This window comes from Nocardia brasiliensis ATCC 700358 (assembly GCF_000250675.2).
GTDB classification, from domain to species: domain Bacteria; phylum Actinomycetota; class Actinomycetes; order Mycobacteriales; family Mycobacteriaceae; genus Nocardia; species Nocardia brasiliensis_B.
This window is the reverse complement of sequence record NC_018681.1, coordinates 979,600-1,037,270: the sequence shown is the minus strand read 5'-3', so window position 1 is coordinate 1,037,270 and position 57,671 is coordinate 979,600. Positions and strand designations below refer to the sequence as shown.

Annotated in this window: 47 protein-coding genes (2 of these 47 only partly in view); 9 read left to right on the top strand and 38 right to left on the bottom strand. The window is 67.6% G+C overall.

All coding sequences use genetic code 11. From position 1 onward, the window contains the following. From secY to rpsH, 7 genes are all read right to left on the bottom strand, one after another. On the bottom strand, positions 1-265 hold the start of the coding sequence (gene secY, locus O3I_RS04580) for a preprotein translocase subunit SecY (RefSeq protein ID WP_014981723.1). It extends 1,058 nt beyond the left edge of the window; only the first 265 of its 1,323 coding nucleotides appear in the window; the start codon lies at positions 263-265; the stop codon falls past the left edge of the window. A 181-nt stretch (positions 266-446) separates the two neighbouring features. Then, on the bottom strand, positions 447-890 hold the full coding sequence (gene rplO / locus O3I_RS04575) for a 50S ribosomal protein L15 (protein ID WP_014981722.1): 444 nt from the start codon (positions 888-890) through the stop codon (positions 447-449). A gap of 1 nt (position 891) precedes the next feature. Next, on the bottom strand, positions 892-1,071 hold the full coding sequence (rpmD, locus tag O3I_RS04570) for a 50S ribosomal protein L30 (protein ID WP_014981721.1): 180 nt from the start codon (positions 1,069-1,071) through the stop codon (positions 892-894). Beyond that, the gene (gene rpsE / locus O3I_RS04565; RefSeq protein WP_014981720.1) at positions 1,071-1,736 is read right to left on the bottom strand and encodes a 30S ribosomal protein S5; all 666 of its coding nucleotides are present in this window, start codon (positions 1,734-1,736) and stop codon (positions 1,071-1,073) included. Before rpsE ends, rpmD begins: the two co-directional genes overlap by 1 nt. A gap of 28 nt (positions 1,737-1,764) precedes the next feature. Then, the gene (gene rplR / locus O3I_RS04560; RefSeq protein ID WP_014981719.1) at positions 1,765-2,172 is read right to left on the bottom strand and encodes a 50S ribosomal protein L18; all 408 of its coding nucleotides are present in this window, start codon (positions 2,170-2,172) and stop codon (positions 1,765-1,767) included. A gap of 2 nt (positions 2,173-2,174) precedes the next feature. Further along, positions 2,175-2,714, bottom strand: a complete 540-nt coding sequence (gene rplF / locus O3I_RS04555) for a 50S ribosomal protein L6 (protein WP_014981718.1) — start codon at positions 2,712-2,714, stop codon at positions 2,175-2,177. A gap of 14 nt (positions 2,715-2,728) precedes the next feature. Next, positions 2,729-3,127 (bottom strand): 30S ribosomal protein S8, encoded by a 399-nt coding sequence (rpsH, locus tag O3I_RS04550; RefSeq protein WP_014981717.1) that lies wholly within the window; start codon positions 3,125-3,127, stop codon positions 2,729-2,731. Positions 3,128-3,714: 587 nt separating this feature from the next. Between rpsH and O3I_RS04545 the strand changes: the two genes are divergently transcribed. Continuing rightward, positions 3,715-3,921, top strand: coding sequence for a hypothetical protein (locus O3I_RS04545; RefSeq protein ID WP_014981716.1), 207 nt, complete (start codon positions 3,715-3,717; stop codon positions 3,919-3,921). A gap of 744 nt (positions 3,922-4,665) precedes the next feature. On the opposite strand, the gene O3I_RS04535 is transcribed toward O3I_RS04545, so the two are convergent. The 4 genes from O3I_RS04535 to O3I_RS04520 form a co-directional block, all read right to left on the bottom strand. Next, positions 4,666-5,019: a DUF6086 family protein gene (locus tag O3I_RS04535; RefSeq protein ID WP_014981715.1), complete on the bottom strand. Its 354-nt coding sequence runs from the start codon at positions 5,017-5,019 to the stop codon at positions 4,666-4,668. A gap of 108 nt (positions 5,020-5,127) precedes the next feature. Continuing rightward, complete coding sequence (locus tag O3I_RS04530; protein WP_014981714.1) at positions 5,128-5,508, bottom strand: hypothetical protein; 381 nt, start codon at positions 5,506-5,508, stop codon at positions 5,128-5,130. A gap of 21 nt (positions 5,509-5,529) precedes the next feature. Next, a complete protein-coding gene (locus O3I_RS04525; RefSeq protein ID WP_014981713.1) occupies positions 5,530-5,874 on the bottom strand; it encodes a hypothetical protein in 345 nt (114 codons plus the stop codon). A 92-nt stretch (positions 5,875-5,966) separates the two neighbouring features. Next, positions 5,967-6,404 carry a GNAT family N-acetyltransferase gene (locus O3I_RS04520; RefSeq protein WP_141692265.1) on the bottom strand — a complete coding sequence of 146 codons (438 nt, stop codon included), beginning with the start codon at positions 6,402-6,404 and terminating at the stop codon, positions 5,967-5,969. A gap of 132 nt (positions 6,405-6,536) precedes the next feature. On the opposite strand from O3I_RS04520, the gene O3I_RS04515 reads away from it, so the two are divergent. After that, a complete protein-coding gene (locus tag O3I_RS04515; protein ID WP_014981711.1) occupies positions 6,537-6,767 on the top strand; it encodes a DUF7683 domain-containing protein in 231 nt (76 codons plus the stop codon). A gap of 52 nt (positions 6,768-6,819) precedes the next feature. On the opposite strand, the gene O3I_RS04510 is transcribed toward O3I_RS04515, so the two are convergent. From O3I_RS04510 to O3I_RS04500, 4 genes are read right to left on the bottom strand one after another with little or no spacing between them, the layout of a single operon-like run. Continuing rightward, a complete protein-coding gene (locus O3I_RS04510) occupies positions 6,820-7,290 on the bottom strand; it encodes an SMI1/KNR4 family protein (RefSeq protein ID WP_063632232.1) in 471 nt (156 codons plus the stop codon). Next, the gene (locus tag O3I_RS42380) at positions 7,283-8,695 is read right to left on the bottom strand and encodes a deaminase domain-containing protein (RefSeq protein ID WP_014981709.1); all 1,413 of its coding nucleotides are present in this window, start codon (positions 8,693-8,695) and stop codon (positions 7,283-7,285) included. Before O3I_RS42380 ends, O3I_RS04510 begins: the two co-directional genes overlap by 8 nt. Next, a complete protein-coding gene (locus O3I_RS04505; RefSeq protein WP_014981708.1) occupies positions 8,692-8,994 on the bottom strand; it encodes a WXG100 family type VII secretion target in 303 nt (100 codons plus the stop codon). The genes O3I_RS42380 and O3I_RS04505 overlap by 4 nt, the downstream gene beginning before the upstream one ends. Before the next feature lie 15 nt (positions 8,995-9,009). Beyond that, positions 9,010-9,321, bottom strand: coding sequence for a WXG100 family type VII secretion target (locus O3I_RS04500; RefSeq protein WP_041562415.1), 312 nt, complete (start codon positions 9,319-9,321; stop codon positions 9,010-9,012). A gap of 172 nt (positions 9,322-9,493) precedes the next feature. Between O3I_RS04500 and O3I_RS04495 the strand changes: the two genes are divergently transcribed. After that, positions 9,494-10,147, top strand: a complete 654-nt coding sequence (locus tag O3I_RS04495; RefSeq protein WP_051066481.1) for a Uma2 family endonuclease — start codon at positions 9,494-9,496, stop codon at positions 10,145-10,147. Between the two features lie 96 nt (positions 10,148-10,243). Here the strand turns inward: O3I_RS04495 and O3I_RS04490 are convergent, their stop codons facing one another. From O3I_RS04490 to rplN, 4 genes are read right to left on the bottom strand one after another with little or no spacing between them, the layout of a single operon-like run. Next, entirely contained in the window at positions 10,244-10,429 is a 186-nt protein-coding gene (locus O3I_RS04490) for a type Z 30S ribosomal protein S14 (RefSeq protein WP_014981705.1), read from the bottom strand. Positions 10,430-10,433: 4 nt separating this feature from the next. Continuing rightward, the gene (rplE, locus tag O3I_RS04485) at positions 10,434-11,000 is read right to left on the bottom strand and encodes a 50S ribosomal protein L5 (protein WP_014981704.1); all 567 of its coding nucleotides are present in this window, start codon (positions 10,998-11,000) and stop codon (positions 10,434-10,436) included. A 1-nt stretch (position 11,001) separates the two neighbouring features. Next, entirely contained in the window at positions 11,002-11,319 is a 318-nt protein-coding gene (rplX, locus tag O3I_RS04480; protein ID WP_014981703.1) for a 50S ribosomal protein L24, read from the bottom strand. A 2-nt stretch (positions 11,320-11,321) separates the two neighbouring features. Continuing rightward, entirely contained in the window at positions 11,322-11,690 is a 369-nt protein-coding gene (rplN, locus tag O3I_RS04475) for a 50S ribosomal protein L14 (RefSeq protein ID WP_014981702.1), read from the bottom strand. A 325-nt stretch (positions 11,691-12,015) separates the two neighbouring features. Here rplN and O3I_RS04470 point away from each other — a divergent pair, with 325 nt between their 5' ends. Both O3I_RS04470 and O3I_RS04465 read left to right on the top strand, forming a co-directional pair. Next, positions 12,016-14,073 (top strand): M13 family metallopeptidase, encoded by a 2,058-nt coding sequence (locus O3I_RS04470; protein ID WP_014981701.1) that lies wholly within the window; start codon positions 12,016-12,018, stop codon positions 14,071-14,073. A gap of 95 nt (positions 14,074-14,168) precedes the next feature. Further along, positions 14,169-16,208 carry a M13 family metallopeptidase gene (locus tag O3I_RS04465; RefSeq protein ID WP_014981700.1) on the top strand — a complete coding sequence of 680 codons (2,040 nt, stop codon included), beginning with the start codon at positions 14,169-14,171 and terminating at the stop codon, positions 16,206-16,208. A 30-nt stretch (positions 16,209-16,238) separates the two neighbouring features. On the opposite strand, the gene O3I_RS04460 is transcribed toward O3I_RS04465, so the two are convergent. Together O3I_RS04460 and O3I_RS04455 are read right to left on the bottom strand one after the other, a co-directional pair. After that, the gene (locus O3I_RS04460; RefSeq protein WP_014981699.1) at positions 16,239-17,345 is read right to left on the bottom strand and encodes an MAB_1171c family putative transporter; all 1,107 of its coding nucleotides are present in this window, start codon (positions 17,343-17,345) and stop codon (positions 16,239-16,241) included. 87 nt (positions 17,346-17,432) lie between these two features. Beyond that, positions 17,433-19,211: an MFS transporter gene (locus tag O3I_RS04455; protein ID WP_041562414.1), complete on the bottom strand. Its 1,779-nt coding sequence runs from the start codon at positions 19,209-19,211 to the stop codon at positions 17,433-17,435. Positions 19,212-19,374: 163 nt separating this feature from the next. On the opposite strand from O3I_RS04455, the gene O3I_RS04450 reads away from it, so the two are divergent. Next, a complete protein-coding gene (locus O3I_RS04450; protein ID WP_014981697.1) occupies positions 19,375-20,346 on the top strand; it encodes an ABC transporter substrate-binding protein in 972 nt (323 codons plus the stop codon). An 8-nt stretch (positions 20,347-20,354) separates the two neighbouring features. Here O3I_RS04450 and O3I_RS04445 read toward each other — a convergent pair whose 3' ends face one another. From O3I_RS04445 to O3I_RS04370, 16 genes are all read right to left on the bottom strand, one after another. After that, entirely contained in the window at positions 20,355-21,452 is a 1,098-nt protein-coding gene (locus O3I_RS04445; protein ID WP_141692259.1) for an MAB_1171c family putative transporter, read from the bottom strand. Further along, positions 21,449-22,525, bottom strand: coding sequence for an MAB_1171c family putative transporter (locus O3I_RS04440; protein WP_014981695.1), 1,077 nt, complete (start codon positions 22,523-22,525; stop codon positions 21,449-21,451). Before O3I_RS04440 ends, O3I_RS04445 begins: the two co-directional genes overlap by 4 nt. Before the next feature lie 82 nt (positions 22,526-22,607). After that, a complete protein-coding gene (locus tag O3I_RS04435; RefSeq protein WP_014981694.1) occupies positions 22,608-23,372 on the bottom strand; it encodes an ABC transporter permease in 765 nt (254 codons plus the stop codon). Next, positions 23,369-24,139 carry an ABC transporter permease gene (locus tag O3I_RS04430; protein ID WP_014981693.1) on the bottom strand — a complete coding sequence of 257 codons (771 nt, stop codon included), beginning with the start codon at positions 24,137-24,139 and terminating at the stop codon, positions 23,369-23,371. Before O3I_RS04430 ends, O3I_RS04435 begins: the two co-directional genes overlap by 4 nt. Beyond that, on the bottom strand, positions 24,136-25,119 hold the full coding sequence (locus O3I_RS04425) for a daunorubicin/doxorubicin resistance ABC transporter ATP-binding protein DrrA (protein WP_014981692.1): 984 nt from the start codon (positions 25,117-25,119) through the stop codon (positions 24,136-24,138). Before O3I_RS04425 ends, O3I_RS04430 begins: the two co-directional genes overlap by 4 nt. Before the next feature lie 116 nt (positions 25,120-25,235). Next, positions 25,236-28,361, bottom strand: coding sequence for a nocobactin polyketide synthase NbtC (gene nbtC, locus O3I_RS04420; protein ID WP_014981691.1), 3,126 nt, complete (start codon positions 28,359-28,361; stop codon positions 25,236-25,238). Further along, positions 28,354-29,679 (bottom strand): polyketide synthase, encoded by a 1,326-nt coding sequence (locus O3I_RS04415; RefSeq protein WP_014981690.1) that lies wholly within the window; start codon positions 29,677-29,679, stop codon positions 28,354-28,356. The genes nbtC and O3I_RS04415 overlap by 8 nt, the downstream gene beginning before the upstream one ends. Next, a complete protein-coding gene (locus O3I_RS04410) occupies positions 29,676-30,440 on the bottom strand; it encodes a thioesterase II family protein (protein WP_014981689.1) in 765 nt (254 codons plus the stop codon). Before O3I_RS04410 ends, O3I_RS04415 begins: the two co-directional genes overlap by 4 nt. 36 nt (positions 30,441-30,476) lie before the next feature. Next, the gene (locus O3I_RS04405) at positions 30,477-36,617 is read right to left on the bottom strand and encodes a non-ribosomal peptide synthetase (RefSeq protein ID WP_014981688.1); all 6,141 of its coding nucleotides are present in this window, start codon (positions 36,615-36,617) and stop codon (positions 30,477-30,479) included. A 53-nt stretch (positions 36,618-36,670) separates the two neighbouring features. Then, complete coding sequence (locus tag O3I_RS04400; RefSeq protein ID WP_014981687.1) at positions 36,671-40,117, bottom strand: non-ribosomal peptide synthetase; 3,447 nt, start codon at positions 40,115-40,117, stop codon at positions 36,671-36,673. A 158-nt stretch (positions 40,118-40,275) separates the two neighbouring features. Further along, positions 40,276-44,604, bottom strand: coding sequence for an AMP-binding protein (locus tag O3I_RS04395; protein WP_014981686.1), 4,329 nt, complete (start codon positions 44,602-44,604; stop codon positions 40,276-40,278). Next, positions 44,601-46,277, bottom strand: a complete 1,677-nt coding sequence (locus tag O3I_RS04390) for a condensation domain-containing protein (RefSeq protein WP_014981685.1) — start codon at positions 46,275-46,277, stop codon at positions 44,601-44,603. The genes O3I_RS04395 and O3I_RS04390 overlap by 4 nt, the downstream gene beginning before the upstream one ends. A 155-nt stretch (positions 46,278-46,432) precedes the next feature. Continuing rightward, the gene (locus O3I_RS04385; protein ID WP_014981684.1) at positions 46,433-47,425 is read right to left on the bottom strand and encodes an ABC transporter substrate-binding protein; all 993 of its coding nucleotides are present in this window, start codon (positions 47,423-47,425) and stop codon (positions 46,433-46,435) included. Positions 47,426-47,467: 42 nt separating this feature from the next. Further along, positions 47,468-51,637: a non-ribosomal peptide synthetase gene (locus tag O3I_RS04380; protein WP_014981683.1), complete on the bottom strand. Its 4,170-nt coding sequence runs from the start codon at positions 51,635-51,637 to the stop codon at positions 47,468-47,470. Between the two features lie 73 nt (positions 51,638-51,710). Further along, entirely contained in the window at positions 51,711-52,664 is a 954-nt protein-coding gene (locus O3I_RS04375) for a methionyl-tRNA formyltransferase (RefSeq protein ID WP_014981682.1), read from the bottom strand. Between the two features lie 31 nt (positions 52,665-52,695). Continuing rightward, positions 52,696-53,991 carry a SidA/IucD/PvdA family monooxygenase gene (locus O3I_RS04370; protein ID WP_167829101.1) on the bottom strand — a complete coding sequence of 432 codons (1,296 nt, stop codon included), beginning with the start codon at positions 53,989-53,991 and terminating at the stop codon, positions 52,696-52,698. A gap of 233 nt (positions 53,992-54,224) precedes the next feature. On the opposite strand from O3I_RS04370, the gene O3I_RS04365 reads away from it, so the two are divergent. From O3I_RS04365 to O3I_RS04355, 3 genes are all read left to right on the top strand, one after another. Next, the gene (locus tag O3I_RS04365; protein ID WP_237748250.1) at positions 54,225-54,665 is read left to right on the top strand and encodes a hypothetical protein; all 441 of its coding nucleotides are present in this window, start codon (positions 54,225-54,227) and stop codon (positions 54,663-54,665) included. Positions 54,666-54,768: 103 nt separating this feature from the next. Then, the gene (locus tag O3I_RS04360; protein ID WP_014981679.1) at positions 54,769-55,476 is read left to right on the top strand and encodes a siderophore-interacting protein; all 708 of its coding nucleotides are present in this window, start codon (positions 54,769-54,771) and stop codon (positions 55,474-55,476) included. Positions 55,477-55,633: 157 nt separating this feature from the next. Further along, positions 55,634-57,034 (top strand): alpha/beta hydrolase family protein, encoded by a 1,401-nt coding sequence (locus tag O3I_RS04355; protein ID WP_014981678.1) that lies wholly within the window; start codon positions 55,634-55,636, stop codon positions 57,032-57,034. Between the two features lie 46 nt (positions 57,035-57,080). Here the strand turns inward: O3I_RS04355 and O3I_RS04350 are convergent, their stop codons facing one another. Next, positions 57,081-57,671, bottom strand: partial view of an ABC transporter ATP-binding protein gene (locus O3I_RS04350; RefSeq protein ID WP_014981677.1) — the 3' end only. 1,146 nt of this gene lie beyond the right edge of the window; 591 of the gene's 1,737 nt are visible here — the last part of the coding sequence; its start codon lies off the right edge, out of view — the gene reads right to left on this strand; it ends in the stop codon at positions 57,081-57,083.

Sequence of the window (57,671 nt, the reverse complement as noted above, 5' to 3'; positions counted from 1 at the left end):
TGCTCGCGGTGATGTACGGCATGATGCCGATCGCGAACACCGAAAGCTGCAGTAGCGCACCACCGGAGAACAGGTTGATCAGCTGGTAGATACCGGCGTCTTCACCGCCGGACACCTGCTTGACGCACTCCTGGACGGCCTTGTAGTCGACACCGGGGGACGGCAGCGCGGCACCCAACCGGTACAGCGCGATCAACCCCAGCGTGAAGAGAATCTTCCGCCGTAAGTCCGGAGTCCGGAAGGCCGATACGAAGGCGGAAAGCACAGATCCTCCTGGCGAACGACATGGTCAGGACATGGTCATTTCAAGCAATACCCCATCGCCGACGAATCGGCATGTGGGGACGCTGAAAACCATGGCGAGGCTTGGCAGACAACTATTGAACTCTAACAGTGGCACCGGACGAGCTCTCACTCGTCCGGTGCCACTGATTGTCAGAGTACCGTCAGCCCAGCTCGGTGACAGTGCCACCGGCCGCGGTGATCTTTTCCTTCGCCGCGCCGGTGACCTTGTCGACGGTCACCTGGACCGCGACGCCGATCTCGCCGTCGCCGAGGACCTTCACCAGCTGGTTCTTGCGAACCGCGCCGGCCGCGACGAGCTCGGCCTTGCCGATCTCGCCACCCTCGGGGAACAGCTTGGCGATAGCGCCGACGTTCACGACCTGGTATTCCGTGCGGAACCGGTTCGTGAAGCCCTTGAGCTTGGGCAGCCGCATGTGCAGCGGCATCTGCCCACCCTCGAAGGCGGCCGGTACGTTCTTACGAGCCTTGGTGCCCTTGGTACCGCGGCCCGCGGTCTTACCCTTGGAACCCTCACCACGGCCGACCCGAGTCTTCTCGGTCTTGGCACCCGGTGCGGGACGCAGGTGATGCAACTTGATGGTCATGTCAGACCTCCTCAACTGTCACGAGGTGGCGCACGACGTTGATCAGGCCGCGGTTCTGCGGGGTGTCCTCGCGAACCACGGTCTGCCGGATCTTGCGGAGCCCGAGCGTGCGCATGCTGTCACGCTGGTTCTGCTTCGCACCGATCGTGCTCTTGATCTGGGTCACCTTGAGATCCGCCATTACCTGGCACCTCCCGCAGCCTGGGCGCGCGCACGCAGCATGCCCGCAGGGGCAACGTCTTCCAGCGGCAGGCCACGGCGAGCCGCGACCTCTTCGGGACGCTGCAGCATCTTGAGCGCGGCAACGGTCGCGTGCACGACGTTGATGGCGTTGTCGCTACCGAGCGACTTCGCCAGGATGTCATGAATGCCGGCGCATTCCAGCACGGCACGAGCCGCACCACCGGCGATCACACCGGTACCGGGGGACGCCGGGCGCAGCATGACCACACCGGCCGCCGCCTCGCCCTGCACCGGGTGGGTGATGGTCGAGCCGATCATCGGAACGCGGAAGAAGCCCTTGCGAGCCTCCTCGACACCCTTCTGGATGGCCGCCGGAACTTCCTTGGCCTTGCCGTAGCCGACACCGACCAGACCGTTGCCGTCACCGACGATCACGAGGGCGGTGAAGCTGAAGCGACGACCACCCTTCACGACCTTGGAGACACGGTTGATCGCGACGACGCGCTCGAGCTGGTTCTTCTCGGCAGCGTTGTCCCGGCGGTTGTCGCCGCCGCCCCGACGGTCGCGGCCACCGCCGCGGTTGTCGCGGTTGTCGCCACCACCAGCAGCGCCATTCTGTCCGGCGGGTCCGTTGCCGCCGTCACGCCTCTGACGTCCCGGCATCAGACGTTCCTTCCGTTGTTCTTGATCATCAGAATTTCAACCCCGCTTCGCGAGCGGCGTCGGCGAGCGCGGCGATGCGGCCGTGGTAGTCGTGGCCACCACGGTCGAACACGACGGCGTCGACACCGGCAGCCTTGGCACGCTCGGCCAGCAGTTCGCCGACCTTCTTGCTCTTGGCCGACTTGTCGCCGTCCAGCGCGCGCACATCGGCCTCGATCGAGGACGCGGCGGCGATGGTCTTGCCGACCGAGTCGTCGACGAGCTGCGCGTGCAGGTGCCGCGAGGAGCGGTTGACCACCAGGCGCGGACGCTCGGTGGTGCCGACGACCTTCTTGCGCAGACGGAAGTGACGGCGGGTCTTCGACAGACGACGCGTCGTGGACACGTCCTTGCCGCGCGGCTTGCGCTTGGCGATCTGATTTTCGGTTTGCGCCATGATCACTTACCCGTCTTTCCGACCTTGCGGCGAACGACCTCGCCGGCGTAGCGGATGCCCTTGCCCTTGTACGGGTCGGGCTTACGCAGTCCGTGGATCACGGCAGAGATCTGGCCGACCGCCTGCTTGTCGATTCCGGACACAGAGAACTTGGTGGGCGACTCCACCGCGAAGGTGATGCCCGCCGGGGCCTCGATCGGCACCGGGTGGCTGTAGCCCAGGGCGAACTCCAGGTTCGAGCCCTTGGCCTGCACGCGGTAACCGACGCCGAAGATTTCCATCTTCTTCTCGTAGCCCTTGGTCACACCCTCGACCATGTTCGAGATCAGGGTGCGGGTCAGGCCGTGCAGCGCGCGGCTCTGGCGCTCGTCGTTCGGGCGAACGACCTCGAGCTGGCCGTCCTCACCCTTGGCGACGGTGATCGGCTCGGCGACGGTGTGCGACAGGGTGCCCTTGGGACCCTTCACCGACACCTGCTGGCCGTCGATGGTCACCTCGACGCCCGCCGGGATTGCGATGGGCTTCTTGCCAATACGCGACATTGTCCTACCTCCGCTTACCAGACGTAGGCGAGGACTTCCCCGCCTACACCTTGCTTGGCCGCCTGGCGATCGGTGAGCAGACCGGTCGACGTGGAGATGATCGCCACGCCGAGGCCGCCCAGGACCTTGGGCAGGTTGGTGGACTTCGCGTACACACGCAGACCCGGCTTCGAGACGCGACGCAGGCCCTGCAGGCTGCGCTCACGGCTGGGGCCGTACTTCAGATCGACGACCAGGCTCTTGCCCACGGTCGCGTCTTCGGTGCGGTAGTCGGCGATGTAGCCCTCGCGCTTGAGGATCTCGGCGATGTTCGCCTTGAGCTTCGAGTGCGGAGCCTTCACCTGATCGTGGTACGCCGAGTTGGCGTTGCGCAGACGCGTCAGGAAGTCTGCGATCGGATCAGTCATGGTCATGGTTCGACCTTGACACCTTTCTCGCTGCGGTTCCCATGCAACGTCGACGAGCAAAACTGCACGTCAACCGTGGGCCTACAGCAATTCGGCGGTCCGGCCGACACTTGTCGACCGGATTGAGTTCTCGTGAGAGTTCTCGGTGCCCGGGCCGTCCCACATGTCGATGCAGACAACCACATCCAGGACATGCGGACACAGAGGTGCCCAAGCAACCGGTCTAGTGTAGACAAACCCCAGTTGGCCACCAAATCCGGGTCGGATCGGGTTCCCGTGGTCAGCTCGATGTTCGCGGCACGTCTGGTGAACCGCGGCTGGCGAACTTCACCGCACCCGGCAATCCCACAGCTTCTCGGACACGGCCAGATAACAAAGGCCCGGCGAGCGGGATGATCGCAAACCGCCAGCTCCGCGGTACCGAGCCGCAGCAACCTCCAGAGGACACCTCAGCGAATATCACGTGACCTCTGTTGTCCAGGTCACAGAACGGGACATACTACGTGGGGTACGGAGTGACCGGCGTAACGATTCGAACACGGGTCACGGTGTACCTACCGAACCATCCGCTACATCGTCGAGGAGGACCGCGGGTGAACGTCCTGGTCGAAATGACCGCCCTGACCCTGAGCCGCCCCACCGCCGAAGCCGGCGCCACCGAACGGGCCGCCTGGTACGAGGCCAAAGCCAACCTGCACACCTACCTCGCGGGCCAAGGTGGTGCCGACGCCGCCAGGGAAACCGCCCTCGCCGCCCGGGCCCACCAGCGGTCTTTGGAGCTTTTGGGTCAGCAGAACTGAAACCCGGCATTCGGCTGCCGTGCGAGGTTGTAGGACACGGCAGCGTGGGCTCAGGTTCTCTGGCCCCCTCTAGGGGCTCCCGGGACCCGGAGTTCTTGATGCGTCTCGCACTCGGAAGGCCTTGATGCGTCTTCCATTCGCGAGGCCTTGATGCGTCTCGCATTAGCTGGCGAGCCCTCGCCGCATCCGCATTAGTTCGCGAGCCCTCGCCACATCTCGCGGTAACGCCGCGAGCTTGTGCACCTGCCGCTGCGCGACACACTCACCGTCGCCCTCTGCGGAATCCGCGACCACCACGGCATCGCGACGAAACTGGCCGCCACCTTCGCGGGCATCCACGCCCCTGCGCGTGACCACCCGTCGTCTCGGCGACAAAACTGGCCATCACTTTCGCAGGCATCCACGCCCCGCGCATAACCACCCGCCGCCTCGGCGACAAACTTGCCGTCGACTTCGCGGCAGCAGCGACCACCGCTACCGCGGCGACTAGGCGGGCTAGGCGGGCTAAACTCGCCGTCACCTTCGCAGGCATGCGCGCCCCGCGCATGACCGCCCACCGCCTCAACGGCAAGTTCGCCGCACCCCGCAGCATCCACATGCATCTGCGCATCTCACCCACTCTGCGCACTGGATAAGCGATCACCAGGTACTGATGGTGGAAGCCTCTCGGGTGGGTTCAAGGGGTCGATGCCGCCACCATTACCTGGTGATCAACCGGCCAACACCGCGAGATTCGACGCGTGTTCAGCGAGCCATCGATAGCCTGCGCGCCCAATCGTGAAACTCCCGTTCCTCTTCGGTGCGCGGAGGAATACCGAGCCCACTACGCTCCAGGATCACAAGAGATGGCGCCAAGACACCCCCAATCAACGCCTCGAGTACGTGGTGGCTACTCGTGAAATACGTTTCGTGCATCAAATTCACGAGCTCGCCGAAAACCTCGATATCGATGTTACACATATCGGACGCCACCGCACTGAGCCCAGCAGGCATCCCCAAAACTGACGCGACCTCCCGGAGCATCCGCACGTACAGGTCTCCAACCCGCAACGACGGACTCCAGACCGTCTCATCACCAATCTCGAAAACGTAGCTCACTGGAAAAACCGCCGAGGCGACGAGATCAACCAGGAATTGCCGGAGGCGACTTCGTCCGTTACTCCCGAATCAGCCCCATGAGCGGATGCGCAACTAGCGGGTGAAAACTCAGGCATCCACACGAGCGATGAACTCCGGGTCGACGTTGCTGCGAATCCGCACACTCCCCCAGTCACCGATCACCGAATACACCCCATCCCGACTTGCCAATGAGTCGATGTTACCCAAGTCCTTGGCGCCAGTAGCATCCACGTACCGCTGAAAGGACCGGTCAAGCCACTCGACCCCCTGCACATCACAAAACACAAGGTCGCCGCAGAGGTAGGCATGTTTCTCGCCGGACGCAGGCGCTCTATAGCAGGGATGTACGGGTGTCAGTACGGCTTCCAGCACGAACTGGACCTCGGATCGACTCTCGAGGATATCGATCACGTAGCTGTCTTCAAGATAAATACCAGACAGACTCGGAAAATCCGTGTAATCCCGCATCAAAGACTTACCTATCCGTAGTCATACCGACAGCAGGGCGTCGACAATTCGCACGGGATAGACTTCGATCGTCAACTCCCCCGCCAAGCCAGGTCCCCTCGTCGAGATCCTGATTGTACCTCCGTTTTCCACCGCAATACGGTTCACGTGCTCTCGAAAGAGATCGACACAAACTGCCGAATCTCGAATCCACTTGACCCGGGCCGATCTCGCAACCACATCGTAGGAAAGCTCCAGCTCGTTCTGGCTGTCGATATCAATGCCGACTACGAAACATGCGACCTCACCTGGGACAGGCCTATGCTCTGCACCGAATGCCAGGAGGAAGTCCGACTCTGCCGGCTGAACGAACTCACTGTCAGACATCCATTTCCTCCTCCGTACTGGCTTATGAACTGTACTGTGTCTGCGCGCCGCGTAGGTTCTGCTGTATTTCGAATGCGATCCCCTGGCCCGGCTCAGATTGGGTGTTCGAAGTGGTGGGCGGAGATCTGGAAGTGGTTTCGCATGTAGAGGCGGTGGGCCGCGGAACGGGTCGGGCCGACACCGGAGTCGAGATGCACGCCCTCGCAGTTCAGACGGCGAGCTTCCTCGACGACCCACTGGATCAGCAGGTCGGCGTAACCGTGGCCGCGTGACTCGGGAAGAGTCGAAACGTCATCGACGTAGAGATGCTGCCCCCACGCTGATGACCAGGCGGGACGAAAGCCGACCACCGATGCCGCCTCACCCGCTTCCGACTCGAAGAGACCGACGAGCCGATAGCCCCCAGGCCGCAGGCGGGTATCAATCAGCTCCACCACCGCTTGGCGCGTCTCCCAACGCGGACGAAGCGCCAGCATCGCCGCCGACGCAAGTTCTGTCTGCCCTACCTGAATCTCGTGTATGTCAGCCACCGGATCGACCGTAGTCACCCCCATGATCTGTGCAGATAGCCAATTCGCACCCGATTCGCTGGTCCACTCCCGTCGGCAGGCAGGATGTTGAGCCGAGACAACTCGGCTGGACCTCACGCCGTAGGAGAGCAATTGAACTACCTGGAAGCCTATGACAAGAAGACTGGAATCCTGGTTGTCGAGTATCCGCTACACAACGTAGAACTCACGGCACTGAAGAAGATGCTCGGCATCGACGAAGGTATCGAAATATACGGCTGCGACGTCTCTCCGACGCAGGCAGCGACACTCGGCGAATACATCAATAAGCCGTTCCAGGTCGACGAAACGTGCGACTACCAGATCGGTTTCCATCGAGAATAGAAACTATGGATCACCTTGACCTTGGTCATCCCATAAAATCCTTGGGCCAGGCTCAACCATTACGTAGACTCTTCTGCAATTCGAATGCCTGTCGCAGGAACTCCAGGAACGAGCTTGCCAGCCGTTGAATTTCGGGATGCCCCTCCTGATATACATACACCGCTTCCGCGTTCCGCTCGAAGAAGTACACTTTATAGCCCTGGTGATGCCCGAAGAAAAAACGATCACTCAACGACAAATCTTCGCCCGGCCCGCTACTTATATCCGCTGCCGCTTCGTTTGCCTCGAGCAGTGACGGGTAGAACAGATCGGTACCGACAAAAAACGTACCAGCAGCTTTGCCCAGCACCGCCAGAAACGCGAGGTACTCGTCAGGAACCGGAAACGAATCCGGAGCCGTGGCAACAACTTCGGCGACCTCATCGGCCGTGCAACCCGCTATCTCGCCAGCCTTTGCGAAGCCTGACTCCACGAGGTCCTGACACAAAGCCCTCATGGCCGCTTCACCTTCTTCGCTAGCCATACGTCACATTCACCTCCACTCCCGGAAATCTCTGCTTGAACTGCTCGATCACATTTGTACAAGCGTCACAAGGTGCCCGCTCGGTATACAGATCGATACTTCCTTTCGAATCAGGGCGGAGGTTCTGCGCAAGATTATCCAAAATCTTGAACTCGGAATCAGCTGATCGGACTACCGACCCATCAACAGATTCAGGCCGAAGGATCGGATTACCGGGTGTCTCAACAGTACCCGACGGAGTTCGCGCCCCACTCACTGCATCGAGAGAAATGTTCTGCCCGTCGATCTGCCCTCGGGCGACAGCAACATTTCTAGAATTTGCGACCGCCTCACCATTCGCGGCTAGCCTGGCCCGCAGGTCATTTGCCGCTTGACTGCCGTCGAACTCCGGACTGTTCGTCAAACTTGGCTCGCGCTTGCTGTGGCCATCTTTGCTGGCACGCAGTCGCTCACGCAAGTCCTTGACTGCTTGCTTCCCCTTCGCGAGCACGGTCTTCGCGTCGTCTGCTAGGCCTTTGAGCTGGAGGGCTTTGCGTGCTCGCCAGGCGGTGACGGCGGCTTTGATTTTTATGGACCAGCGGCGGGCCGACTCTACGGCTTTTGCGCCGGCGATCAGGCCACCGACGCCGGTTAGGCAGGTGGCGATGACGGTGATCGCCATGTCGATCGCGGCTTCTTGGATGATGGCGTCGATGAAGCCTTTGATCTCATTGCGGAGTTCTTCGATCGACTCCTTGTAGTCGAGGCAGGTCTTGCTGATCGCCTTGCACGTGTCGAGTAGCGCGCCGATGGAGGTTTCGAGAGTCTTCAGATCCTCCCGGACCTGGACGGCGTCCTGCGAGGTCACACCATCGAAAAGGCTTGCGGCGATGGTGATTTTGTCTTTGGCGTTGGTGTTCTGGTAGATCCTGCCAAGGCGATCCCAGGCGTCGGCCGCCTTGGCCAAAGTGTCGGTGTTGCCGTCCGGGAGTGGGCAGTTGATGGCGTCGAGCACTTCTACGGACGCCTTCAAGAGACCTTGCGGGGCGCCACCGGCGGCTGACGCAGGAAGCGCGTACGGGCCGAACGTCACTGTCGAGGCCTGGTCCTGCGACCTGTCCGGTTGTGCTGTTCCTTTGAGCGCGGCATCGGATTTCGCGTGCTCGAACCCGAGATCATTGAGAGCCGTGCCGTATGCGCGGAGCGTCGCAAAGGTTTGATCGAAGAACGCTACGGCGTCGCGGGCAGATTCGTCGTACGAGGTCCCCCACGCGCGACCGTCCTCGTCCCGCCCTGCCATATGACCGCAGCTGTTCAGCTCGCCGAATACATACTTGAAGCTGTCGTTCAGCGCGGCGGCAGCGTCGAAGCAGTTGGTGGCGGCCTGGTAGTAGACCTTGGGATCCACCTCCAGCTTCTCGGTCATATGCCGAGAATTCGTCGGGTCTGAGTGGCGGCGTTCGTGTAGCTCTCATGGGCCGTCTTCAGGGCGGATTCGAGAGCGGCGAGCCCGTCCTGCATGTCGGTGACGCCCGCGACCCACTCGCGGTGCGCGTCGGTGTAGGCCACGGCCGCGCTGCCAACCCAAACGCCTTCGACCTCTTTGGCTTTCGCCTCGAGCTCCGCCAGGCGATCGGTGACTGCCGCCTTATAGCCGCGCATCCGCGCCGCGAGCTCTTCGAGTTTGCCGAGTTCGACCGAGAAGGCCGGCGTATCAGCGCCCATGGGACTCACCCGGGCTCACGGCAGATCCAAAGAGCTGACGCCGGCTGCGAACGACTGATCGGTCGCGCGAAGGGTATCCGCGGTCACTCCCAGCTTCTCGGCGAGCTCGAACAGGGCATCCCACACCTGGTCCGCGCCCTCGTGAAACTCGTCCCAAGCAGCGGTGAAAGCGCCGGCGTTGTTACCCGCCCAGCTATCGATCGTGGCTTTCGTGTCGGTGACCAGCGACGAATACCCAGCCTGCAGTTCGTCCGCGATCTGATACGCCATACGCCCTAGTGCCTTCACCTCTTCAGGCTCGACCGACAGTGCAGCTGGATCTGTCATGCCTGGTGCGCTCCTCTCGTCGGTGGCTCAGGGGGCATTCTGTACCTACTATGACGCGCCAGCGGCGCCACTGGTTCCAAGAGAATCGGACGTCGTGAAACCTCGGCGGCGTAGGGCTGCCGCCTACCGTCTTCCTCCTCCTGGCCTGGTCAGACGCGACTACCATGAGCTCATGGCGAGCCCGCGCACCGAACGGCCTGACCTCCCTGAACGCATGACCTGGGAGGAGCTCGAACAACTCCCCGAAGAGATCGCTCGGCAGATCGAGCTGTGGGATGGGCGGGTGGTTTGGGTGCGGCGGGGACCGGCCGAGCACCAGGAGTTCACCAATCTGCTGTGGAGCGGTCTACGGCGCTGCGCCAAGGAGGACATGGGTGCGAATCCGCAGCGGTGCTGGCGGGTTCATACCGAAACGAATATCTTCTTCGGCATCTCCGGGAAGTCCGACTTCGTCACACCGGACTTCTTGGTACATCGGTGCCTGCCCGCCCCTTATCAGGATGTCCGCGCCGACGATGTCCTCTTGGCGGGAGAAGTACTTTCACCGTCGAATACACAGACCGATATCGACGAGAAGAAGGCGCGGTACGCGAAGGCGGGCATCCCCTGGTACTGGGAGGTGACTCTGGAGCGCGAGAAGAGTGCGATCGCCATGATTCGAGCATTCGCTTTGGCGACAAATCCCGGTGACCTCCCGGAGGGTGTCCATCCGCTGTATCCCGCCAACTATCTCCTCACCGGCAAATGGACCCCGAAGGATTCCGACGCGATCACCGCCGACTACCCCTTCCCTATCCGCATCTCCTGGTCCGAACTCGAGTTCTGAACTCAGGCAACGCTTCTGGAGACGCCGAAAGGCACGGTCTGGGGAGACCGTGCCTTTGCGGGTGTTCAGTTGGGTGCGCTCACGTGGAGCGCGGGCTCACCAGGAGCTCTTGTGCACGCCCGGGAGTTCACCGCGGTGCGCCATTTCGCGCAGGCACACGCGGCAGAGGCCGAACTTGCGGTAGACCGCGTGCGGGCGGCCGCACCGCTGGCAGCGGGTGTACGCGCGGACCGCGAACTTCGGCTTGGCGTTGGCCTTGTTGACCAGTGCTTTCTTAGCCATGGGCTCAGTTCTCCTTGAACGGGAAGCCGAGGTGCTTGAGCAGCGCGCGGCCTTCTTCGTTGTTGGTCGCGGTGGTCACCACGGTGATGTCCATGCCGCGCGGGCGGTCGATGGAGTCCACGTCGATCTCGTGGAACATCGACTGCTCGCTCAGGCCGAACGTGTAGTTGCCGTTGCCGTCGAACTGCTTCGGCGACAGGCCGCGGAAGTCGCGGATACGCGGCAGCGCGATGGAGACCAGGCGATCCAGGAACTCCCACATGCGGTCGCCGCGCAGGGTGACCTTCGCGCCGATCGGCATGCCTTCACGCAGCTTGAACTGCGCGATCGACTTGGTGGCCTTGCGGATCTCGGGCTTCTGGCCGGTGATCAGCTCGAGGTCCTTGACCGCGCCGTTGATCAGCTTCGCGTCGCGGGCGGCGTCGCCGACACCCATGTTCACGACGACCTTGACGACGCCCGGGATCTGCATCACGTTGGCGTAGTCGAACTCGCTGTTCAGCGCGTCCTTGATCTCCGCGCGGTAGCGCTGCTTCAGCCGGGGCTGAACCTTGTTCTCAGTTGTCGTCATGTCAGATGTCCTTCCCGTTGTTACGGGAGATCCGGACCCGCTTGCCGCTCTCTTCGTCGGTCCGGTAGCCGACGCGGGTCGGCTTGCCATCGGAATCGACGACCATCACGTTGGAAACGTGGATCGGGGCTTCCTGGGTCACGATGCCGCCCGAGGAGGCGCCGCGCTGGTTGGCGGAGTTCGCGACGTGCTTCTTGATCCGGTTCACGCCCTCGACGAGGACCCGGTTCTGCGTCGGGTAGGCCTGGATGACCTTGCCCTTCGCGCCCTTGTCCTTACCCGAGATGACGAGCACGGTGTCGCCCTTGTGCACCTTCATGGTCAGAGCACCTCCGGCGCCAGCGAGACGATCTTCATGAACTTCTTGTCGCGCAGCTCGCGGCCGACCGGGCCGAAGATGCGGGTACCACGCGGGTCGTTGTCCGCCTTGATCAGCACGGCCGCGTTCTCGTCGAACTTGATGTACGAGCCATCCGGACGACGACGCTCCTTGACGGTGCGCACGACGACGGCCTTGACCACGTCACCCCGCTTGACGTTGCCGCCGGGGATGGCGTCTTTCACGGTGGCGACGATGATGTCGCCGATACCGGCATAGCGACGCGACGAACCACCGAGAACGCGGATGCAAAGGATTTCCTTCGCGCCCGTGTTGTCGGCGACGCGCAGTCGCGACTCCTGCTGAATCACTTCAGCCTCCTTGACCTGGATGTATACGCACGCCGGATTGCCGACCCGACGGGCATGGTCCGTTGCCCTCCGGACGCGCGCCTGCCAGCGGTTTCGATGGATCTTGCGACCCGACCACTGGGGGTTCACTGCCGGATTGCGGGCATAGCTCCCGCAGGCAACCGGTCTAGTGTAGGCGGCCGCGCAGGTCCGGCCCAAATCGGGGTCGCAGATCACGCCGCGCAGCCTGTCCGGGCACCTGGGCGAGTCACGATCCGCGGCTACCCTCGAACCGAGCAAGATCAAGAAGGAGACGCACCATTCGGCTCGACCGTACCGAAAGAGGATGCCCTTGAACTCGCCTGCTCGCCCGCGCCGCATCGATCGCCGCGTTTTCCTCGCCGCCCTGGGCGCGATACCCGCCGTCGCGGCGCTGACCGCGTGCACCCAGCGGTCGCAGGGATCGAACGTCGAACTCACCGGCGTCGACCTGGCCGGCGCGGATCCGGCGATCCGCGCGCAGGACGATCTCTACCGCAACGTGAACGGCCTCTGGTTGCAGCAGTACCAATTGCCGCCGGACAAGTCGTCGTTCGGCGCGTTCGACGAGGCGAACGATCGCACCGAGCAGCAGTTGCGCGGCATCGTCGAGGGCATCGCCGATCCGCGTTCGGGCTCCACCGAACAGCAGGTCCGCGATCTCTACGACGCCAGGCTCGATCGCGCCGAGATCGAGCGCCTCGGCACGGCGCCGATCGCCGACCTGCTCGCCGCGATCGAGGGGGCGGCGACCAAGCCGGACCTGGCCCGGGTGATGGGCGCGCTGCCGATCGACGGACTGATCGGCTTGCAGGTCGTAGTCGATCAGAAGAACTCTGGCGCCTATATCGCTCAGCTGAGTCAGTCCGGTATCGACGGCAATCTGGACGAGCAGTACTACCGCAAGCCCGAGTACGCCGCGCAGATGGCGGCGTACCGGACCTATCTGGAACGCGTCGCGTCCGGCGCGGGTCTGGCCGATCCCGCGGGTACCGCACAACGGGTGTTCGACCTGGAGACCAGAATCGCCGCAGGCTATTGGGACGGTGTGCGCGACCGCGATCCCGACACCACCTACAACCTGCTCGGCTGGACCGAGATGACCGGTCTCGCACCGCAATTCGATTGGGATCCGTGGCTGGCGGGCAACACCGACCGGCCGAAGCAGCTGTTCGACAAGGTGGTGGTCCGGCAGCCGTCGTTCATCACCGCGGCGGGCCGGTTGTGGGCGGAGGTCGATATCGCGCAGTGGCGGGAGTATCTGCGCGTGAGTGTGGTCAAGGAATTTGCGCAGTACCTGCCCAAGGCGGTCGCGGACCCGGCCTTCGAATTCACCGGCAAGGCATTGCAGGGCCTGGATCAACGCCCCGAGCCGTGGCGCGAGGGACTCGCCACGGTCAACCGGTATCTCGGCGAGCCGTTCGGCAAACTGTATGTGGCCGAGCACTTTCCGGCGGCGGCGAAAGACCGCGCCAAGGCGTTGGTCGCCGATCTGATGGACGCGTATCGGCAGAACTTCACCGATTCCGAGTGGATGTCGCCGCAGACGAAGCAGGCCGCAATCGCCAAGCTGGACAAGATAGTCGCCAAGATCGGCTACCCGGATCGCTGGATCGACTATGCCGAATTGCGCATCACCAAGGGCAAGTTGATCGAATCCATCAGGGCCGCACACACTTTCGAGGTCAAACGCGCGTTCGCCAAACTCGGCACCCCGGTGGACAAGACGGAATGGGGCTTCCCGCCGCAGACGGTGAACGCTATGTACGACCCGAACGCCAACCAGAGCACCTTCCCCGCCGCGATCCTGCAATCGCCGTTCTTCGACGCCGACGCGGTCGCCGCGGTCAACTTCGGTGGTATCGGCGCGGTGATCGGCCACGAGATCGGGCACGGCTTCGACGATCAGGGCGCCAAATACGACGGCGACGGCAACCGGCGCGACTGGTGGACCGCCGAGGACACGGCGAAGTTCGAGGCCAAGACCCGGCAGCTGATCGGTCAGTACGACGCGCTGGTGCCGCAGGGCCTCGACGCGGGCAAGCACGTCAACGGCGCGCTGACGGTCGGCGAGAACCTGGCCGACCTGCGCGGATTGCAGATCGCACTGGCCGCGTATCGCGCCGCGGCCCGGCGCGACGGCAAGGAGCCCGACGTCAAGACGATGTTCCTGTCCTGGGCCCGGATCTGGCGGCAGCGCGCGACCAAGCAGTACCAGGAGATACTGCTCGTCAAGGACGTGCACGCGCCCAACGAGTTCCGCGCCAACCAGGTGGTCCGCAATATCGCGGAGTTCTACACCACCTTCGGCGTCACCGAGAGCGACAAGCTGTTCCTGGCGCCGGACCAACGCGTCAGCCTCTGAGATGGAAGGCCGGGTGGCGCCCGAGGCAGGTAGCCTCGGGCGAACAAGTTGGGCCTGACGAGGATGCGGCGGGCCGCATCGGGAGAGGAATCCTCGTGACACGTCTCGGACAGCTGGACCGCCGTGCGTTCCTGATCGCGCTCGGCCTGGTGCCGGCCGCGGCCGCGTTGGCTTCCTGCTCGAGCGACTCCACGCAGACGAGCAAGACGCTCACCGGGGTCGACCTGGGTGGCGCGGACGAGGCGATCCGGCCGCAGGACGACCTGTACCGGCACGTCAACGGGAAGTGGCTGCGCGAGTACCAGCTGCCGCCGGACAAGCCCGCCTTCGGTTCGACGAGCGAGGCCGCCGAGCGCACCGAACAGCAGTTGCGCGAGATCATCGACGGCATCTCCGATCCGAAGCAGGGTTCGGAGGAGCAGCAGATCCGCGATCTGTACGACGCGCGGGTGGACTGGGACGAGATCGAACGGCTCGGCATGAGCCCGCTGGCTGAGCTGTTCGACAAGGTCGACAAGGCGGCGACGAAGGCCGATCTGGCCAAGGTGATGGCGGAGTTGCCGATCAGCGGGTTGATCGGCATCGGGATCAGCATCGACCGGAAGAACTCGAACGCCTACGTGCCCTCGGTCGGGCAGTCCGGTCTCGGCCTCGGTGAGCAGTATTTCCGCAAGCCCGAGCATGCCGAGGTGCTCGCGCAGTACCGGGTGTTCCTCGAACGTATCTGTGCGGGAGCGGGTTTCCCCGATCCGGCGGGTATGGCGCAGCGGGTGTTCGATCTGGAGAAGCGCATCGCGCCCGCGCACTGGGACAACGTGCGCAACCGCGATGCCGACGCCACCTACAACGTGTTCAGTTGGTCCGAGATGACCGCTCTTGCACCGGGTTTCGACTGGGATCCGTGGATGGCCGGGAACACCGACCGGCCGCGTGAGCTGTTCGCGACGATGATCGTCGCCCAGCCGTCGTTCATCACGGCCGCGGGACAGCTGTGGACCGAGGTCGACATCCCCACCTGGCGTGACTTCTTGAAGCTGAGCGTGCTCCGCAATTACGCGCCGTATCTGCCGAAGGCCGTGAACGACGCGAACTTCGAGTTCAAGGGCAAGGTGCTCAACGGTCAGGACGAGCGGCCGGAGCGCTGGAAGTACGGCGTCGGGATCGTCAACGAACATCTCGGCGAGCAGCTCGGTAAAGTGTATGTGGACAAGCACTTTCCGCCCGAGGCGAAGCAGCGCGCGAAGGAAATGCTCGACGACGTGATCGCCGCGTACCGGGACAATTTCACCAACTCCTCGTGGATGTCGCCGGAGACCAGGAAGGCGTCGCTGGCGAAGCTGGACAAGATCGATCCCAAGATCGGTTATCCGGACAAGTGGGTCGACTACTCGCAGCTGAAGATCACCAAGGGCAAGCTGATCGAATCACTGCTCGCCATCAACACTTTCGAGAGCAAGCGCGCGTTCGCCCGGCTCGGTGGCCCGGTCGACAAGACCGAGTGGGGCATGTCGCCGCAGACGGTGAACGCCTACTACCAGGCGACCTCGAACCAGATCGTGTTCCCCGCCGCTTATCTGCAGCCGCCGTTCTTCGACAAGGACGCGCAGTCGGCGGTCAATTTCGGTGCGGTGGGCGCGACGATCGGTCACGAGATCGGTCACGGATTCGACGATCAGGGCTCGAAATACGACGGCGACGGCAACCGGCGCGACTGGTGGACGCCGGAGGACCGGGCGAAGTTCGACGCCAAGAGTAAACAGCTCATCGATCAGTACAACGCCCTGGTGCCCGAGGGCCTGGACCCGAGCCAGCACATCAACGGGGAGCTCACCGTCGGTGAGAACCTCGCCGACCTGCGCGGACTGCAGATCACGTTGGCCGCCTTCCGCATTTCGGAGAAACGGCGCGGGGTCGAGAATCCCGACTATCGGTCCATGTTCCTGTCCTGGGCCCGCAGCTGGCGGGAAAAGCAGACCAAGGAGCTGACGATCCGGTACCTGGCCACCGACACCCACTCCCCCGCCGAATTCCGCTGCAATCAGGTCGTGCGCAACCTGGCGGAGTTCTACACTGCCTTCGACGTGAAAGAGACTGACAAACTGTTCCTGCCCGCGGACCAGCGCGTCACCTTCTGAGCCCCGCCGGCCCGGGATGCGGCAGCCATTTCACGGGCTTGCCGAGGCCCGCCGTTCGGATGCGTGTGCGTCGCGCGCCCGCGGCCACGCGCGGGACAGCGCGAGCATGTTCGCGAGATTGCCGGCGCGATCATCGGCAGGCGGCAGAATGGGCGGGCCGGGAACGTGATTCGTGCCCGGCGCTCCCCGGCGTTTCAGGTCCACCGCCGCGGCGATTCGCATCGCGTAGCCGTGCATGGGGTCCGAATGGCCCGAATCGGCCTCTGGGGCAAAATATTTCAAATGCAGGAGGGCATCGCCGATCTCGATGGTCATCCGGTACAGCCGGGACGCGGAGTCCTGCTGGTCGAAACCCGCCGCGTGCAGCACCACCTCGGGCACCGCCGTCGTGAGGTCCTGCCACAGGGGTCGGAGCCGACGGCAGTGGCGGCCGGCCCGGTCCCACTCGGCCCGGCGCAGCAGCGCGTGGATCAAGGGGATCGCGACCAGCGAGATCAGCGAGAGTGCCGCTAAGAAAGTGCCGATCACCAGTAGTGGTCGCGGCGCGCCCGACGACGTGCCCGCCGCGGCTCGCAGCGCCGAATCGAGTGACGTGCCGATGCAGTACGCGCCGAAGGTCAGCAACGCCAGGTAGGTCAGCTTCTCGTGCCGGGCTGGACCACCGCTGCGGAGTTCCCGCAGGCAGGCGCGCACCAGCAGCAGACCGATCCCCGCCACGGCCACACCGACCACCGCCCACAGCGCACCCTCCCAGTCGAGCGTGCGATGCAGCGGCACCCCTGCTGCCTCGACCGCCGCGCAGGCCAGCCAGACGATCCCGGCAAGCGCCGCACAGGCGTTGTATTTACGCTGCCGGCTCCGCACCGTGCGCGGGTCGGCACCGTTGAGCAGCATCGTGAACCCGAAGCAATAGGACAGGCCCAGCATGCCCACGGCGAAGAACACCCGCTGGCCGAACTCCGGGTAGCCGAGCGCGGCGGCCGACACGTACCCGAGCAGCGATCCGAGATCCCAACTCAGCGCATGGTTTATCAAACGATCGGCGATCGTGTCGTGCACGAGCACCCATCGGCCGCCGACCACCAGCGCACCCAGCACGACGACGATCGCGATGAATGCGGGTGGTGCGGAGTCCATCGGTGACCAGCCTAGATTCCGCAGGCCGCACCGACCACCGGAATCCGCTGTGCCACATCCCCGTCGGCGCTGCGTCGGCGACCGCTCTCACCGTGCGGCGACCGGAACCTGTTCGGCCAGTTCGTCGGCTTCGGCGAGTTCGGCCTGTTCGTCGTGCACGTACTTGTTGCCTGCGAAGTACGAGGCCACGGCGGCCAGGAGCATCATGACGGCGGCTGCCACGAACACGACGACGAGGCCGGTGTGGAACGGGCCGGTCAGCAGGTTGGGGAAGAATTCCTGACCGGTCAGGGTGTCGGAGTTGACGCCGGGTTTGGCCAATTCGCCGGTGGGACCGAGCAATTCCTGGATCGGGTTGAAGCCGAGGAACGCGGCGAACATGCTGGCGACCGGCGGCATCCCGGCGACCTCGGCGGCGGCGCTCGCGGACACGCCCTGCGCGCGCAGGCCGGTGTCCAGCGCCGAAGGCAGGCTGGCGGCGAGGCCGACGACCATGAGCGAGAAGAAGATTCCCATCGACAGCGCGTTGCCGCCGTTGAACAGGGTGCCGCGCATACCGGAGGCGGCGCCGCGTTGCGCGGCGGGCACGCTGGACATGATGGCGGCGGTGTTGGGCGAGAAGAACAGTCCGCTGCCGATGCCGTTGAGCAGCACGATCAGGGCGAACAGCCAGTAGTCGAAGTCGACGGGAATGATCAGCAGCAGCAAGAATGTCGCGGCCGAGATCAGCGCGCCGCCGGTGGTGAACAGGCGGGAGCCGTAGCGGTCCGAGAGCCATCCCGAAATCGGCCCGGCCGCAAGGAATCCCACGGTCAGCGGCAACAGGTAGATGCCCGCCCACAGCGGTGTCGACTCGAAGCTGTAGCCGTGCAACGGCAACCAGATGCCCTGCAACCAGATGATCAGCATGAACTGCATGCCGCCGCGGCCGATGGACACCATCAGGTTGCTGAAGTTCCCCAGCCCGAAGGCCCGGTTGCGGAACAGGCCGAGGTGGAACATCGGATCGGCGACCTTGCTCTCCACCACACAGAACACGCCGAGCAGCACGAGGCCGCCGAGCACCGAGCCCAGCACCCACGGGCTGGACCACCCGGTCGCGTGACCGCCGTAGGGCTGGATGCCGTAGGTGATGCCGGTGAGCAGCGCGGTGAGACCGAGCCCGAAGGTGATCGTGCCCGCCCAGTCGACCTTGCCCGCCGAGCGGATGCCGACCTCGTGCAGCGAGCGGTAGGACCAGAACGCGCCGAGCACCGCGATCGGCACGCTGACCCAGAACACCGCGCGCCAATCCCATTCCGACAGCACGCCACCGATGAGCAGCCCGAGGAACGAACCCGCCACGGCCGCGACCATGTTGATGCCCAGCGCGGTGCCGCGCTGTTTAGCCGGGAAGGCGTCGGTGAGGATGGCCGCGGAGTTGGCGGTCAGCATCGCGCCGCCGATGCCCTGCACCACGCGCCAGATGATGATCCACATCGCGCCCGCGCCGCCGTGGAACGGATCGAAGGACAGGGCCAGCGCGCAGATCGCGAAGACGGCGAAACCCAGGTTGTACACCCGGACTCGGCCGAAGATGTCGCCGAGCCTGCCGAACATCACCACCAGCACGGCCGTCGCGAGCAGATAGCCCATCAGCATCCACAGCAGGTAGCCGACGTTGCCGGCTTCCAGCGGGTTCAGGCCGACGCCGCGGAAGATCGCGGGCAGCGAGATCAGCACGATGGACGAGTTGATCGCGGTGAGCAACACCCCGAGTGTGGTGTTGGTCAGCACGATCCACTTGTAGTGCGGATGGTCGCGGTCATAGCGCAGCCTGCGACGGATGGTGTTGACCTCGCCCAGATCGAGATCGGTGGATGGCATCGGCACGGCGTCCCCTAGCGAGTCGTTATCTCCGCAAACTATATAGTTAGCTGATCTAACTATCAAGATCGATCGGTGTGATTCACGGCTGGGTAGGTTAGCCTTGGCTGAATTTGCTGGCCGGTCCCTGGACCGGCGGAAATGTCCTTGAAGGGGGCCACTGATGAAACCGGTTCGGAGAGCACGCTGGGCAACAGTCGCGGTCGCGACGGTCGCGTTGACGCTGGGCCTGACGGCCTGCGGCACGTCGAGCGACGACGGCGGGTCCGGCGGCGAGCCGGTCACCATCACCCACGCGCGCGGCTCGACCACCGTGACGGGCACGCCCAAGAAGGTTGTCGCCCTGGGTAATCAGTGGCTCGACACCGCCCTGGCGCTGGACGTGACGCCGGTCGGTTACATCGACAACGTCGCCGCGGTGTCCAAGAGCACGCCTCCGTGGGAGCCGAAGACCCTGGAATCGGCGAAATCCCTGAGCACCACGGGCAATGTCGCCGAACAGGTGGCGGCGCTGGAGCCAGACCTCATCCTGGTCGATCCGTTCATCGCCGACCAGAAGACCTACGACGAGCTGTCCAAGGTCGCCCCCACCCTGCCCGCGCTGGGCAAGGACGCGGTCACGCCGTGGCCCGATCTGGTGACCACCTTGGGCAAGGTGCTGCGCCGGCAGGACGCCGCCGCGAAGGTGATCGCCGACGTGAACAAGCAGATCGAGGCGATCGGCCAGGCCAATCCGGGACTGAAGGGCAAGACCTTCGCCAGCACCTGGCTGGGCAGTCCGACCCAGCTCATGGTGCTCACCGACCCGAACGACGGCTCCAGCAAGCTGTTCACGCAGCTGGGTATGACTATTCCGGCGAATCTCACCGAGCAACCGTCGAACCAGGGGCGGCTGTCGCTGTCCCCGGAGCGCGTCGACCAGCTGAGCGCCGATCTGCTGCTCGCCGGCTACACCCCCGGTTTGGACGAAAAGTACCGGCAGCTCCCGGGATACAACGATCTGCCCGCGGTGCGGAAGGGCTCGGTCGTGTTCCTGACCACGCAGGAGATCAGCGCGATCAACCAGCCCACCGCGCTGTCGGTGCCCTACATGCTGACCAAACTGGAGCCTGCGTTCGCCGCCGCGGCGAAGTAGGCGACCCGCTAGGACGCGAGGCGTCCGCCCGCCAGGACCACGCGGGCGGACGCCCATTCGCGCGACAGCGCAAGCAGATTGCGAAGTTCGGTAGTCCGGTCACCCGCGGGGAAACGCACGGCATGCCGCGGGTACGACGGCGGCATACCGTGCAGCTTCTGGCGGGTGGCCTCGGCAATACCGCGAGCGTAGGTGCCGAGGTCTGGGGTCTCGCCGGTCTCGGGGTCCGGCACGAACTGCTTCAGATGTAGCAGTGCATCACGGATCTCGACGGTCATCCGATAAAGCCGCGCATTCGAGCCAGGATGCTCGGTGTGTGCCAGTGGCAGCACCACCTCAGGAACGGCGGTCGTGAGGTCGTGCCACATCGGACGCAACTGCCGACAGCATCGACCGGCCCGATCCAGCCCCGCATGGATAAGTACCGCGTCGACCAGCGGGATCGAGATCAGCATGGCCAGGATCGCGAGCACGGTGAACGAACCCACCGCCCACCCGGCGCTCATGTGCTGCGGCGACACACCGGAGAGCGTGCACAGCGACCGGTAAACGGAGGCGATGGCGGTGTAGAGCGCGACCGCGAGTAACGCACAATAGGTCGACTTCTCCCGGGTCGTCGCGCCGGGAATGCGGAGATCTCGAATGCACGCACGACCGAGTAACCCCGCGATGACGATGAGACATGCGTCGACCGCCATCCACAGCACCCCGTCCCAGTCCACAGCGGGCAACACCGCTGGGAACCAAGCCATCTCGTTGATCGCGGCGCAGCACGCCACCACGAGCCCGGCCAAGGTGGCGATCGTGTCGTATCGACGCTGCCGCCGCCATCCTTTCCGCAGATCCCTCCCGCCGAGTGTCACGACGAACCCGAAAGCGTTGGACAGGGCCAGAAAGCCGACGGCCAAGAACACCCGCTGCGCCAGATCCGGATAGCCGATGCCTGCGACGAACGCGTACGCGGACACCGCGCTGACATCCCAGGTCAGCGCGCGATTGATCAGACGATCGGTGAGTGTCTCGTTGACCAGGAACCAACGGCCGCAGATCACACCCAGCACAAGCACGACGATGATCGTCGTGAACACGGGCGGCGCGGAATTCATCGGCGCCGATTGTAGGTCGCGTCCGACGGCCACACCCGGGCCAGGCCGAGCAGCATCCGCAGTTCCGAGGTTCGATCGGCGGGACGCGGCAGTACCAGGGCGCCGGGCCGGGTGGCCGGCGGCGCACCTCGCGCCTTCGCGCGACCGGCCCGGGCCAGCACCAGTGCGTAACTCCGGTTGTCGGACGGGCCGGGTACCGCTGCGGTGTCCGGCATATACGGCCGCAGTTGCAAGAGCGCGTCCCAGATCTCGACCGTCATCCGATACCGGCGGTGCGCGGAATCCGGATCTCCCGACTCGTCTTGCGCCAGCACCACTTCCGGCACGGCACTGGTGAGGTCACGCCACATCGGGCCGAGGCGGCGGCAATGCCTGCTCGCCCGGTCCCAGCCCAGGCGCGCGGACAGGACGTCGATCAGTCGGACCGAGAGCAACGCGGTGGCGACGGAGAACGTGGCGAAAGTGACTATCGTCCACACCTTGCCCGGTTCGGAGGGCGGTGCGCCGAGCAGCGTCCGGACACTGCCGATGGCGGAACCGCAGGTCCAATAGACGGCGAGCACGAGCAGCGCGCCGAACAGCAGCTTTTCCCTGATCGTCAGGCCGCCGGAGCGCAACTCCCGGATACAGGCATGCACCATCATGTATCCGGCGATCCCGCCCGCGAACGAGACCACCGCCCACACACCGGTGGCCCAGCGGAAGGGCAACAGATCGTCGAGGAAGGATTCGGCCAGCACGATGGTGGCCGCCGCGACCGCGGCCGTGGTGTCGTACCAGCGCTGCCGGTCGCGCGCCTCGTACCGGGCCTGGCCGTCGAACAGCAGCCGCGCGAACCCGTATGCGGCGGCGCCTGCCATCAAGCCGCAACCCAGAAACAATCGCCGACCCAGCTCCGGCGCACCGGCCGCGTTGGCGATGCCGTGCAGCAGGAAGCCGCCGATCTCCCAGCTCCACAGGCGATTGAGCAGCCGATCCATGCTCGAGTCCCGCACCAGCAGCCAGCGCCCGGCCGTCACGATCGCGGCGAACATGCCGACCGAGAGGATCAGCAGGGCAGGTACGGAATTCATCGTCGACGACTGTAACCGGCGGGTGCACTCGTCCGGGCGGCCTGTCGAGCCGAGCTCGCGGCCGCCGGACGAGTGCGACCGATCAACTCTCCGCGGCCTTGCGGTACCCGCGGACGGCGAGGGCGCCGAAGACCAGCACCAGACCGACCGACCACGCGACGGTCTGCAAGAGCGGCACCGCGACCGGACCGCCCACAGTGAATCCGCGCATCGCCTCCACCGCGCAGCTCATCGGCTGGCCGCGCACAATCGGCTGCAACCAGCCCGGATAGTTCTCGATCGGGACGAAGCCGGAGTTGAAGAACATCGCGAGCAGCACGACCGCGGCGAAGATCTGCACCACCTTGTCACCGATGCGGCTGACCCCCACCACGATCACCATCGGCGTGAATCCCGCGATGACGATCACCGGCACGATCAGCACCCCCAGTACGCCCAGCAGACCCTGCTCGAAACGCAGCCCGAGGATGACGCCGACGATGAGCACGATCGCCGTCGCGGCCACCGCGCGCAGGCATTCGGCGAGCAGTCTGCCGATCAGTCCGGCCGAGCGGTTGATCGGCAGCACCCAGAAGCGCCGCAGCAGACCGCTTTCCCGTTCGCCGTACAGCGAGAGGCCGGTGCCCATCGCCCCGTACATCGCGCCGGACACGGCGATCATCGGCACGAAACCGTAGATCGCGTCAGGGCCGTCGCCGAGGTCGAGCGACTTGCTCAGCACGAGATCGAACATGAGCAGCAGCAGGATCGGCAGCACCAGCGTCGTGGTCACCACCTCCTGCTGCCTGCTCCAGCGGCGCAGCAGTCTGCCGGTTTCCACCAGGCTCTGATCGACCAGGGTGCTCATCGCCGCCGTCCTTCCACCCACACCGCCACGACCATCGCCGCGATCAGCAGTCCGGCCACCCAGATCGCGGCCACCGTGCTGGTCGAGGTGAAGCGGCCGTCGGACAACTCCCGCAACGCGCCCGCCACCTGGGATACCGGTTGGTTACGCACGAACGGCTGGATCCAGCCCGGAAAACCTTGCGCGGGCACGAAACCCGTCGACATCATCAACAGCAGCAGTTGCGGCGCGAACAACACCGTCGCGCCGAGTTCGGGATTGGCCGTCGCGGTGCCGAGCGCGTCGGCGGCGACCACCACGGCCGCGCCGAACGCCAGGATCAGTACCAGGAACGCCACCGTCGCGCCCGCCCCGTGGAAGCGGAAACCGAAGAGCGAGCCGATGGTCAGCGCACCGGCCAGCGCGGCGAGGGCACGCACCGAGTTCGCCGAGATCCGAGCGGCAGGCGGTACCCACGGCGGCACCGGCATGGACCGCAGCCGAGTTCCCATGCCACCGGCCACTTCTCGCGCCGCCCGGTCACCCGCGAACATCGCGGTGAAGAACATGGCCTGGACCGCGATCAACGGGAGCAGGTACTGCGCGTAGTCGATGCCCGTCGCCTCCATCGAACGACGCAGCGGCACATAGACACAGACGAAGAAGGTCAGCGGCGCCGCGAAGGCGAGGATCAGATCTCCCTCCCGCACCGCGGCGCGAATACCACGGCCGCTCAACGCGGTCCATTGCATGCCGTTCGGCACCCGCAGGACGGTGGCGGCGGTCATGCGGTGGCCTCGGCGGCGGGTTTGGTCAGCTCGATGAACACCTCGTCGAGCGAGGGCCTGCGCAAGGCGATGTCGATGAGTTCGATATCGGCCTCGGTGATCCGGCGCAGCGCCTCCCCCAGCGTGGCCGCGCCGTCGGGCGCGGGCAGCGAGACCCGGTCGGCGGATTCGGCGACGGTGATCTCGCCGAGCCCGGTGAGCGCGGTGACCACCGCGGGCAGCTCGCCCGGATCGGCGGGGACCACCTCGCAGTAGCTCGCGCCGGTGCGCGCTTTGAGCTGGTCGGCGGTGCCTTCGGCGATCACGGTGCCCTTGTCTACGACGATGATGTTGTCGCTCAACACATCCGCCTCTTCGAGGTACTGCGTGGTGAGCAGGATCGTGACGCCCTGCTGCTTCAGCGCGCGCACCAGACCCCAGAGGCTCTGCCTGCTCACCGGGTCGAGTCCGGTGGTCGGCTCGTCCAGGAAGACCACCTGGGGCGGACGCACCAGCCCGCAGGCGATATCGATGCGCCTGCGCATGCCGCCGGAGTACTGGCCGACCCGGCGATCGGCGGCCTGCTCCAGCTCGAATTGGCCGAGCAGTTCGTCGGCGCGCGTCTTGGCCTCCTTGCGCCGCAAGCCCATCAGGCGGCCGAACAGCACCAGGTTCTCCCGGCCGGTCAGCATTTCGTCCAACGCCGCGTACTGGCCGGTGAGCATGATGGACGCCCGGACCGCGGCGGCCTCCCGCACGACGTCGTACCCGGCCACCAGCGCCCGCCCCGCATCCGGCTTGGTGAGCGTCGAGAGCACCGACACCGTGGTGGTCTTGCCCGCCCCGTTCGGGCCGAGCACACCGAGCACACTGCCCTTCGGCACCTCGAAGCTGATGCCGCGCAACGCTTTCACCTCGCCGAACGACTTCTCCACGCCCTCGACGACGATCGCGGCATCGGCCGAAACCGTGCCCGCCGCCGTTTCCCTGCTCGAATCCACCGTGCTGCTCTCCGTCCTTGCTACGTACGAATCGTCGTTGGTGCCTGTGAATCCCGATCAGGGCGGACCCGGCCACCGCCGAGTCCGCCCGTTGTCTACCTGCCCGAGCCGGGCGATCAGCCGAGCAATGTCACCACCTCGTCGAGGGACGCGCCGCCCAGTATCGCGGTGACCGGCAGCTCACGCTGTAGTTCGACTTCGATGCGCTTGCGTAAGTCCAACGCCTGCAACGAATCCAGCCCGAGGGCGACGAGCGGCACGGACCCGTCGATGGTCTCGGTGGTGTCCATGCCCATCACCGCGCGCAGCGCGAACCGCACCTGCTCGGCGGTGTTCGGGGCGGTTACCGGAACGGCCGCAGTCCGGGGCTCGGGGGCCACGGGCGCGGGCACCGGGACCGGATCGGCCGGTGCTTCACCCTGCTCCGCCGGGAAGTCGCCCAGATCCAGCGTGCTGAACAACGGGTCGAATCCGAAGGCGGAGAACAAGGTAGCGAGCCGGTCCCAATCGGCGGTCGCGATGATGACGTTCTCCGCGCGCGTGGTGAGGCCCGCGGCGATCGCGCTCGCGGGTTCCATCGGCCGCAGGCCGGTGCCGCTGATCGCCGCCAGCGCATCCGCCTGATCCGCGCCGACCGCGCGCCACAGACCCCACTGCACCGACGTGCTCGCGATGCCCTGACTGCGGTAGCGCGCCGCAGCCGCGTCGAGCATGCGGTTCACCGCGGCGTACGCCATGTGGCCGCGACCGCCGATGGTGGCCGACAGCGACGAGCACAGCACGACACGGCCGTTCGACGTGCGCGGGAAATGCTGGACCAGATGCTCGAGCGCGCCGACCTTCGGCGCCGCGGCCGCGCGCACCGACGCCGGCGTGAGCTCGGCGGCCGCGACATAGTCGACCGCCGCGTGCACGATCAAATCCGCCGGCGTCGAACGGTATTCGTCGGCCAGCGCGCGCACCGCCGCCGCGTCGGTGACATCGCAGCGCCGCACGACCACCTCGGTGGCACCGAGCTGTCGGATCTGTTCGATCCGCGCGAGCGCCTCGGCGGTACCGCCCGACCTGCTCAGCAAGGTGATCCGCCCGGCGCCGTCGCGGGCGAAGCGCTCGCAGAAGTCCAGCCCGAGTTTGCCGGTGCCGCCGACGATCACGACCTCACGCACGTCGTCCGCGCCGAGTGACGGCACGGTCGAAACATCTTCGGCGACGAGCCGTTTCGCGTAGACGCCGCCCTCGCGCAGGGCCAGCTCCGGCTCCCGTGCGGTGTGCAGCGCCACCATGAGCGCCTTGGCCGAGTCCGGCAGCGGCAGACCGGGAGCGAGATCCACGTGCCGGAACGAGACACCGAGGTGATCAGCGGCCAGGCACCGGAACCCGGCCTGGGCGGCGGCGTGGAACAGATTCGGCACATCGGCCTCGAGCACCTGCTCCCCGCCGACGGTCACCAGCCACACATCCCGCACGCCGTCGAGCCTGGGCAACCGCGCGCGATCGCCCAGGAACTCGGCGAGTTCGGCCACCGCGGCTTCGGTCGTCGGGTCATCGAGTTCCGGCAGCACGACGACCGCGGTATCGAAAGCCGTTCCGGCACTGTGCGTGGCCGCCGCGGGATCGACGATCGTCACCCCGTGCAGCGCGGCGGCGTCCCGCAGCGCCGCGACCAGTTCGGCGCTGCGACCACCGTGCTCGAGCACCGCCATGGTGCGCGGCGGCACCAGTGCCCGGCTGCGCAAACGCACCCACTGCTCGACGATGCGCTGGGCGGGCACGGTGCGCTGTTCGGTTCCGGCGGAACTCGGCGCGGTAGCAACGACGTCCGGCGCTGCGGTCCGCACCGCCGTGTGGTCGTAGGCCGCCCACAGGTGCTTCGGGTTCATCTGTGTGTTCGGGAAGTCGAGCAGCGGGAGCCGCGGCGCGCCCGCCGAATCGGTGCGCAGCGCGGACCAGTCGTAGCCGAGGTCGCTCACCGCGACGAGTCCGAGGTTGCGGGTGAACTCGCGCAGATCGGTGGCCGTCCGGCGCGAGGTGCCGATCGTCTGGAAGTCACGCTGCTGCGCGACGGTGCTCAGGTTCTCCTGCACCGCGAGGAAAAGCGCCGGGTGGTCCGCGATTTCGAGGTAGGTGTCGACGCCCCGTTCGGCCGCCAGCGCGATCGCCAGATCGAACCGGACCCGGTTGCGCAGGTTCCAGTACCAGTAGTCGCCCACCGGCAGATCGGGTGTGATCGCCGTGCCCAAAGTGGAACCGATACATTCGATCTCGGTCGCGGTGAACTCCGGGCGGTCCAGTTTGGCGGCCAGCGAGTCGTCCAGGAAGCTGTCCCGGAACTCGGTCACCACGGAGGTGTGCGCCGGGTAGCCGACACGAATCTCCTTGGCGAACTTGCCTTCCGCGGTCAGATCGGCGACCACCTGCGCGACCGTCCGGCGCTCACCGCCGATGGCGAGCACGTGCGGGGAGTTGATCACCGACAGCTCGGCCCAGCCGGAGTGCCGCGCCAGGATGGCCTCGCATTCCTCGCGATCGACGCCGACGACGGCCATCGAGTACTTGTCTTCGCGGTCTTCCTGTTTGGCGATCGTGTCCACGAGACCACCGCGCAGCGTCACCACACGCACGGCGTCGGCCAGCGTGATCACGCCGGACACCACACCGGCGGCGAGTTCACCCTGGCTGTGCCCGACGGTGACGCCCGGGACCACTCCGGCCGCCCGCCACATCGCCGCGAGGCCGACCATCTGCATGAACAGCGCGGGCTGCACGATACGTAGCAGGTTGTGACCCGGCTCCGATTCGGCGAGCAGGTAGGACCGCGGCGACAGCTCGAACAGGTCCTGGAAGACCGCCTCCGCCTCGTCCACCGCGGCGCGGTAGGCGGGCGAGTTCTCATAGAACATCCGGCCCATGCCCGCGTACTGACTGCCCTGTCCCGGGAAGATGTAGCCGATCTTGCGGGCCTTGGCCGCACTCCCGGTCGCGATCACGGCCGCGTGCGGCTCGCCCGCCGCGACCGCGCGCAACGCCTCGACCAATTCGACGCGCTCGGTGACCATGGCCAGCGCGCGACACCGCCGCGCCACCCGGGTCCGGAACAGCATGTCGGCCACCTGATCCGGGCCCACCGCGGGATGTGCCTCGAGGTAGGACAGGATGGCGGCGGCTTCGCGGCGCAACGAGTCCGGCGCGTCCGAGGACAGCAGCACCGGGATGCTGCCGTCCGGCAGGCGATGGCTAGACATGGATCTCCTCCTCCAGCACGGGCATCGCGATGACCGCGTGCGCGTTCGTGCCCGCGACGCCGAATGACGAGACGGCGGCGTAGCGCACGCCGTCGTGCGGCGCCCAGTCCGCCAACCGCTCGGCCAGGCGCAGCCCCGACTGCGCCCAATCCAGCTGTGTGGTCGGGTTTTCCGTGTGCCTGGTCGGGGCGATCTGCCCGTGCAGTCCGCTCAGCAGCACCTTGATCAGGCCGAGCATGCCCGCGGCGGCCTGCGCGTGGCCGAGGTTCGATTTGACCGAACCGAGTAGCGGACGATTGTCGCCGTTGTTCGCCGCACCGTAAACCTGTGCCAGCGCGGTCAATTCGAGTGGATCGCCGACCGCCGTGCCGGTGCCGTGTCCCTCGATCATGCCCACCAGTTCCGCCGGGATACCGGCGGCACGCACCGTTTTCGCGATCAGCTGCGCCTGCGCGGCCGCGCTGGGCACCGCGATGGGTGCGCCCGCGCCGTTGTGGTTCACCCGAGTGGCGAGGATCCGTCCGTAGACCCGATGTCCCAGCTCTTCGGCACGCGATTCACGTTCCAGGACAACGACACCCGCGCCCTCACCCCACAGTGTGCCCAGGGCGTCCGCCGAATACGGTTTGCACTGCCCGTCCGTGGAGAGCGCGTTGGCCTTGGCGAATTCGAAGAAACCGGCGAGCGAGCCCATCACGCAGACACCGCCGGCCAGCGCCCAGTCGCATTCCCCGTTGCGGATCGCCGACGCCGCGAGGTGTACCGCGGACAGCGACGACGCACATGCGGTGTCCACCGTCATCGACGGACCGGACAGTCCGAGGGCGTGCGAGATCCGTCCGGCCACCGCGCCCAGGGCCGCGCCGGTCGCCCGATATCCGGTGTGCTCGTTGGCCTCGTCGCCGCGCGGACCGTACTCGGTGTAAGAAGCGCCCATGTAGCAACCGATTTCCGCACCGGCCAGGCTCGCCGGGTTGATGCCCGCGTTCTCCAGCGCCCGCCACGCCACCCGAAGCGCCACCCGCTGCTGCGGATCCATCGCCACGGCTTCGCGCGGCGTGATGCCGAAGAACATCGGATCGAATTCGGCCGCGCCGTCGAGGAACCCGCCCGCGTCGCGCACCTGGCTCCAGCCGTCGGTGCCGGCCGCGGCCATCAGCTGCTCGATCGGCCAGGACCGGTCCCGCGGAAACGGGCCGATCAGATCGCGTGATCCGGCCAGCGCGGACCAGTACGCCGGCAGGGTGTCGATACCGCCCGGCGCCTCTACCGCCATGCCCGCCACGACGATCGGGTCGTCGATCCGCTGTGCGCTCATCGGGTCGCCTCCGCCGAAACCAGCTCGGCGGACAGGATTTCCGCGATGCCCTCGACATGATCGTTGAGATAGAAGTGCCCGCCGTCGAACATCGTCACCGCCAGTTTCTGCTCGGTGTGCTGCTGCCAGGCGAACAGATCGCCGATACCGACGAACTCGTCCTCGCTGCCACCCATCACGTGGATGCCGGTGCCGACGGTGACATCCTTACCGCAGGTGTAGGCGTCGAACGCGCGGTAGTCGCCCTTCAACGCGGGCAACGCCATACGCATCAGCTCGCGGTTGGCCAGCAGGTCGGCGCCGGTGCCCTGTAGCCCGCCCACGTGATCGAGCAGTTCGTCGTCCTCGGTCGGGTGCGGTGGCATATCGGCGACCTGCCACGGCGCGCAGGCGCCGGAGACGCCGAGCAGCCGGACGGGTACGCCCGCGGCGTCGGCCAGCCGGGCGAATTCGAAGGCGACCATGGTGCCCATGCTGTGGCCGAAGATGGTGATGGGCACGCCCCGGTTGAACGGCGACCGCGCGAATTCCTCGAACGCGTCCGCGGCGGTCTCCTGGATGGTCTCGCGCACCGGCTCCTGCGCCCGATCCTGGCGGCCGGGGTATTGCAGCAGCACCACATCGAAATTCGCGCTCAGGGCCTTGGAGAAGGGCCGGTACGTCGAGGCGCCGCCGCCCGCGTGCGGACAGATCACCAGTGGTGGGTTGTCCGCGGACCGCGGTTTGTGAAACTTTCGGATCCAGCCCGGTGTACTAGCCATTACCTGATCTCCTGCCTGGCACCGCAATGCGGTGCGTCACTGCCACATCCGTCGCATGACCAACATCCCCAGGTCCGAGTCGTCGAGGACCTCGGTGTCGCCGATGCGGCGATCGGCGTCCTCGGCGATGGCGCGCAGGGTGTTGATGAAAGCGGACTCGATGATCTGAACGTCGTTGTCGTCGAAGGAGTCCTCGGCGTAGAAGACGACGACCTGAAGGGGTTCACCGGGGAACAGCAGGTCCGCGGGGAAGATCATGATCAGCAGCGCGTTGTCGGTGGCGCCGCGGCCTTCGAACGACACCAGCTCCAGTTGCTCCGCGCCGAGCAGCCGCACCAGTTCGTCACGGCCCGACGGATAGGACTGGAACACGAACATGCTGTCGAACAGCCTGCGCGCGCCCGCGGCCCGGTTCGCCGAGGTGAGGCGGTACTGCTGGAATTCCATGAGCTCGGCCCGGCGGCGCTGCACGTCGGTGAGCCGGTCCCGCCAGCTCTGCCCGGCGGGTAGCTCGATGGCGACCGGAACGGTGTTCACGAAGCAGCCGATCGCATTGTCGACCTCGTCCAGATCGGCCGGACGGCCCGACACCACCTCGCCGAAAACCGCTGCGTCGCCGCCGGTCACGTGGCGCAGCACGTTGGCCCAGGCCAGCTGGCAGACCGCGCTGAAGGTCGTGCCGACCGTCGCGGCCAGCTCGGTCAGCGCGTCGGCAACCGCGGCGTCGACCGGGAAGCGATGCGCCACCGGCACTTTCGAGCCTCCTGGCACTCGGTTCGGCGCGACCACGCAGGGCTGCACGCCGGCCAGGTACTCGTTCCACACGGCCTCGGTCGCCTGTTCGCGGTCCTCGGTGAGCCGCAGGAACTCGGCGAAAGTGGCGGGGTTGCCCAGGGGTTCGGCGGTGCCGCCGCTGGCGTAGTCCGCGAAGATCTCGCGCGGCAGCAGCTGACCGGACCAGCCGTCGGTGAGGATGTGGTGCGAGGCGAGCACCAGCATGTGCTCGCCCGCAGGCAGATGCACCACCGTCGCCCGCATCAACGGACCGCGCGACAGGTCGAACACGCCCGCCTGATCCGCGTCGAGGAATTCCAGCAGGCGCTGTTGGGCGTCCGGCTTCGACGCGAAATCGACCTCCTCGACCAGGAATTCCATCCGCTCGGCCACGACGGCGTACGGCTGCCCGGCATGCGAGACCGAAATGGCGACGCGCAGATTCGGATACCGATTCAGCACGTTGTTCAGCGAACGGGTCAGTCGCGCCACGTCGAGCGTGCCGCGCACGGTGATGGTGGTCTGCACCGTGTAGGCGTCGCGGCCCGCGCTGCTGATCGCCGTGAAATACAGCCCGGCCTGCAGGGGCGCAAGGGGATACACGTCGGCGTAGCGGCCGTAGAGCGACTGCCAGCGGTCGAGATCGAGCTGCGTCACGTCGCGGGCGAGTACGTCACTCGGGGTCAAGCGTCGCGTGGGATCCTCGCGCACGGTCTTCGCCAGCTCGCGCAGTGCGCCGGTCCACAGATCGGCCAGTTCCCGAACGTCCTGCTCGGACAGCGGGCCCGACGGGTACCGGAACGACGCCCGCAGCACCGGATCGTCGTTGTCCAGCAACGCGACGGTGTTGATGTCGAGCAGCGCGGGCGCGGGCATGGTCGCATCGGCATGGCCGCCCAGATATCCGAATTCCGGTGCGGCGTCCCATTCCTCGACCTGGCCCGCCGCGTCGGGAACGGCGAACCGGCCCATGTAGTTGAAGCTGAGCTGCGGCACCGCGGCGGCGGCCAGTTGCGGTGCGGTGTCGGTGTTGAGCCGCCGCAGCAGACCCCAGCCGATGCCGGAATCGGGTACCGCGCGCAGTTGCTCCTTGACGGCCTTGACCGCACCGACCATGTCCGGCTCGGCCGCGACGGTGAGCGCGACCGGATAGGCGGTGGTGAACCAGCCGACGGCATTCGCGAGATCGACTCCGGCGAACAGGGTTTCGACGCGACCGTGCCGCTCCATGGTGAGCTTGACCGAGTCGGCGTCCCGCTCGCGAACCTGCCGGAACCGCCGGGTCGCCACGGCGAGCGCGGCCACCTGGATGTCCAGGAAGTCGCAGCCGAAGGCCTGCGCCGCGGTGGTCATCAGGTAGTGCGTGTCGGCGGTGTCCAGCTCCGCGGTGACCTCGCGCACCGTCGCCACGGTGTCCACGGCGGCATCGAACGCGCGATCGCCGAGCAGCGGATCGGCACTGTCCGCGATCGCCTGCCACCACGGCAACGTCTCGACCACCGAGTCGGCCTGGGCCAGCTGGACCAGGCCGGTGTTCCAGGCCTGCACCGAGGTACCCAGGTCGGCTGCCGAAAGTTCTTCGCCCGCCCAGAGTCTGCGCAGGTCCTCGTGGATGACGCGCCACGAGACACCGTCGACCACGAGGTGGTGCAACACCAGCAGCAAGCGTCCGGCGGTGCGATCGTCGGTGTGCACCCAGGCCGCACCGACCATCCGGCCCGCCGCGGGATCCAGGCCCTCGGCGATGCGGCGCAGCTGCTCGTTCAGCACCTCGGACGCGCTCGATGCCCATGCGGCACCGTCGATTTCGATGTCGTGCAGGCTGGGCCGGGTAAACGGCTCGTCCACGCGCGGCACGTAGTAAGCGGTTCGGCCGTCCGGTCCGGCCGCCAGGCGGGCGCGTAGCAGCGGATGCCGGTCGACCAGCCCGTCGAGCATCGCGCCCAGCCGCTCGAGCGTGCTGCCCACGGGGGTCACCACGGCCGTCGCCTGGCTGTAGGCGGCGTAGTCGGTGCTCTGTTCGATCAGCAGGGTCGCGATCGGGTTGAGCGGAATCCAGCCGGTGCCGTCACCGGATTCGACCAGCGCGGGCGCGGTCGACAGATCGATCGGCGCGGTGGCGGCGGCGATGAGCGCGATGGTGCGCGCCGCGAACAGCGCGCTGGTGCTGATCAGCAGGCCACGCTTCTTGAGCGCCGATGCCATCCGGATCGCGCTGATGGAATCGCCGCCGAGCGCCAGGAAATCATCGTCGGCGGCCAGCTCGACCTGCGCGGTGAGGCCGAGCACCTGCCGGATCACCTCGGCGACCGCCTGCTCGGCCGGATCACGCAGCGCCCGTCCGCGACCGGTGTCGCCGCCGAGATCCGGCACCGGAAGCGCCTTGCGGTCCAGCTTTCCGTTCGCGGTGAGCGGCAGCGCCGCCAATTTCACCAGCGCCGTGGGGATCATGTATTCGGGCAGCCGATCGGCCAGGAAAACCCGGATGCCCCCGGCATTCTCGGCCTCGGTGCCGGACTCGAACGCCGATCCGGCCTCGGGCACGTAGTAGGCGACCAGGGCCGCGTCGCTGTCGCGGTTGATCGCGATCGCCGCGGCCGCGGCGATGCCCGGCACCTGGCGCAGCACGGAGCCGACCTCGCCGAGTTCGATGCGATGACCGCGCACCTTGACCTGGTCGTCGATCCGGCCGAGGTACTCCATACTGCCGCTGGGATGCCAGCGCACCACGTCGCCGGTGCGGTACATCCGCGCGCCGGGCTCGTCGGCGAACGGGCAGGCGACGAAGGTCGCCGCACTCAGATCGGATCGATGGTGGTAGCCCTGGGCGAGTTGCACTCCGCCCAAATACAATTCGCCGGTCACCCCGGGCGGCACCTGGCGCAGCCGATCATCGAGCACGTAGACCGTCGAATTCCATTCCGGTTGGCCGATCAGTGCCGACCGGAACTCCGCGGGCTTTGCCAGCGCGCCCGCGAAGTTCTCGTGCATCAGGTCCATGGCGGCCTCGGTCGGCCCGTAGAGGCCCAGGACCGTACCGCCGAACACCCGGCTCGCCTCCTCCACCAGCGGCGGCGGTACCGCCTCGCCCCCGAGGTAGACGAAGCGCATGGACTGCAACCGGGCCGGATCGGGCTCGGCGTCGAGGAAGGCCCGGGTCACGCTGGGCACCAACGAGATCTGGGTGATCTGGTGCCGATCGATGATGCCGGCCAGCGCCTCCACGTCGGCCTGCCACCAATCCGGCGGCGGCAGCACCGTGGCCGAGCCGGTGCAGAGCGCGTTGACCAGTTCGAAGACCGAGACGTCGAAGCCGATCGGCGCCTTCTGCAGGATGCGTTCCGCGCCGAAACCCAGGTAGTCGCGCATCCACTGGACGTGGTTGACGACACCGCGGTGGTGGTTCACCACGCCCTTGGGCCTGCCGGTGGTGCCCGAGGTGTACAGCAGGTAGGCGGCGTCGAGGGGATGGATCGGGCGCTCGAGTTCGTCGGGCCGGATCGCGCTGTCATCGAGGCGCGCCGCGGCCGCGCGTTCCGACTCGTCGGCGAGGTCCAGGACCGGCACTCCCGCAACGCATTCCGGGTCGAGCAGGCGTTCCGGGCGGGCCGAGCGAACCAGTAGGGCGGGTTCCGCGTCGCTGAGCATGAACTCGATCCGATCGGCAGGGTAGCTCGGATCGATCGGAACGTAGACGGCGCCGGTGCGCAGCACCGCCGCGAACACCACCGGCAGCCATTCGCTGCGCTCGGCGAAGACGCCGACCCGATCGCCCGCGCGCACACCGCGTTCGAGCAGTCGCCGGGCGAAACGGTTCACCCGCGCGTCGAATTCGGTGTAGGTCAGTTCCAGCTCACCGAAGATCACCGCGACCCGATCGGGGTACCGCCGCGCGGATTCACGAATCATCGCGTCGACGCTGTCCGCCGCGATCGGCACCGCACCACCCCGCGACCAGCTCTGCACCGCGGCGCGATCGGCCGCGCTGAGCACGAGCAACTCGTCCACCCGGCGGTCCGCCGCGGCAGCGGCCAGCGTCTGATCGATGTAGTCGTGCAGCCGTTCGATCGTCGACTCGTCGAAAAGATCGGTCCGATAGGTGATCTGCACGTCGACCCGGTCGCTGTGCAGGAAGGCCTCCACGGCGATCGGCAGCAGCGACGCGCCGTGGTCGGCCAGCTGCCAGCTGGTGACCGCGCCGGGCAGCTGTGGTCCATCGATCTGCTGATCCAGGAACAGCACCATGGTGTCGAACAGCGCGGAGCCCACGTTGCCGGTCGCGCGGTTGACCGCGCGCACCACGCCCTCCTGCGGGAAGTTCTTGTGCCGGAACGCTTCCGTGGTCACCGCACGCACATAGCCGACCAGCTCGGCGAAGGTGCCGGCCGGACCCGCGCCCTCCCCCAGCGGGTTCAGCCGCAGCGGCAGCATATTGCTGAAATTGCCGATCAGCAGTTCCATGCCGGATTCTTCGCGGTTGGCGACGGTGGTACCGATCACGATGTCGGCTTGTCCGGTAACCTGGCGCAGCGCAACGTAATACGCGGCGAGGAAGACCGCGAACGGCGTCGTGCGCAGCGCCGCGCTGAGGGTACGCAGGTTGGCGTCCGCCGCCGCACCGAGCAGGCGGTCGAGCCGGCTACCGGTTTCGGTGACCAGCGCGGGACGCCGGTTGTACGGCAGCGGCAACTCGGGCACCTCGCCGTCGAAGCGGCTCGCCCAGAACTCACTGTCCGCGCGGTGATCGGCGGTCTCGAAGCGGTCCTGCTCCCACTCCGCGAAGTCGGCGACCTGGCGGCGCAGCGGCTCGACGGTGAGCGCGCCGGTCAGCGCCTCGCGATAGAACCGCTCGACGTCCTTCGAGAGCGCGGGCAAAGTCATGCCGTCCCAGGCGATGTGCTGGATCACGACGATGACGACCAGCCTGCGCGCGTCGACCCGCACGAAATCGAGCCGCATGCACGACTCGTTCGACAGGTCGAAGGTCTCGTGCGCGGCCGCGGCGACCCGAGCGTCGAGGGTGCGCTGCGCCTCGTCGGCCGCGAGACCGGTCAGGTCGAATTCGCGGACGCGGGGCGCGAGTTCGGGATGAATGCGCTGATACGGGTTGCCGTGCTCGTCATTGTGATAGGTGGTGCGCAGCACCTCGTGCCGCTGCACCAGGGCCAGAAAGGCTTGCCGCAGCGCGTCGTCGACGACCTCGCCCTCGAAGGTCAGCGCCAGGCACAGGTTGTACGCGGTGCTGTCCGGCGAGATCTGCTGGTGCGCCCACACATAGCGTTGGCCGAAGGACATGGCCGCGCGGGACGGATCCCGGCGCTGCGGCACGGTAGGAGTGCCCGCCAGGCCCTCGGCGGCGAGCCTGGCCCGCATCGCTTCCTGCAGGTCTTCCAGCGATCGCATCTACGTCAAACCAATCTTTTCTCGAAACAACCGGTGCGACAACACATTCCGCGCTACACCAGGGCCGCCGGCGTGGGCAGGTCGATCTCGGCCAGCTCGAGCAGGATGCGCGCCACCTGGACCAGCCGGTCCGATGACGGCTCGGCGGCGAGCAGACCCGCGCTGATCCGGCGCACCGTGCGCCCTTCGAGCACGCCGGTGACCCCGAACCCCTGCACCGCGAGCAGCCCGCGGATCTGGCCGGTGAGTGTGGTCGCCAGGATCGAGTTGCCGCCGACGTCGAAGAAGTCGGTTTCGACGCCGAGGCGATCGACGCCGAGCACCTGGGCGGTGATGTATTCGACCGCGGCCTCGACCTCGTTCGCCGGGGGCACATAGACGTTGCGGGTGTCGGCGTCATCGGCGAACCGGGCGCCGACCGCCGCGCGGTCGAGCTTGCCGTTGGCGGTCAGCGGGATGGCGTCGAGCACCTCGACGACCTCAGGAATCATGTAGCCGGGCAGCAGTTCTCGCAGTTGCTCGGCGAGTTCGGCGGGCTCGACCGGCGCGGCGGCGGTCACCGCGGCGGCGAGCCGGCCGGAGGGCGTGATCAGCGCGACGGCCTCGCGAACCGCGGCGAGCCCGTGCAGCGCCGACTCGACCTCGCCGAGTTCGACTCGGTAGCCACGAATCTTGACCTGGTGGTCGGCGCGGCCGAGGAAATCGACGGTGCCGTCGGGCAGGTAGCGGGCCAGATCACCGGTGCGGTACCAGCGCACGCCGTCGACCTGAACGAAGCGGTCCGCCGTGCGCTGCGGGTCGCCGCGGTAACCGTCGGCGACGCTCGTACCGCCGATCCAGAGTTCACCGAGCACCCAGTCCGGGCAGTCCTCGCCGCGCTCGTTCACCACGCGCAACTGCACGTTGGCCAGCGGCGTGCCGTAGGGCACGTTGACCCACGCGGCCGGGAAATCGCCGGTGACCTCGCAGACGGTGGAGTGGATCGCGGTCTCGGTGGTGCCGCCGAGGCCGACGAAGCGCAAGCCGGGCACCAGCGCGCGCATCCGCTGTGCGAGTTCGGTTTTCACCTTGTCACCGCCGGTCAGCACGAGCCGCAGCGAACGCAGCTGCTCGGGCGAGGTGAGATCGAGCAGCATGCCGATCAGGCCGGGCGCGCAATTGAGCACGGTCACACCGGACTCCGCGATGAGGGTGGCCCACGCGGCGGCATCACGCTCGGTCTCCGCGTCGACACAGGCGAGCGTCCCGCCCAGCGACAGCGGCGCGAAGATGTCGTACACCGACAGGTCGAAGCTCAACGCGGACAACCCGATCAGCCGATCGTCCGGCCCGAGATCGAAACGGGCGCCGATCGCGTCGATGGTGTTGGCGGCCGCACGGTGGCTCACCTCGACACCCTTGGGCTCCCCGGTCGATCCGGAGGTGAACAGCACGTAGGCGATGGCGTCCGGCGTCGTGGCCACCGGCCGGTCCAGGCCGGGCCCCGCCAGCGCGTCGGTGAGCGCGATTCCGGTCACCGCGTCGGGCAGGTTCTGGGCATCGTCGACGATCGCCACCCGCACGCCACCGCGCGCGAGGATCCGATCCCGGCGCGCGCTCGGCTGATCGACGCCGATCGGCAGGTAGGCCGCGCCCGCGGCGAGCACACCGAGCACAGCGGGAATTTGCCGGTGCCCCTTCGGCACCACCACGGCCACGGTGTCGCCGGAGGTGGCCCCGGCATCGGCGAGTGCACGGGCGACCGCAAGCGCCTGGGTGGCCAGTTCCCCGTAGCCGGCCGACCCGCCGTCGCGCCAGCGCAGCGCGACGCGGTCCGGATGCTGTTGCGCGAGTGCGAAGAACGCGTCGTGCAGGGTGCGCGCGCCCAGCTCGGCGGCGGTGTCGTTGGCCGAGTCACGCACCGCGCGTTGCGGTTGCGGCAGCGGCAGCGCCAGCTCGGCAGACCAGTCCGCGTCCGGCCGCACGAGTGCGGTGAGCGTGTCGCGGAATTCGGCGAACATCGCCGCCGCGACGCCCTCGGGCAGCGCGTCGCGGCGGATGTCCCAGTTGACGAGCAAGCCGCCGGCGAGCTCGACGACCTGCGCGTCCAGGTCGACCTGCGGTCCCTGCGAGAGGATCCAGACCGGCTCGCCGAACACGCGAGTGACGCGCTCGGAGAACAACTCTCCCAGGTCCAGGCCCGAGGTGAACACCACCGACGGGGTGACCGGCGCGCCGCGCAGCCTGCCCAGATCGCGCAGTACGTCCAAGCCCTCGTAGCCGGAGTGCACGGCCGAGGTGTGCAGTTCGCGCTGCAATCGCTTCGCCCGGGCCACCATCGATTCGGTGGTGCGCGCGTCGACGTCGACCAGCACGGAGTTGGTGAAATCGCCCACCACGCGGTCGATGTCGTCGTGCAGCGGCTCGCGCGCGAACAGCGGCAGGTTCAGCAGGAAGCGCTGCTGCGCCGACCAGCGCGCGATGGCCTCGCTGAACACGGTGGCCAGCGCGACGGCGGGCGTCACGCCGTTGCCGTGCGCGTACTGCTGCAGCCGAGCCTTCTCTCCGGCGTCGAACCAGTGGTGCAGACGGATACTGCGCGACGGGTCCGGCCGTTCGTTCTCCGGTACCACCGGCAGCGACGGGATATCGGGCAGCGTCGGCGCTTTCTGTGCCCACCACTGCGCGTCGGCGGAATTGTCCGGGGCGGTGCGCGCTTTGGCGGCGAGGTAGTCGCGGAAGGTGAAACCGAGCGGCTCGAGTGCCTCGTCGTCGGCTTCGTAGAGCGTGGCGAGGTCGTCCAGGATGCGGCGGTAGCTCTGGGCGTCGGCGGCCACCATGTCGACGTCGAGGTGCAGGCGATGCGCGCCGCCGGGCAGCACCGTCACCGCGATGTCCACCACCTGGCCCGCCGCGACGTCCATGCGCTGGTGGCTTTTGTCCTGGCGGAGGCCCTCCAGCGCGGTCTCGACCTCGGACGCGGAGTGCGCGCTCAGGTCGAGGGTGTGGCAGACCGGTACCAACGGCGCGGGCGGGATCCGCTGCGTGCCGCTGTCCAGGAACTGTGCCCGCAGCATCGCGTGGTGCGCGACCAGGCGTTCGGCCGCACGCCGCATCCGATCGGCCTGCAGGCCACGGCCGTCGAATTCGACGTAGAGGTGTGCCGCGACACCGCCGAGCCGCTGATCCTGCCGACGGCCCACCCAGTAGGCGTGCTGCATCGTCGCCAACGCGAATTCGTCCGTCTCGGTGGCGGTTTCGGCGGCCGGAGCGGGCGCGGGCACGATCTCCTCGACCACCTGGCTCACTCCCAGCAACTCCGCCCATCCGGTGATCGTCGGATTCAGCGCGAGGGCCGAACTACGCACCTCGTAGCCCTGTTTGCGCCACTTGGCGGCCAGGTGCATGAGCTTCATCGAATGCATGCCCAGGCTCACCAGATCGTCGTCGTAACCCACCGTTTCGGGTGCTACGCCGAGATCTGCCGCCACCATGTCGCGCAGTTCAGCCTTGCCGAACATCAGACTCCTCACCAGCCGAGAAACAGCCCATCGGACCGCAGAGGCAAGCCTTGCCTAACCTCAAGGCATCGTAACCCACGGAGGGCACCCAGAGGCAGAGTGTGGTTTGCCTAACCTATTTGCTATGTCTAGTCACCGGCACATAGCCGGTTACCGGCTCACCCAGCGGTGAGCTCGGTCAGTACCGCGGCCCAACGGTCGACCCGGACATCGGTGTCCGCTTCGTCCAGAACCGCCGAATTCACGTCGAATTGGGCGACCAGCGACGGCCTGCCGTCGCGCGGGACCACCGCCGTCATCACGTCGACCGTGAACCGCACCGGCAGATCCGGGTGACCCGCGACGCCGAACTCGGCGGTGAATTCCGCCAGCGGTGCCGGTGTCCACGGTCCGGAACCGAAGCTCAGCACGTCGAACCGGCCCAGATGATTGAGCCGCAGCTGGCCGCGCGCCGCGAGCGTGCGCTCGGCCAACGGCAGCGGCCCCGCATCCGGCGTCCAGCCGCCGAGGTCGGTCACCGGCACCAGGACCGTCTCCTCCACCGTGAACCACCCGACCTGGCGGGTGTCGTCCTCGGCGGGCCTGCCGTGCGACTCCCTGGTCAGCGCGACTCGGCCCGCGGCGTCCGCGCTGTCCGCGAAAGTGCGCGCACAGGCCAGAATCAGCATGTCCTCCAACGGGATTCCGGTCTCGGCACACCGTGCGAGGAACCGCTCGGTGGGCTCGGGTCCGAGCTCGCGCACCCGCTGGATCACCTTGCCCGCACGATCGGTGGCCGGATCGGTCAACCGGCCGCCGAGGGCGGTGCCGAGGATCGGCAGCGGCGCGGCCGGCGCCGCGGCCGGTTCCGCCTCGCGGGGTTGCTCGTTCAGCGGAGGTTCGCCCTGTTCGAGCCTGCGCAGGTCATCGACCAGGATCAACCAGGAGACCACGTCGACGGCGAGGTGATGGATGGACAGCAGCAGGCGGCGCCGACCCGGCCCGCCGTCCAGCACGGTGGCGGCGAGCATGCGGCCTGCCGCCGGGTCGAGCCGGTCCACGGTCTCGGCCAGGCGCGCCGCAGGGTCCGCCGCGGTGTCGGTGAGCACCGAACAGGTTGCCGCGTCGATGGATTCCTCGACGATCAGCACCGGGGTGCCGTGCGTTTCGGTGTCGAGGCGCGAACGCAGCGTTGGGTGCGCCGCGGCCAAGGCGTGCAGTCGTGCGACGACCAGTTCGACCGTCGCGTCGTCGGGCAGCGTGATCACCTGGCTCTGCGCGAGGTAGCGGTAGTCGCCGTTGGCGATGATCTCGTGTGCCAGCGCGGTGAGCGCAAGGACGGTGCCTGCGGGCGTGTGCGCGGCCTCGGCGACGTCGTCGGTCGCCGCGGTGTCCAGCTTGCTCGCGAGTTCGCGCAGATCCCCTGCGGCGACAACGTCTTTCGCGGTGACCCGGTAGCCCGCGCCGCGCAGCCGGGACACCAGATCGATGATGCCGATGCTGTCGATGCCCAGATCGGCCAGATTGTCCAGCACGCCGACCGCCGCCGTGCGCCCCTCGCCCATCGCGGCGATCAGCCCCAGCAGGGTCCGCTCGGTCTCGGTGGCGGGCTCGGCCACCACCGCATCGGTGACCGGTGCGTGCAATAGTGCCGTCGCGGCGTGGACGTCGAGTTTGTCGTTGCGGTTCAACGGGATCTGTTCGACGTGCACGATCCGGGTCGGCACCAGGAACCGGGGCAGGCGCTGCGCGAGGGCGGCGCGGATCTCGGCGACGGACCGCTCGGCGACGACCAAGGCACCCAGCCGGGTCCGGCCGTTCTCCACGAAAGCCAGTGCGGCGGCGTGCGTTACGCCGTCGAGCTCACGCAACACGACCGTCGCCTCGTCGGGCTCCACCCGGTAACCGTTGATCTTGACCTGGCTGTCGATGCGCCCTTCATAGACCACCGTGCCCGCGGCGGTCCGGCGCACCAGATCGCCGGTGCGGTAACGCCTTCCGCCCCCGCCGGCGACGAAGGCGGCGGCCGTGGTGGCCGGCCTGCCGAGATAACCGAGCGCGAGTTGCGCACCGGAGAGGTACAACTCGCCGTGACCGCCGGGCGGCACCGGGCGCAGCCGATGGTCGAGCACCTCGGCCGCCAGGTTGTCGAAGGTGCGCCCGATCGTCGGCGCCGCGTGCTCGTGCACGTCGGCCATCAGCGCTTCCACCGTGGTCTCGGTCGGGCCGTAGAAGTTGATGACCCGGGTGGTCGGCAAGCGACGCAGCCGTGTCCAGGTGTCCTGACTGATCGCCTCGCCACCCAGCGCGAGCACCAGCAGCGGGCAGGACTCCCCTGCGGGCTCGGACGGGTCGGGGCTCGGGGTGAACAGGCCGGCCGCGATCAACCGGTTCAACATCGACGGCGAGGTGTCGAAGATGTCGATGCGCTGCTGCTCGATCGCCGCCACGATCTGCTCGGCGTCGGTGCGTTCCTTGTCGCCGAGCAAGACGACCGTGTGCCCGCTGAGCAGCGCGACCGTCGGCTGCCAGGCGGCGTCGAAACCGGTCGACCAGCCGTGCCCGATCCGCAGCTGCCGTCCGGACTGCGCGGCGAGCGGCGCGAAGATCCGCCGCTCGTGGTTCGACCAGTGGTTCAGCAGCGCGCCGTGCGGGACCACCACGCCTTTCGGGCGGCCCGTGGTGCCGGAGGTGAACACCACGTAGCAGGGCGCGTTCCGATCCTGCTGCGGCACCGGCACATTCGCCTCGACCGGGCCGGACGCGCCGAGCACCCGCAGCACACCGCTATCGTCCGGTACCGCGTGCACGAACTCACGTCCCTGCTCGCGGACGAGTCGCAAGGTGTCGGCCAGCGATTCGTCGCCGAGCACGACGCCGACGTTGGCCGCCTCGAACATGTAGGCCAACCGGTCAGCGGGCGTCGCGGGGTCCACGTGCACGCACAGCGCACCGGCGAGGCCGATCGCGAACGGCGCGTGCAACACCCGGCGATCGCGGGGCAGCACTACCGCCACCGCGGCACCAGGCCGCACCCCCGCAGCGCGCAGGCCCGCGGCCAAAGTCTGTACGGCCGAGCCGAATTCCGTGAAGGACTGCTCTCCGGCAGCGTCGACCACGGCTACTTGTTCAGCGGCCCGATCCGCGGCCGCGAGCAAGGCCGCGGGCACCGAGGCGTACGGCACCGGCGACTGCGGCGCGACGGTCAGCGCGGCGGGTTCGCCGGCAAGCAAAAGGTCGACATCGCAACCGCGCTCGGCGTCGACCAACCGCCGGATGACCGCCAGCACCCGGCGCGCCAGCTGATCCGGATCGAATCGGTCCACCAGGTCGGGGCGGATTTCGACCCGGGTGATGAGCCGCTGGTCCTCCAGCACCGGCACCACCGCGATCGGATAGTGGCTGGGGGAATCGATCCGGCGCGGCCGCATCGTGGCGCCACCCGTCAACTGCATCGAGGTGGTGATCTCGCCGAGTGGGGTGTTCTCGAAGACCAGCAGCGTGTCGAAAAGCTGGCCGGCGTCGGCGTGTTTGGTGATCTCGGCGATGCCCAGATATTCGTGCGCCCGCAACTGCGCCACGGTGCGTTGCAGCTCGGCACCGATCCGCGCGGGCGAGCGTTCGTCCATCCGCACCCGCACCGGAATGGTGGTGACGAGCGCGCCGACCAACCGATCGGCATGGGGCAGCGACGCGTCGCGTCCGGAGGTGGTCTGCCCGAACACCACGTCGTCGCGTCCGGTGAGGCCGGAAAGCACCCGGGCCCAGGCCATTTGGCACACGGTGTTCATGGTGATGCCCTGGGAGCGGGCCCAGTTGGCGACCAGTTCGGTTTCCGCGCGGTCGAATTCGGCGGTGCCGAGCACCGGGATGTCGCCCGGCGCGGGCGGCGCGAGCATCGGCATCGGCGACAGCCCGGCGAGCGCCTCGGTCCAGGCCGCGATGGAGGCCGCGGTGTCGCGGGTGGCCAGCCACGCCGCGTGCTCGCGCAGCGGCGGGGCGGGCGGCAGCGCCGATCCGCCGCCACCGTACAACGCGATCAGATCGGCGAAGATCAACGGGATGGACCAGCCGTCGACCACGATGTGGTGTGCGGTGCAGATCAATTCGTAGGAGTGCTCGGCGACCCGCGCCACGGTCACCCGGAACAGCGGGCCGTTGTCCAGGTCGATGCGCACCCGGCCTTCGTCCCAATAGAGCTGCTGGGCGGCGGCTTCGGGGTCCGCGGTCTCGCGCAAATCCACCTCGCGCCAGCCGATCCGCCCGTCCGAGGTGATCACCAGCACCGGGTGCGGCAGGCCGTCGGTCAGCACGGCCGCGCCCAAGTGCGGATAGCGTTGCAGCACTGCGTCGAACGCCACCCGCAGACCGGGCAGATCGACCAAGTCGTCGATCCGCGCGGCGAACGTCACCAGGTACGGATCGACCTCACCCGACATGGTGCTGACCGAATAGAGGCCACGCTGCAGCGGCGACAGCGCGACGACGTCGAGGATCTCGGTGCTCACTTCGCACCGAACTTCTTGCCGAGCGCCGCCAGCGCCGCGGGGTCCAGGCCGGACGCGCTCATCGGCGCCGCGGCGGCCGGGGCGGGCGCCGCGGCAACGGGCTCGCCCTCGGCCAGCTGCGTGGCGAGTTCGTGCACCGTCGGGAAGGCGAAAACGGTTTGCACGTCTAGCACGTAGCCCTGCTCGGCCAGGTCGGTGACCAGGCGCAGCGCGGCGATCGAGTCGCCGCCGAGCGAGAAGAAGGTGTCCGCGCGGCCGACCTCGTCGTCCTCGTCGAGCTCGAGCACCTTCCGGATCGCCGCCGCGACAACGCGTTCGGCGTCGGTTTGCGGCGCGCCGCCAAGTCCCGGGCCGCCCGCCAGGTCACCGGTCGCGCCCGGCTCGGTGAACAGTGTCACGTCGAGGGCCACGTCGGTGCCGTCGGCCCATGCCGCGCAACGGCTTTCGAGATGGACGGCGAGGTCGTCGAGGGCGCGGCGGCCCGCCAGGGCCGGGAAATCGAGGGTGACGGTGGCGCCGTCGGGGTCGATCGCGACGTCCACGACGAGATCCACCCCGTACGGGCGGGCAGTGCGCCGGTGCAGTTCGCGCACTGTGTATTCAGAGGTGCTGAGCGCGATCGGACCGTCGACCCGCACTCCGACGAGCACCTGGAAGAGCGCGCCGGTCACCACCGCGCCGGTGCCCTTCAACTGATGAGTGAGCCGTTCGATCCTGGTCCGCGCGTGCGCCCGGGCCTCGGTGGCGCAGGCCGCGGTCGCATCGACGAGTTCCCGGGGCAGGCCCGTCCGCACCGAATCCAACCGCAACACCAGCTGATTGGCGGTATTGCCGAGGACCGTGCCCGACTCCGCCGGCGCGGCCTCGACCACACCCACCGGCACATCGTCGCCGAGGCCCGCCTCGCCGAGCGTCCTGGCCACGAGCGCGGCGAAGACCACGCTCGCGTCGTGCGCGCCGCGCACGGCGTCGAACGTGGGCCGCGGCAGACGGAAGGACCGGCGCGGGCCCTCCGCGCCGGGCTCGTCGTCGAGGATCGGGGTCGCGCGTTCGGGCAGATCCGCGAGCCGCGCCGTCCAGTAGGCCAGGTCCGGGTCGTCGGCGGCGGTGCTGCCCAGCGCTTTCAGTTGCGCCGCGACCAGGCTGCGGTACTGCGCCGCGGCGGGCTCGGCCTGGCCGTGCTCGTAGGCCGCGAAGAGCCCGGCCGCCAGCAGATCCACCGTGCGGTCGTCGGCGGCGACCGGATGCACCGTGATCGAAACGACAGCGCGGTCGGGCAATGCATAGCGCCGCAGCCGGATCGGCAGGTCGTGCACCAGGTCGAAGCGGTGCACCGCGTCCGAGCGCAGCGCGGAGTCCAGCGCGGCCTCCTCGATGCGGACGGTCTCGATCACGGCGTCCGGCACGGCGACCACGCGCTGATAGGGCACGCGACGATCGTCCGGGAAGACCGTGCACAGAATCTCGTGCTCGGTCAGCATCGCGATGGCCGCCTGCTCGAACGCCTCGTCGTCCAGATCGCCGACGACTTCCAGCGCGACGAACAGATTCGCGGCGGCGGTGCGCCGCAGGCGTTCCGGCAGCAGCACGGCCTGCTGCGCGAGTGACAGCGGCGTGCCACGATCACCAGTGGTGGTGGCCCTGTGCACGTTTCGCACCAGCGAATCTGACATGTTCGATCCTTCCGAGCACCGCAGCAACCACCTGGGAAACCGCTGCGGCCACTATCTACCGATCAACCAATCGGGGGTGGGCAGCGCGCAGCTACCCACCCCCGGATTAAAGTTAGCCTATCCTAAAACAGCTGTGGCCAGCGGACCAGCTGTGCCTACTTGCTCACAGCAGCGAACGTCGGATCCAGCTTGTCCAGCACGAAAGGCACCGACAGCGGCGTCGGGGTATTGATCGCGCTGATCGTCGTCACGTCGACGAAGGCGATGCCGTTGCGCTGCACCGACGGCAACGCGTCGTAGCCGGGCAGCCGCTTGAACTTCTCCTCGAACGCGGGCAACGCGCCGCAGACCAGCATGTCGGAGGTCAAGTCGCCCAACCGTTCCGGCGACAGTGCCAGGCGGCCGCCGGCGGGCGCCTCCTGCGCGATCTTCTCGGGGATCGACATGCCGAGCCGGTTGAACAGCATGGCCGAACCGTCCTTCGGATCGGCCAGCACCATCAACTGCGCGGGGCCGGTCAGCATGCAGGTGAGGAAGGTCTTGCCGCGCAAGCCCGGATACCGGTGCGCCACCCCGTCGATCCGCCCGTTGACGTCGGCGACCACCTTGTCCGCATCGGCTTGCCGGTGCAGCACCTTGCCGAGCGTCGCGAGCTGATCCGACCACTGGTCGACCTGCGCGTTGGGCGTCACCGGTCCGATGGTCGGCGCCAGCTTGGACAACTTCTCGTACATCGCCTTGTCGACCATGAAGCCGGGCACCAGGATCAGGTCCGGTTCCAGCGCGGCGATCTGCTCCACCACGTCGGACCCCATGCTGAGCACCTTCGCCTCGTTCAGCGAATCCGGCACCCACGGCACCTTCGACTTGCTGCCCATCGAGACGTTGTCCGCGTAGCCGACCGGCGTCACGCCCAGCGCCAGCGTGGCGTCGAGCCACTGGTTGCCCAGGGTGACGATGCGTTTCGGGGTGCCGCTGACGGCGGTCTCACCCAGCGAATGCGTGATCGTCACCGCACCGGACGCGTCGTCGCCCTTGTCGTCGGAACCACAGGCGGCGGAGGTCAGCAGCAGACCCACCGCGAGCACCGCAACAGCGCGACCGACCACGCCGCGACCCCGACCCGCCGTTCTTCGGCCCAGCTTCATTCCGTCACTCCTCATATCCGATCCCTGCCGCAAAAGGTAAGGCTAAGCAAACACCAGCCAACCCTCATCGGTCCAGGATGCACGATCGCCGGTGCGCACCAGCAACCCCGGTGCGAACGGGTCGGCCAGGAACGGCCCGGCCGCCACGTCGCCCACCCGGCCCAGCGCCGCACCGCCGACGAAGACCTCGCCGAGCACCCCGGGCCGGACCGGTCTGCCGCGCTCGTCGAGCACCAGCACCCGCGCGCCGGGAATCGGGCGCACGCGCCCGGTACCGTCCAGCGGTCCGCGCGCCACCGCACCCACGTACTCCGGTACTGCGTAGGCCACAGTGCCGACCGAGCCTGGCGCTGCCGTCGCGAGCAACCCGGGAAGCGTTGGCGCAGTGTCGGTTCCGGTGAGATCCCAGCGACAGACCGTCGCGGCGGCCGCGGCGGCGACCTGCGCGATTCCGGCCGCGGTGCCGACCTCCGTGACGACGTGGGTCACCGCGAATTCCGTGATCAGCGCCGCCAATTCGGCGGGATCGGACCATTGCGCCGGTGCAGCGACGATCAACTGCGCGCCATCGGCCAACGCCGCGAACAGTTCGACCGCCGCACGCGCATCGACGCGGCGCACCGCGAGCAGTCGCACATCCCGGGCGTGGTAGGCCGGGTCGGCGCTTCGGCACCGCCGGTCCGCGGCCACCGCACGACGATCCGCGACCGCTACCGCCAACGCCGCGGCGGGCGGCAGGGCGCAGGTCTGCGGGCCCGATTCCGCCACGGCACCGAGCAACGTCGTCACCAAACGCACCAGGCGCTCGGCCGCGTCGTCGGCCGGTGCGAGTTCGTCCGGGCGCCCGGCGGCCAGGCGGGCGAACAACTCGCCGTAGGTCAACGACTTTGTGCCGCAACGTATCGCAGGCCGGCTACCGGGGAAGCTGTGACCGCGGCGGATGACCTCGGCCAGGTCGGGCACATCGGCGAGGTCGACGCCGGTGGACCACTCGCCGAGCACCCGCTCGCGTTCGGCGGCGGTCAATTCCTCCGGCGCCGCAAGGGGAGTCGCCTCGATGAGCGCGGCCAGCCCGGCCACCGTCGGATTGTCGAAAACCACCCGCACGTCGATCTGCACCCCGAATTCGGCACGCAGCCGCGGCACCAACCGGTTGGCCAGCAGCGAATGCCCGCCGAGGTCGAAGAACGAGTCGTCGGCGCCGATCCGGTCCAGGCCGAAGATCTCCTGATACAGCTCGGCGAGCCGAATCTCGGTGGCGGTGCCCGGTTCTCGATAGCCGTGCGCGATCCGGACCGGCTCCGGCAGCGCGTCGCGATCGAGCTTGCCGTGCTTGGTCAGCGGGATCTCGTCGATCAGCATGAACGCCGCGGGCACCATGTATTCGGGCAGGCTCGCGGCGGCACGGGCCCGCACCTGCTCGAGGTCGAGGTCAGCGGCGGCGGGCACCACGTAGGCCGCGAGCATGGTCCCGAGCGAGCGGTCCGCCACCGCGACGACCGCACAGTGCCCGACGCCGGGATGCGCGGCGATGGTGGCCTCCACCTCACCGAGTTCGATGCGGAACCCGCGTACCTTCACCTGGGCATCGGCGCGCCCGACGAATTCGAGCACGCCGTCGGCCCCGCGCCGGGCCAGATCGCCGGTGCGGTACAGCCGCGCGCCCGGCAGGAACGGATCGGCGACGAAACGCTCCGCCGTCGGCCCGGCCCGATGCAGATATCCCCGCGCCAATTGCGCTCCCCCCAAATAGATCTCCCCGACGACGCCGTGCGGGACCAACTGCAGCCGCTCGTCGAGCAGGTAGCAGTACACGTTGCGGTTCGGCACGCCGATCGGCACGATCCGGGTGCCCTGGGGACCGTCGACGGGCATATGCGTCGCGGAGACCACGGCCTCGGTCGGGCCGTAATGGTTGCGCAGTTCGGCGTCGAAGACCCCCGCGAAGCGGTCGGCCACCTCACCGAGCAACGCCTCGCCGCCGACCGGAACATGGCGCAGCGCACGCCATTCGCTCACCTCGGGCAGCAGCAGGAAGGTGCTCAGTGTCGACGGCACCATGTGCAGCACGGTGATACCGCAGCGGGTGATCAGGTCGGCGACGTACGGGATGTCGCGGAACGCGGCGGGCTTCGGAATCACCAGGCACGCACCGACCGTCAGCGTGACGAAGATATCCAGCAGTGACGCGTCGAAACTCACCGGCGACGACTGCAACAGCCGGTCCTCGGCCGTCATCCCCCACTCCGCGCGGAAGCCGTCCAGATGCTCGGCGATCGCCGCGTGCGAAACCGCCACGCCTTTGGGCTTTCCGGTCGAACCCGAGGTGTAGATGAGATAGGCGAGATTGCCGGGGCGCAGTGGGCGGACCCGTTCCGAATCGGCCGGATCGTGATCGGGCAACTCGACCGCGGACTCTTCCGCGGCCACCAGCTCGACCATGCCGAACACCAGCCGCGGGCGCGCGTCTCGGTAGCACTCCTCGATTCGCTCGTCCGGGTCCGCCGGGTCGATCGGCAGGTAGGCGCCACCGGCTTTGAGCACCGCCAGCACCGCGACCACGAACTCGACCGAGTTGCCCAGGCGGAGCGCGACCGCGTCCTCGGGGCCGATCCCCTGCCCGATCAGCCAGTGCGCCAAGCGATTCGCGCGCCGATTGAGCTGGTCGTAGGTCAGTGCCACGTCGCCGGAACGGTCATGTCGCGGCGCCAGCACCGCCGGTGCGCCGGGTGTGGCCGCGACGGCTCGTTCGAACAGCGCGACCATCGTGGTCGCCGGGGTGTCCACCAGCACGCCGTGCGACTGCGCGAGCAAAAGCGAACGGTCTTGCGGGCCATACATATCCAGCTCGCCGACCCGTGCACCCGGCGCGGCCAGCGCGCTGCCGAGCAGCCGGACGTAATGCGTGAGCAATTGCTCGACCAGCCCGTGTTCGACCTCGTCGGCCCAGTACTCGGCCTCGAGGTGGACGCCGTGCACGTCGAACACGGCGGTGACCCGCAACGGTACCTGGGGCGCCGAGCGGCCGAGATCCAGTCCGATGGCGGTGACGCCGTCGAACTCGAATCCGCGGGGCGCCTCACGGACGCCGAAGCCGACCCGTACCAGCTGTTCCAGGCCGTCCCGGCCGTTGCCGCGGTCCGGGTTGATCTCGCGGATCACCCGGTCGACGCCGACCTCCTGGTGCGCGAACGCCGCGGCACAGTTGTCCCGGACGCCCGCGGCGAACTCCGCGAAGGTGTCGCCGGGCCGGACCGCCGCCCGCAGCAGCACCGTGTTGCCGAAGTATCCGATCACCGAGACCGCGGACGCGTCCCGGGTGGACACGGGCACCGAGACGAGGAAATCCGTTGCCGCCGTGTAGCGGTGGATCAGCGCGTGGAACGCGGCGAGCGCCACCGCGAACGGCGTCGAGTCGTGTTCGCCCGCGAACGCGTATACCCGCGCGAGTAGTTCGGGCGGCACCGCGAGCACGCTGCGCCCGGTCCGGCGGTTCTCGGTATCCGCGCCGGTCGGCTTGCCCGGCAGCTCGAGCGGCTCGGGCAGCGGACGCAAGGTGCGGCGCCAGTAGTCGACCGCCGCGTCCTCGGGGGCGCCCGGCGCCTCGCCGAGCACGGCGACATCCACGAATTGGGCGCCAGGACCAGCCAGCGGCTCGGCACCGTTGTACACGGCGTTCAGTTCGGCGCGCAGCACACTCCACGAGTCGTCGTCCCAGCAGATGGTGTGCGCGACCAGGATGAAGACGAACTCCTCGGCGCCGGTGCGCACCAGGGTGCAGCGCAGCGGCGCCTCGGCGGCCAGGTCGAAGGGACGGCCGAATTCCCGGCGCGCCAACACTTCCGAGCGCCGGGCCCGGCTCGGTTCGGCCAGCTCCGACAGGTCGTGCTCCTGCCAGGACGGCTGCACGTCCGGCCGCACGACCTGGAACGGTTCACCGTCGGCCGCCAGACCGTAAGTGGTGTGCAGAATGTCGTGCCGCGCGACGACCGCGCTGACCGCGGACCGTAACCGGGGCACGGCCAATGGACCGGTCAAGCGGTACGCGACACAGATATTCAGGGTGGTGTCCGCGGGATCGCGGGTCTGCAGGAACCAGGCCCGGCGCTGCGCGGCCGACAACGGATACCGCGCACCCTCGCTGGTTTCGTTCGATGGCCGTTCGGATCTACTGTCCCGCAGGCGGTTCGGGGTGTTGGCAATGGTCGACATGATTCCTTCGCCCCCCGGTTGAGCGTCGCTTCCCGGCTCGCGGCCCGAGCCGCGAGCACCCCCTACGCAACCGTCAGCCGGCGACCGGCTCCGGCGTGGCGGTGAGATACCCTCCGCGCCTGAAGAATTCGGCGCCCTCGTGCTCGACGCCGTCGGCCGTGCGCACCCGGGTCAGCACCAGGCCGCGATTGCGGCCGCGCACCGGGTCCGGCCCGCACACCACGGCACCGCCGCCCTCCTGCACGACGACGCGCCCCGCGGTGCCGCCGTAGCAGGCCGCGGACACCGACGCCGAGAGCACCTCGATCCGCTCGCCCCGGTAGTAGGCGAACGCACGCGGGTACGGCTCGGAGAGGGCCCGCACGAAACGCTCCAGATCGACTGCGCTCCACTGCCAATCGATCTGGCTGTCCCGGTCGGAACGCTTGTGGAAGTAGGTCCGTTCGGCCTTGTTCTGCGGACGCCAGACGGCGGTACCGGACTCGAGCAGGCGCAGGGCCTCGTGCACCGCACCCGGAATGAGTTCCATGCCGGCCAGCACGAGTTCGGTTCCGGTGGCGTCCGGCGGAATCGGCAGCGAGCGCTGCACCAGGATGTCGCCGGTGTCCAACTGCTCGTCCATCCGATGCACGGTGAGCCCGAACTCCGACTCACCGCTGATCAGCGCCCAGAGCACGGGCGAGAACCCGGTGAACTTCGGCAGCAGCGAATCGTGCAGGTTGAGCGTCCCGTGCGGCGGCAGGGCGTAGAGCTCGGCGGGCATCCAGGTGTACCAGCTGTTCACCACGATGACATCGGGTTCGGCCCGCTTGACCAGATCGATCGTCGCGGCGTCGGCCCGCTCGGTCAGATGCACCGGCACGCCGTGCTCGCGCGCGAGTTCCTCGACCGAATCCGACCAGATCGCCTTATAGGACTGCGCACTGGCCGGGTGGGTCACCGCGAGCACCACCTCGTGCTCCGAATCGAGCAGCGCCTGCAGGGTTTTACGGCCCCAGGTCTGAAAGCCGAACGACACGATGCGCATGAACCGAACCTCATTCTCGAAATAAGTAAGGCTAGCCTAGCCTATTGGTTGCCCGCTGTGTTGCCGCCTGCGGTATCGCCACGGATCGGGCAGGCGCCGAGGCGAGCACGCGATCGGACAATTCGCCGAGGCAGCTGAGGTTCGGAAATCCTGGGCCCTGCGCGAGGCCCGCGAGATTGGGCAGGTAGAGCTTGGTATCGAGCCCGGAGATCGCCAGATCGTGACCGATCGAGGCCTCGATTCGCGCCTGCGTGATCGGTCCGCCGATGGCCAATTCGACCAGGTCCGCCGCGTCCGAATCGAACAACTCGAGAAACCACAAAGGTTGCCCGCCGGTTGCGTCGACCACGAGATCGAAGGTGTGCACCTGATCCGGACGCAGATCGTTGCGCAGGGTGAGCGCGACACCCTCCCCCTGCTCGGCCACCCGCATCACCCGCCCCTGCAGATGATGAACCCGGCTGTCGCCCAACAGGTTCTCCTGCACACGAACCGAGAAGACGCCACGATCCGTGCGCCGCACGACATCCCGTCGCTCCTGGATACTCAGCGCCCGCCACTTCGCCGGATCGCTGTAGAGCGAGTTCTCGAAGTAACTTTCGCCACGGGTATAGATGGTGGCCGCCGGTGAGATCACCGACACCGTGAGCACGTCGTGGCGCACCAGTTCGTCCATCGCCGAGCCCGCGGTCTCGCCGCCGCCGATCACCGCGGCTCGCGACGAGGCGGGCAGCCTGCGCTTACCCGCGAGATCCCAGAAGTCCGCGATGCTCAGCACTTTCGGATGATCGGCCAGGGCCCGGCGCGAGTGCCCGGGGCCGGTGATCATCAAGCGGTCCGCGTCGATCGCACTGACCGCACCGTCCGCGTCGGCCACGGAGACCGTCCAGCCGTCGGCGGCCGCGGAGATCTTGCGGACCGAGCCGAGCACCAGTTCCAGCTCGGTCTTGCGGGCCACCCACTGCAGGTACTTGGCCCAGACGTGGTGGTGCGGACTCGGCCGCCCACGGTCCACCCATTCGGCGTAGGTGCCGCGCTCGACCAGGAACGACGTCCAGCTGAACGCCATCATCGCCTCGTTGATCGCGTGGTTGTGGCCGCGCGCCCAGGTGGAGTGATACGGGAAGCCCACGTCCTTCTCCGGACTGGTGCCGAGCCGGTGCTGGCCGTCGGTCCAGCCGCCGCTGGGCAACCAGTTGCCGCCCACGGCATGCGATTCCACGACGATGACCTGGGGTGCGGGCAGATCCAACGCACGAAGCACATGCGCTTTCGCTGCCACAGCCATCGCTTTCGGACCAGCGCCGACCACGAGAAGTCTGTCCACCGGTGCTCCCATCTGTGATTCCAGCCACCTCGCAGCTATCGGATCGGGCCGTCAGCTGCGGTGACGGTCGAGGCGGCCAGTCGACCGCCCGACGTCGGACGGGTGGCCCGCCCTAATATGCATAGGCTTACCTTATATTTATGGGCAGTGCCAGCACTGTGGCGAAGAACCCAGGCGCGGCACCACCACGCCCCAAAGGAATGGAAACGCACATGATCAAGCGCAATGCCCGCGTGACTACCGCAGCAATCGCCCTCACCGCCGCCGCCCTCGGCGCCTTCGGCACGGTGGCCGCCGCCGCTCCCGCAATCGCAGCGCCGTCCATCGTGCGCACCGCCGCGCCGTCGGCGGGCGAGCTCCAGTCCAAGCTCTCGCTCGTATTGAACTCCGGCGCTTCGCGTTCCGCGCGCGCGGCCGAACTCGAGGGCGGCGAGGTCGACCTCGCGGTGATCGAGCGGGTCGGCGGTGTCATGGGCAGCGTGCCCGGCCTGACCTGGGCGGTGCAGAACGCGAACGCCGCGGGCGACACCCTCAATGCCGACCTGATGGTGACCGTGCCGGGCTACGGCACCTTCCCGCCGATCCAGATCGCCTGGCGGCAGATCGACGGCACCTGGAAGCTGACCAGCGAGTCCGTCGACACCATCGCGTACTACGCCGGGCAGCAGCGCTGATCGCGCAGCGCCGCAACGACATCGGGCTCCGTGCCGCGCACGGGGCCCGATGCACCCCGCCCACCACGAGACTTTCGACTTTACTTAGGCTAGCCTTAGCCGCATGGGTAAAGGAGCCAACGGTCTCATCCTGAAGGCGTGGCGGGCGGACGACTATCGCTTCCGGGTCACCTCGACCGAGAGCATCACGGACAAGTACCAGCGCATCGGCTTCACCGCCGGCGGTCTGCTGGCGAACCACCCCGTGCACCCCACGCAGTGGATCAGGCTGTGGATCCCCGACGCCGAGAGCGACAAACTGCACCAGCGCGGCTACACCCTGGTCGATCAAGATCCCGAGAACGACCACTTCTACATCGAATTCGCCCTGCACAGCGGTCCGGCCAGCGCCTGGGCCCAGCGCGCCGCGGTCGGCGACGAGATCGAGGCGTGTGTGCTCGGCTCGAATTTCCGGCTGCCCGAGACGACACCGAGCGAATACGTCGTCTTCGGCGACACCGCGTCACTGCCCGCGATCAACTCGCTGCTCGACGCGATCGGCGACACCCCGGCCCGGGTCTGGCTGGAATGGCAGTACGAATCCGACACCACCCTGCCGGTGCGCAACAAGCCGCATCACCAGGTCACCTGGGTGCAGCGGATCGATGACGGCCGGCTGCTGCGCGAACAGGCGCACGAGATGTCGTGCGCGAACGACGCGTTCGGCTGGGTCACCTGCGACGGTCACACCACGCGGTCCATCGTCAAGACGCTAAAGACCACTCACCAGCTGCCCAAGACCGCGATCAAATCGCAGGCCTACTGGAAGTAGCACACCGGCCCGCCGTCCGGCGGGGTTCGGTTCATCCCACGGGATGACTCGATAGCGACCTGCTGTAGACGCGCGCTGACCTGCCCGTCGGCCAGGCTGGGACCAGGATGCACGACCGGTCTCGCGGGACCGGCAACGGAGCGGGAGGTCACCTGTCATGTCGATGCTGGACGCGTTGCTCGCCGTCGCCGCGTTCGCGTTCGCGGTGACGGCGATCGCCGCCCCGCCCCTCGCCCGCCGGATCGCTCCTTTCGCACTGCCCGCCCTGCTGGCCGGCGGTGTCGCGCAGTGGCTGCTCGAAGGGTTCTACTGGCAGTTCGCACCGACGTATCTGCTCGTGGGCGCCGCCGCCGGACTCGTTGCCCGGCAGGCATTCCGGCGGACGGACCGGCCGGAGACGCGATGGGCGATCGTCGCGCGCGTCACGGTCGGACTTCTCGTGGTCCCCGCGATGGCGGCCTGGGCGCTGCTGCCGGTGCCCGACCTACCGCGGCCGAACGGACAGTATGCCGTGGGCACCGAAATCTTCCGCTGGGTCGATCCGGATCGACCGGAGCCGAGTTCGGACGCACCCGCCGACCGGCGCAATGTCGTGGTGCAGGCGTGGTATCCGGCCGACCCGAACGCACTGGGCCGACCCTCGGCTTATCTCGACGGCCACGGCCGGCTCCCCGACCGGATATCCGTGCTGCCGAGCGCGCTGCTGCGCGGATACGACCGGATCGAGACCCACGGCAGGCTCGAGGTGCCGATCAACCCGGAACGGGACCGCTGGCCGGTGGTGCTGTTCTCGCCGGGATACGGTGCGCCACGGGCCTTTTACACCGGGTTGCTCGCCGACCTGGCCAGTCGTGGATTCGTGGTGCTGGCCGTCGACCATCCGTACGAGTCCGCGGTCACCGAGCTCGCCGACGGCACCCTCGCGACCCCGCGCGAACGCTTTCTCGACAATGATCCGGACCAAACCCGGTATATGACCGGGCAACTCGACGTCCGCACCGCCGATCTGCGCTTCGTGGTCGATCAGCTGAGCAAGCCCGAACGCCTGGGACCGCGCCTCGGCGCGCACCTCGACACCGAACACGTTGCGGCCATCGGCCATTCGTTCGGCGGCGCGGCCGCGGCCGCGGCGGTGGCGCACGACCCGCGGATCAAAGCGGGATCGAACATCGATGGCACGCTGTACGGCACGCTCCCCGAACAGTCGCTGGCCAAGCCGTTCCTGCTGCTGGAGAGCGACCACGAGGAGACCGGGCACAGCGTCGAGTATCTGGTCGGCAACCGGCGCCTGCTCGACCGGTTGCGGGTCGGCGGCTATCGCTACGAGATCGGGCAGGCGAATCACTACAGCTTCACCGACGTGCCGCGTTTCCTCGCCGACCCCGCCCGATTCCTGATGGCCCAGCTGATGGGCGGCTCCCGCGGGCCGCGCGAAACACAGCGCGCGACCAACGACATCCTCACCGAGTTCCTGCAGGCGCCACTGGGACTCGGCCAGGGCGATGTCGGTGCGGCCGCGGCCCACTACCGCAACGTCCACGGCGGGCCGGTGCCATAAGACCTGCTCGCGGTGTCGAATCCGCGAGCAGGTCCAACCTCTTCGATCAGACTGTGACCGGCTCCAGCCGCCATCCGGCGGCACGGGACCGCTCGTTCCAGAAGTCGGCGTAGCGCCCGTCCGCCGCCAAAAGCTCCGCGTGCGTGCCCCGTTCGACGATCCGGCCGCCGTCGAGGAACAGGATCTGATCGGCGTGCGCGATGGTCGCCAGCCGATGCGCGACCACGATCACGGTCTTGTCCTTGGTGAGCTGATGAATCCCGCGCACCACCACCGCCTCGCTGTGTGGATCGAGCGCGCTGGTCGCCTCGTCGAGCAGCACGATCGGCGCGTCCTTGAGCAGCGCGCGAGCGATCGAAACCCGTTGCCGCTCACCGCCGGACAGCGCGACACCGCCTTCGCCGACCGCGGCCTCCAGACCGTCGGGCAGCCGCTGCACGATCTCGTCGACGCGGGCGGCCTTCGCCGCTGCCCAAACCTGCGCGTCGGTGGCATCCGGCTTGCCGATCCGAATGTTGTCCGCCACCGAACGATTGAAGAGATAGACGTTCTGGAAGACCAGCGACAGCTGATCCAGCAGTGTCTCCGACGGCTGCTCCCGCACATCGTGCTCGCCGACGACCACCCGGCCCGCGTC

Bases quoted from the DNA above. Each gene is read 5' to 3' on its own strand.
- O3I_RS04405 (WP_014981688.1), bottom strand. From the start codon at position 36,617: ATGCGATCGCTGGAAGACCTGCAGGAAGCGATGCGGGCCAGGCTCGCC.
- rplR (WP_014981719.1), bottom strand. From the start codon at position 2,172: ATGGCGCAAACCGAAAATCAGATCGCCAAGCGCAAGCCGCGCGGCAAG.
- rpsE (WP_014981720.1), bottom strand. From the start codon at position 1,736: ATGCCGGGACGTCAGAGGCGTGACGGCGGCAACGGACCCGCCGGACAG.
- O3I_RS04500 (WP_041562415.1), bottom strand. From the start codon at position 9,321: ATGACAGATCCAGCTGCACTGTCGGTCGAGCCTGAAGAGGTGAAGGCA.
- rplF (WP_014981718.1), bottom strand. From the start codon at position 2,714: ATGTCGCGTATTGGCAAGAAGCCCATCGCAATCCCGGCGGGCGTCGAG.
- O3I_RS04380 (WP_014981683.1), bottom strand. From the start codon at position 51,637: ATGTCGACCATTGCCAACACCCCGAACCGCCTGCGGGACAGTAGATCC.
- O3I_RS04505 (WP_014981708.1), bottom strand. From the start codon at position 8,994: ATGGGCGCTGATACGCCGGCCTTCTCGGTCGAACTCGGCAAACTCGAA.
- O3I_RS04510 (WP_063632232.1), bottom strand. From the start codon at position 7,290: ATGGCTAGCGAAGAAGGTGAAGCGGCCATGAGGGCTTTGTGTCAGGAC.
- O3I_RS04445 (WP_141692259.1), bottom strand. From the start codon at position 21,452: ATGAATTCCGCGCCGCCCGTGTTCACGACGATCATCGTCGTGCTTGTG.
- rpsH (WP_014981717.1), bottom strand. From the start codon at position 3,127: ATGACCATGACTGATCCGATCGCAGACTTCCTGACGCGTCTGCGCAAC.
- O3I_RS04355 (WP_014981678.1), top strand. From the start codon at position 55,634: ATGTCGATGCTGGACGCGTTGCTCGCCGTCGCCGCGTTCGCGTTCGCG.
- O3I_RS04470 (WP_014981701.1), top strand. From the start codon at position 12,016: ATGCCCTTGAACTCGCCTGCTCGCCCGCGCCGCATCGATCGCCGCGTT.
- O3I_RS04435 (WP_014981694.1), bottom strand. From the start codon at position 23,372: ATGAGCACCCTGGTCGATCAGAGCCTGGTGGAAACCGGCAGACTGCTG.
- O3I_RS04415 (WP_014981690.1), bottom strand. From the start codon at position 29,679: ATGAGCGCACAGCGGATCGACGACCCGATCGTCGTGGCGGGCATGGCG.
- O3I_RS04495 (WP_051066481.1), top strand. From the start codon at position 9,494: ATGGCGAGCCCGCGCACCGAACGGCCTGACCTCCCTGAACGCATGACC.
- O3I_RS04460 (WP_014981699.1), bottom strand. From the start codon at position 17,345: ATGGACTCCGCACCACCCGCATTCATCGCGATCGTCGTCGTGCTGGGT.
- rplX (WP_014981703.1), bottom strand. From the start codon at position 11,319: ATGAAGGTGCACAAGGGCGACACCGTGCTCGTCATCTCGGGTAAGGAC.
- rpmD (WP_014981721.1), bottom strand. From the start codon at position 1,071: ATGGCGGATCTCAAGGTGACCCAGATCAAGAGCACGATCGGTGCGAAG.
- O3I_RS04440 (WP_014981695.1), bottom strand. From the start codon at position 22,525: ATGAATTCCGTACCTGCCCTGCTGATCCTCTCGGTCGGCATGTTCGCC.
- O3I_RS04490 (WP_014981705.1), bottom strand. From the start codon at position 10,429: ATGGCTAAGAAAGCACTGGTCAACAAGGCCAACGCCAAGCCGAAGTTC.
- O3I_RS04385 (WP_014981684.1), bottom strand. From the start codon at position 47,425: ATGAAGCTGGGCCGAAGAACGGCGGGTCGGGGTCGCGGCGTGGTCGGT.
- O3I_RS04375 (WP_014981682.1), bottom strand. From the start codon at position 52,664: ATGCGCATCGTGTCGTTCGGCTTTCAGACCTGGGGCCGTAAAACCCTG.
- O3I_RS04410 (WP_014981689.1), bottom strand. From the start codon at position 30,440: ATGGCTAGTACACCGGGCTGGATCCGAAAGTTTCACAAACCGCGGTCC.
- O3I_RS04400 (WP_014981687.1), bottom strand. From the start codon at position 40,117: ATGTTCGGCAAGGCTGAACTGCGCGACATGGTGGCGGCAGATCTCGGC.
- rplO (WP_014981722.1), bottom strand. From the start codon at position 890: ATGACCATCAAGTTGCATCACCTGCGTCCCGCACCGGGTGCCAAGACC.
- O3I_RS04455 (WP_041562414.1), bottom strand. From the start codon at position 19,211: ATGCCATCCACCGATCTCGATCTGGGCGAGGTCAACACCATCCGTCGC.
- O3I_RS04450 (WP_014981697.1), top strand. From the start codon at position 19,375: ATGAAACCGGTTCGGAGAGCACGCTGGGCAACAGTCGCGGTCGCGACG.
- rplE (WP_014981704.1), bottom strand. From the start codon at position 11,000: ATGACGACAACTGAGAACAAGGTTCAGCCCCGGCTGAAGCAGCGCTAC.
- O3I_RS04525 (WP_014981713.1), bottom strand. From the start codon at position 5,874: ATGTCTGACAGTGAGTTCGTTCAGCCGGCAGAGTCGGACTTCCTCCTG.
- O3I_RS04390 (WP_014981685.1), bottom strand. From the start codon at position 46,277: ATGTCAGATTCGCTGGTGCGAAACGTGCACAGGGCCACCACCACTGGT.
- O3I_RS42380 (WP_014981709.1), bottom strand. From the start codon at position 8,695: ATGACCGAGAAGCTGGAGGTGGATCCCAAGGTCTACTACCAGGCCGCC.
- O3I_RS04360 (WP_014981679.1), top strand. From the start codon at position 54,769: ATGGGTAAAGGAGCCAACGGTCTCATCCTGAAGGCGTGGCGGGCGGAC.
- nbtC (WP_014981691.1), bottom strand. From the start codon at position 28,361: ATGTCTAGCCATCGCCTGCCGGACGGCAGCATCCCGGTGCTGCTGTCC.
- O3I_RS04530 (WP_014981714.1), bottom strand. From the start codon at position 5,508: ATGCGGGATTACACGGATTTTCCGAGTCTGTCTGGTATTTATCTTGAA.
- O3I_RS04430 (WP_014981693.1), bottom strand. From the start codon at position 24,139: ATGACCGCCGCCACCGTCCTGCGGGTGCCGAACGGCATGCAATGGACC.